This is a genomic window from Psychroserpens mesophilus, from assembly GCF_000826645.1.
Classification (GTDB): domain Bacteria; phylum Bacteroidota; class Bacteroidia; order Flavobacteriales; family Flavobacteriaceae; genus Psychroserpens; species Psychroserpens mesophilus.
Window position 1 is genome coordinate 1 of the sequence record NZ_JXJP01000020.1, and the last position, 57671, is coordinate 57671.

A 57671-nucleotide genomic window follows, 5' to 3' on the forward strand; every position below is an offset into this window, starting at 1 on the left:
TTGCACTATGGTTGGTAACTGGTTATATACAAACAAATATAACATATTTTGGGACCTAAGATCCGGATATGACAACTTTTTGGTTGCTATGTTCCGTAGCTGTAAATTGCTTAACAGCAATGTCTAACGGACTCTTAATTGCTAACAAATCTTTCTGTGCAACATGCGTATATATCATCGTAGTTTCTGGTTTCGCATGTCCTAATAATGCCTGAATGTATCGCAAATCGATTCCGTTTTCCAGCAAATGCGTAGCATAGCTATGTCTCAAGGTATGCGGAGTTACTCGTTTATAAATTCCTGCTCGTTGGCAAGATGTCTTAAGAAATTTTCGTATACTTTCTGCACTGTAACGATTGCCTTTTTGACCTTCAACAAAAAATCGGGTAGGTTCATATGTTGTCATGTAATTATGAAGTAAGGGCATAAAACTTTCCGCAATAATCACATATCTATCCTTTCTTCCTTTGGCATTTTTTATATGAAGTTGTTTTCGGTTTATATCTATATGTCTTATTTCCAAATTAATTAATTCGCTAATCCGAAGTCCGCACGAATAAATAAGCGCAATAATAGCACGATGTTTGAGATTTTTTGTTAAACGAATTAAATTTATAATTTCTTCTTTTGATAATACAACTGGCAGCTTTCTGTCCTTTTTTGGTCGCTCTAATTCTATGGCATCATATCCAACTTCAGGACAAAAACTTTTAAATAGTTTTAAAGTACTTACCAACTGACGCTGCGTACTAATAGAGTACTTTCGGTTTAAGAATACATCTTCAATATAAAGTTCCACTTGCCGTAACGTAAGTTCATGTAGTTCTTTTGATTTGCTATATGTTAAAAAATCGGTTACTAAAAATAAATAGCTATCTATGGTGCTTTTACTGTAGCGTTTTCCGCTGAGATATTTTGAATAATAAGTTGTTAGCGTCTTGTATTTTTTTGGAAGTATTGAATGATCTAGATAATGACGCTTGTTAAAATCTGAACTGTCAACATTATAATTCTTTAGTGTAGCCTGAACATTTTTTAAAGCACTTTCCGAATATGGAACATACCAGTGTTTCAAGATTTGACTCCATCGTCTACCTGGTATTGTTTTTACCAACGAAATAAGCTCTTCGTCAAATGGAAAATCAATTATGATTTGTTGTTTATTGCGATGTACTCTTTTACTCAGCTTTATTTTTGTTGAAGTCATAGTTGTATATTTTCAAATTAAACCAATGTATTAATATAGAAAATAATCTAAACAAAAGCAAATAAAGTGAGCTGCAATTTGTTAAAAAATGATATATAATTTAATCAAAAGAGAAGTTTGTGAAAAATAAAATTACAAATACCACCAAGCCCAATACATCAATCCGAATTGTAACGGAATGCGTATCACTAGAATCCATTTCGGGATACCTGCACTTTCTTTTTCTCCAAAAAGCATATAAAAATGGACAAGTAAAAAGACTAACAACATTGCTATTATGCCATACACAGCGAAAGTCTTCAAAGCAGGAATACAGAGCGCCAGACCTAAACCTATTTCGGCAATACCACTTAAATAAACTAATAATTTGTGATATGGTAAATAGCGAGGCATAATTCGCAAATAGACTTTAGGTTTTATAAAATGCATAATACCTGCCAAAACCAGTACAATAGGCAACACATAAAAATGCCATGAACTATTCATCTTTGTAGATATTTAATGAGATGCCAACACCATAATTATTGAGGTCAGACCTGAGTAAACTCGATTCAATACCATTACCTTTTTTAAATTGAACCCAACCATTGCCATTAATAAACACACGTTTTATATAGGTTCGATAAGTATTTATCTCATCTGTGAAAGGAAGTAAAGGTCTAAAGTTAGTCGGAATTTTTACCGTACCCGTTTTGGTTTTGATTTCCTTGTATTTCTTATTCGGTAAGAGTTTACCGTTGTCGTCAGTGTAACCTAATACCTGAAGTGATACAAAAAAACCACCATCTGGAACCATCAAATCATGCTCTGAAACATGTAGTTCAAATTCATCGCCATTTTTTTCAGTAGCTCTAAAAACAATATTAGAATAGGTTAGTGGATCTCCAGGCAAACCATTATTATTTTTGTAGAATTTCACTTTAAACAAGGTCGAAAATGCTCTCTTGTCGGCATTACTACGTTTGCGCTTATTCCAGTCTCGCGATTCTAAAGTTATAGGAAATAATACAGAAGCAATCTTTTTTAGCCGATCATCTTCATTTGGAAAATAAACCGCAATTTCACTCTCTATAGTCGGAAGCCAGCATTTGTAATAATCGTCATCTAAATAGGGTTCAATGGTTTCGGTTTTAAACTTTCGATCTACTGTGGCACGAATTACAACTTCATCTAAAGTATTGGTTTCTGTTTCTAGATATAATTGTTCAGGAAGATTCGAACTCGCAACTGTTTTTTCTTTAAACCCTAAAGCCGAAATGTAAAGCGAATCGACATCTGGATATAACTTCTCAGTAAAGTAGAAATAACCTTCTTCATCCGCAAAAATCCCTTGTCCGTCACCAAATGAAATTGTAGCATACGATACAGGATATTCGGTTTCAATACTCAGTACTTTGGTTTGCGAAAAACCGTTAGTCACAAAGCATGAAACTAATAATAATATTAAATATTTATTTAATTGATGCAATCCAGTTGTCTATTTTAGTTTCTAATAAGGCTAAAGGCATACATCCCGATTCTAATACCTGATTGTGAAACTGAGCAACATCAAATTTGTCGCCCAATTCTTTTTCAGCTTTAGCACGTAATTCAAGTAATTTTAGCTGACCTATTTTATAGGATAAAGCTTGTCCTGGCATAGCCATATAACGTTCTATTTCTGAAGTAATACTTGCTTCGCTTTCAGCTTCATTTTTAAGAGAATATTTAATGGCTTGTTCGCGAGACCAACCCTTTGTATGAATTCCTGTATCAACCACCAAACGAATAGCACGATGCATTTCCATACTTAACATTCCAAAATACTGGTAAGGATCTGTATATAAACCTAATTCTTTTCCTAAAGATTCACAATATAAAGCCCAACCTTCACCATATGCACTATACCAAAGTGTTTTTCTGAAACTTGGTAACTCTTTATTTTCTTGTTGTAATGAAATTTGAAAGTGGTGACCTGGAATGGCTTCATGTAAAAACAAGGCTTCATCTGAAAACACATTGTATTTTGTAGCATCAGGAATTGGTGTGTAAAAAATACCTGGTCGAGAACCATCTAAAGATCCAGGATTGTATTCTGCACTGGCTGAAGCTTCTCTAAAGGCTTCCGTACGTCGCACTTCAAAATCGGTTGTAGGTTGCAAATCGAATAATTTGTCGATTTGAGGCTTCATTTTATCATGAATTTCATTAAAATTATGGATTACTTTCTCAGGTGTTTTAAACGGCATTAAATCCTTATTCGTTCTAACAAAATCAAAGAAGGATATAATATCACCTTCATAACCAACTTCTTTTTTTACCGCTTCCATTTCAGATAAAATACGCGCAACTTCCTTTAAGCCTAATTCATGAATTTCGTCGGCAGTCATATTGGTTGTTGTAAATTTTTTAATTTGATGACTATAATAGTTATCACCATTTGGAAGGTCTGATACACCACTCGTTGCTCGCCCTTGTTCCAAGTAGGTTGTACTCATAAAATCATGTAATTTTTTGTATGCTGGAGCGATTTCTTTTGTTATTTTTTCAGTATAGGCTTCAGTAAGTTTTGCTTTATCACCTTCGGAAAACGTGTCTGGTAAATTTTTAATTGGATTGTAAAACAAATGGTCGTCCATATTCGTAGTTGTTAAAGCTTCTAACTGCGGAAGTACTTTAACAATTAATGACTTTGGTAATACATAACCAGTTTCAATACCTTTTTTCATGTTGTCTTCAGCAGAATTCATCCACTCCAGATAACCATCCAGACGTTTTAACCAATTGCTGTAATCTTCAACGGTTTCAAAAGGTTGAGAACTTGCACCACTAGCCAATTGCCCAATTGTTAACTGTAGCGTCCACATTTGATTGATAGGTGTCAAATCTTCATTGTATTTGAAGCCTGCAAGATTGATGTCGCATTCCCAGTTTAAAATTTGTTTGCTCAATTGCTGACTTTCAGAAAGCTCAGAATCGTCAAAACTGTTGACTTTATTTTTGTAATTGGTATAGTAGTCTTTTACCTGTTGCGTGAAATCATCAGATAAAAAGTTTGGTAATTGATCGTTGTATCTATTGTCTCCAGCAGCAGTTGCATTTAAAGGATTTAACTTTAAGCCTTCTTCGTGGTAACTTTCTAAAACGGTTTCAAAAGAAGCGTTTGTTTCAGTCAAGACCTCAGTTTTAGTAGTGTCTTTGTCTTTTTTACAGGCAGATAGTGTCATTGTAATTACAATAAGAGCGAATATTTTTTTCATTTTGAGTTTTACATTTTCAAATTTAAAGCCTAAAGGTACATAAAGTTAGGTTTAAAAAAAGCATAAAAAAACTGCTATTGATTGAATAGCAGTTGTAAAATTGGTTGGTAGGACTGTTATTATTCCTTGTCTAAATTTTTGGTCATAGTAAATCCAGTAAAAAGACCAATTCCAGCCATTAAGAAAATGGTACCTGGAAATGCGACATCTTCTTCCACACCAAGGTTATAGTGTAATATTGATGCAATAAAAATACCAATTCCAATTCCCATTAGTAAGAGCGCAAAATTTAAAATAAGTACTTTCCAGATTGGTGCAGTATGACCTTTACCTTTCATAAAAATTGTGGCATCAGCACCTTTTTCAATAAGTGCTAAACGTTCTTTATTTCTTGTAGATAAGTATAAATAGATTACTCCAAAGAGTGCAAGAAACATGCTAATTGGTATGAGAATTTCTCCGTCCATAATGTTGTTTTTTAATTGATTAAATTTATTTGTTCTGAGCTTATGACGATAGGTTTTAGATTTTGGTTACACAATTACTTAAAAAAATGTTTTTTCCACCATTGTGTAACCATACACATACTAATGTCGTCTTAGATTAAAAATGACCAACAACGATCAAATACTCATCAATCAAATTGTTGAAGGCGATACTCATGCATTTGCTTTGCTGGTAGATCGCTACAAAGATCTGGTGTTTACTTTAGCACTGCGAATGCTGAAAAACAGGGAAGAAGCGGAAGAGGTTGCTCAGGATACATTTATTAAAACGTATAAATCACTTGAAAAGTTTAAAGGCGATTCTAAGTTTTCAACATGGATTTACAGAGTGGCATATAATACGAGTCTTGATAGAATTAAAAAAAATAAAAAACATTTCAACGAAGTTGAAATCAATGAATTTACAGCGCATCAGGTTATTACCATTGATAATGCATTAGATCGATTGGAAACCAAAGAACAAGAAGAAGTGATACAAAGATGTATAGCCTTATTACCAAGCGAAGAAAGCTTTTTGTTAACTTTATATTATTTTGATGATTTATCTCTGGATGACATATCGAAGATTGTTGGTATTACAGCCAATTCAATAAAAGTAAAATTATTTAGAAGCCGAAAAAAGTTAGCTACCATTTTAAAGTCACAATTAGAACCTGAAACCATTGCTTATTATGAAAGAGAACGCAGATAAATATTTAGATGACTTATCACGAAAGGTGATAGGCAAATCATCCGTTGAATCTACATCATCAGATTTTACAATTCATGTAATGTCTCAGGTAAAAGCAATAAGTAGCTCGAAGGCTACCACTTATGTGCCGTTAATTTCTAAACGTATTTGGGCTCTTATTGGTCTGGGATTTGCAGCGATTGTGGTGTATTCCTTTTATATGGTTCCTACAGCCAATAGCAGCTGGTTGAAAACATGGAATATAGATCAGTTTCAACTTCCAAATTTTGAATTTTCAAGTCCGTTTTCAAATCTGGACATATCTCAAGTAACTCTCTATGCAACTTTATTATTGGCAGTAATGTTGTGTATTCAAATACCAATTTTAAAGTATTATTTTAATAAGCGAATGGTTTAATCTTTGAAATACCAAAACGGAATTCTGCATACAGCGTGTTTAACTGTGTCTCCTTCTTTTATACGTTTCCTAATAACCTTCAACAGATGTTTGCCGTCTTCTAAGTCTTTAAGGCTAAGGTAGGTTTCAAAGCCAATATCTTTGACTTTTATTTCAGATAAGATAAAATCTGCATCATAATCAGTGCTGTCAATTCTAACATTGTACACCTGATTTAAAGTATTTAAATAGTGTTTTTGTTGCTTTCTAATGGTTGACCAATTGATGTCATTCGTGACAATAATATTACTTCTAAGCCCTCTTCTATCTTTTTCCGGAACTAAATCAGGATTAAAATTAAATACATTGTCTTCAACATTGTCGGTGAGTTCCATAAAGACATTGAGGTATGGTGTTGTAATCACTTTTGAGGCAATAGCAAATTCGTCAACGTGCTCATTTTCATCTAATAAATCAAGATAACTCGTTCTGCTCGCAGCAATTTCCGAAGAATAATCAACAGCATCAAAATAGTTTGATGGCTGATATTGAAATGAAGTTAAAATTAAAATTGCAATGTAAATAGGTAAAAGCACGAAACTTAATCGCCTTCCGAATTTATTATCTAAAAAATTATAGACTAATGGTCTGTATAAGAAGGATAAGGTTATAAAACTAAACACCCAATACACAGGGAAGTAGATTTTAGAAATCCATTTCTTTTTTTTAAGCCAACCTTGCGTGATGAAATCTATAAAGGTGAGAATCATCCCAAAAACTAAAAACACAATTAGCGAAATACCTAGAATCAATCTTAAAGTTTCAGGTAAATTGTCATTATCAATTATTTTAGAAGCAATAAGCGCGATAGAGAGAATCGTAAATGTTAAAGCCAGTACGTAGAAGATGAGCAGAAAAGAAATAGCAAAAATCACACTGCAATAATTCTCTAAGGTAGCGACATACTTGTCGAAGGATCCTACTTTTTTCTTAAGGTATTTGGTGAACTTTTCACTATAGTTTAAAGAATCGTAATCAATATCTCCAGATACGTAGCGTAAGCCGAGTGTGCCAATCCAAAGTCCTCTAAGAACCACATGAAGTAGTAAATTAAAAATAAGAATCGCGCAAGAAACGACTCCAATACTCAGTACAATGGTCAAGGCCAATTGCTGTTTTAATTGTGCAAGATTAGCTGCATCACTAATAGGTCCAACAGCCGTAAACAGACCGAAAATAGCAAAACCAGAAATAATTAATTCCAATTGCCAGCTTTCTTCTTGTAGTCGTTTAAGTAATTTTTTAAACGCAGGATTATTATAATCTGAGCTCATAAAGGTTGGATTTGAGATTAAAGATAACCACTTTTATTGAAATAACTGATTAGATCAAAATTAGGTAAAAAACACCTCATGCAAATAGCGACCTGGAGTAAATGTAAAAGCACCTGCTATAACAATAGCGCCAAAGTAGAGTAAAACCATTTTTCGTTTGTGCGATTTCACATTGCCTTTCTTTATGGCTAAATACGCTGTAGGAACTGTCCAAAGCGTTAGAAAACTAAACAAATGAATCCATCCGAAATGATTCAAAATGCGACCACCAACTGCTGCAGGCATAAAAAGTGTAACAATGGCGGTAAAAAGCATCAGTATCATATAGATTCGACCTAGTCGTTTATGAATTAATGTTCCCTTTTTTATAATCAAAAGAAAACCACCAATAAAGACACAAGGAACAACTGTGTATAAATGCAAAAACATTAAAGTATCGTAAAACATAGTTTATTTATCTTTTAAGATTATTTTCACCTAACACCTAACACCTAACACCTAACACCTAACACCTAACACCTAACACCTAACACCTAACACCTAACAATATCAATACCAGCGCTTTTTTTTCTTTTTAGAACCTTCACCTTTACGTCCTTTTTTGTATTTACTGCCTTGCTTTTTATGCACAATAGGCTTGGCTTTAGGATCTAACGGATAAGGATGATTGTCTTCTACAGGAATCTGCACATTAATCAATTGCTGAATGCTTTTGACATAGCTTTTTTCATCAGCAGAACACAGGGAATAGGATTTTCCAAAATTACCAGCACGTCCTGTTCTTCCAATACGATGCACATATGTTTCAGGAACGTTAGGCAAATCAAAATTCACTACAGCATCTAATTCGTTAATGTCAATACCACGCGCAGCAACATCAGTCGCAATTAAAATATTGACTTCAGCATGTTTGAATTTATTAAGAGCTGTCTGACGTTCGCTTTGTGTTCTGTCGCCATGTAAACGTTCAACACTATAACCATTATTGGTAAGCGTCTGTTCTAATTTATCAACACCAAATTTTGTACGTCTGAAAATCAGAATGCGTTTGCCTTTGATTGTATTTCTCAACAAGTGTAAACACAGTTCTATTTTATTTCGCTTCGGAACATAATATAATATCTGACTCACATTTTTTGCTGCAGATGAGGTAGGAGTGACTTCAATGCGTTCAGGAGCATTTAAAATAGAGTTGGCTAACTGTTCAACTTTAAAAGGCATCGTAGCCGAAAACAGTAAATTCTGTTTAGTTTCCGGACATAAACGCTCGATTTTTTTGACGTCATCTATAAAGCCCAAATCCAACATTAAATCGGCTTCGTCGAGCACTAAAATTTCTACATAATCCAGATTTAAAACATCTTGCTTGTGTAAATCTAATAAGCGTCCAGGTGTTGCAACAACAATATCCACGCCTTTTTTTAGAATATCTATTTGAGGTTCAATACCTGTGCCTCCAAAAACTACAGTCGTTCTCAAATTGGTATATTTCGAATAAGTATTGAAACTTTTTCCAATTTGAACTGCGAGTTCTCGTGTCGGACTCACAACCAATACTTTTATCTTCTTTCCTTTTTTTGGCGCATCTTGTTTATCGAAAAGCAATTGCAAAATCGGAAGTGCAAAAGCAGCTGTTTTTCCTGTTCCGGTTTGTGCCGAAGCAATGACATCCTTTTTTTCTAAAACTAACGGAATGGTCTGCTCCTGGATTAAAGTGGGTTCGGTATAACCCGCTTCATCAATAGCTTTTACTATAGCTTTGTTAAGATTAAGTGTTTTGAAAGACATGTGTGTACGTTTCTTGTAAAGATAGTTGTTTTGTTAAGGTTTCACCTAGAAAAACACTAGTACATACTTTTCACCTTTCTAAGCTTATCTTTCCAAGTTTGTAGATTGTCTTTGTGATTCTTAATATTTTTTATCACATCTCTTACTAACGGATTGGTTTCATCAACATTTGAAAAAAACTGCATGTTATTTTCTAACTGATTTATTTCACCTTTAATTTCGCTAATCTTCTTTCTGATGTAATTCTGTTCGTTATCTAAAAGTCGGGTGTCATCTGGTTTAGATAAGGTTTCAAGTTTGTTTTCAAACTTTATCATGTCTAATTTCGCCTTATCCATATCTAACTTTCCAAAAAGAGCATCAATCGCTTTGTTGAATTTACCTTCAATAAAACGCTTGTTGGATGGAATATGTCCAATGGACTTCCATGCATTAATTTGGTCTTTAATCGTTTCGATATCCTTCTCAGGCTTTCCGGTAAGTTCAATAGCCTTTACAGTTTCTAATAACGCAGATTTTTCTTCAAAAGCAGCCATTTCTTCCTTACTGGCAGCATTTTTTTCTTCATGCATTCTATCGAAGTAATGGTTGCAGGCTTTTTTAAATTGCTTCCAGATTTTGTCGCTGTCTTTTCTGGGAACATGACCAATATTTTTCCAGTCTGCCTGAATTTTTTTCATTAAAGACGTTGTCGTTTCAAAATCTTCACTGTCTTTATTGTCTTCAGCAATTTTGATAAGTTCAAGCTTCTTATTAAGATTATCATATTGATCTTTTTTAAGCGACTTGTAAAAGGCATTTTTATTTCGGTTAAAGTTTCTAACAGCTGTTTTGAACTTCGTCCAAGTAGCATCGTTAACTTTAATTGGAACTTTACCAGCATTAAAGAAATCCTGACGTAAGGCTTCAATTTCTTTGATCTTTTTTTGCCATGCCTGATGACTTTTTGGCTGATCTTGAGAGATTTCATCTATTTTGGCAATAATTTCTTCCTTTTTTACCAGATTAGCTTCGTGAGCTTTATCTAAATCGGCATAGTAGGCCTGACGCTTATCATGGATTGTTTTGGTTGCATTACTAAAACGTTCCCAAATATCTTCTCTGTATTCTCTGTCAACAGGTCCTAATTCTTCTTTCCAAAGTTTATGAAGCACTTGTAATTCTCTGAAGGCTCTATTGATATTATCATCTTTAGCTAATTCTTCGGCACGTTCTATAATTTTGGTTTTCTGATCGAGATTATGTTTAAAATCCATATCGCGTAAGTCGCGATTTAAATGTAAAAAGTCATAAAACACTTCGACATGGTGATGATACGAATTCCAGGCGTTGTTGTAACGGTCTCTAGGAATCGGACCAGCATTTCGCCATTGTTCCTGTAAATCTTTAAAATGCTTATACGTGGTGTTGATGTTCTCTTCAACATTTATCAACCCTTTGATTTCCTCAATAATCGCAAGCCTGTTTTCTAAGTTTTGCTTTAAGTTAGACTCCAGGTTTTTATAATAAGCGTTGAGGTTATTTCGGTAGGTTTTATAAGCGTCGTTAAAACGCTTTTTTACAGGTGTCGTAAAATAGAAATCTATTTCGTTTCCACCTTCACTTAAAAACTCCTCCTTCTTTTCATCGAGAAGTTCTCCAAATTTAGAGTGAAACTCAGATTTGATTTCATCTACCTGAGATTTTATCGTTTGTATTTTTTTATCACTTAGAAGTGTCTCAAATTCATCAACCAATTGCTCCATAGACATGGCGTGATAGTCTTTGCTTTCAACTTCATGACGCTCTGCATTGGTTTCATCTTCAGCATCTTCAGCATTAGACTCTTCAATTTCTTCAACGTGAGCATCAGCTTTTTTAGTAGATTCAGAAACCGTTTCAGTAACGTCTTTTGTCTCTTCTAAAGGTTCTTCAGTTGTATCTTCGGAAACAACCTCCTTTTCAACTTTAGCTTGTTCATCTTTGATCTCTTCGGAAACCGTTTCCTTTTCGGGAGTATTTTCGGTTTTTTCGGAAGCTTTAGGTTCTTCGGAAGTTGAGGTTTCTGCAACTTGAGATGCCTCAGTATTTTGAGGTGTTTCAGTAGTATTTAGTTCAATCTTTCCATCTGCATCTTGCAGGTTATCGTTCTCAGACATTTTTCAATGTTTTTATGTTAGAGGGCTAAGATACTAATCGATGACTGATTTACAAAAAAGTAGCTCTATTTAGACGAGTTAAAGCGTTGAATTCCAAATTTTCCATGCCTTTTCAGCCTGAAACTCCAGCATTTTGAGTCCGTTACAAATTTGAGCACCTTGTGATTTTCCCAATCTTAAAAACTTGGTTTCCTCAGGATTGTAAATTAAATCGTACAATAAATGCTGGTCTGTAATACCATCGTAAGGAATCTCCGGACAACTATTAACTTCAGGATGTGTGCCAACAGGAGTACAGTTGATGATGATTTTGTAGTTTTGAATGTCTTTAACAGTTAATTCATCGTAAGTAAATTTAACGTTTACTTTAGGAGTTCTTGAGACATAATCAAACTTAATCTTCATCTTTTTTAAGGTGTAAGCGATCGCTTTGGAAGCGCCTCCAGTACCAAGAATCAATGCTTTTTTATGGTGTTTTTTAAGAAATGGTTGTAACGATTTTTTAAATCCGTAACAATCGGTATTATAGCCTTTGAGTTTTCCTTTAGAATTAATGGTAATGGTATTTACAGCTCCAATTTTTTTGGCTTTTTTGTCGAGTTTATCTAAATAAGGAAGGACTTGTTCTTTGTAAGGAATAGTTACATTAAGGCCTGAAATATCTGGATGGTCTTGAAGCAATTTAGGAAACATGGCAATGTCTGCGAGATCAAAATTTTCATAAGTAAACGGCAATTGTTCGGCTTCAAACTTAGCTTTAAAGTAGCCACGTGAGAATGAATACGCGATGTTTTTTCCTAACAATCCGAATCTAGACATGAGTTTTGTTTGTTCGTTGACCATACCATTCTAAACCGAGAACGACTAAAATACCTAAGATGGTATAAGCAAATGCAAAATAGGTTTCACCATTTAGTTCTGGCAAAAAACGTTCGTAATTGGCTATTATTTTTTCACCTCTTGAATCCAATAACAAGGAACCATCGTCATGGGTTTTAAATATCGTTTTTTTCCAAGGCCAAACTACACCTAAAGATCCAATAATAAAACCAATAATGGACGCTGTGGTAATACTTTTATAGTGTTTGAGCACATAACTCAAAAGATGAGAAAATGTAACTAAGCCAGTAACAGAGCCTAAGGTAAACACACCTAAGACTTTCAGTAATCTTAATCGAACTTCGTTCTTAACGAAGCTAAAATCACCAGTAATGATTTCAGAAAAGGTGTCATAAAGTGCATTCACAGAATCCACTAATAGCAATACATAATTTCCTAAGAGTATCAGAATAAATGAGCCTGAAAATCCGGGAAGTGTCATTCCAGAAACGCTAATGATTCCGCAGAAAAATACAAAAAACAAGTTGTCGTTTTCTTTTGCAGGATCTAAAAAGCTGATGCCGACGCCTAATAGAATTCCGATGCTTAAGGCGATGATACTTTTATAATTCCAGTCGTTAAAATCTTTATTGATGTAATAAATAGAACCGATAATCATTCCGAAGAATAAACTCCAGACATATAGCTCGTAATGTTGAAGGAAATAGTCCAGAATTTTAGAAACACTAAAATAGCTGATAATCATTCCCGAGAATAAAAGGGCTAAAAATCGTCCGTTAATATATCTGTAAAAGCTCTTAAACCGACCATTAAATAAAAGTTTGAAAGCTGTTTTGTTGACACGTTGTAAAGAATAAATGAATTCTTCGTAAAAACCAGCAACGAAAGCCACAACACCACCAGAAACTCCTGGTACTTTGTTAGCTGCTCCCATACCAAGTCCTTTAATGACCAGGAAAAATCGATCTTTAAAGGTTCTGGTTGCTTCCATTACACGTTTGCTTTTTTGCTGCCTAACGTTTCAAGAATGAGAATAGTCGCAAATCCGATAACTATAAAAACAATGGCTAAGACCAGTTCTGAATCTCCAGCGTAAGACGATGGTAAGATACTTTCATCGAGTACAGTAACTTCTAATCCTTCAGAATTAATTCGAGTTTTCAACGTGTTTTTCCACGGCCAAATTTTGTTTAAGGATCCAATCATGAAACCGGTAAGTATAGCTAAGGTTAGATTTTTATGGTGTTTAAACATCCAATTTAAAACTTTTGAAAAGACCTTCAAGCCAACAATAGCTCCAATTCCAAGCAGAAAAAAGTTGATGAGTGCGTCTTTTAGAATATCCCAATTACCAGTGGCTACACCTTCAACCAAATTATTAACGGTATTGATCGCTGTTTCATAAGCACCAAGAATAAGCAATATGAATGCTCCAGAAACGCCTGGTAATATCATTGCAATTATGGCTATGAAACCACAAAAAAGCAAATAATACGGACTGTCAGGCGATGCAAACGGTTCTGCTAATGTGATGTAATAGGATAGGAGAGACGTCATAATTATAGCTATGATAATCTTTGGTGACCACGACCTAATTTGTTTTCCGATGTACAGAATACTTGCTAATACGAGTCCGAAAAAGAAAGCCCAAAGTAGTATTGGTTCGTTATGCAAAAGCCATTTAATCAATTTAGCTAAGGATAAAATACTGATGGCAATTCCCGAAAATAAGGCTAAAAGAAAGCTTCCGTTTATGGAGGTCCATGCCGTTTTGAATCCTTCATTTTTCCAGACTTTAAACACATTGAAGTTTAGGTTTGCGATGCTTTCAATGAGTTCTTCATAAATCCCAGAAATAAAAGCAATGGTTCCACCTGAAACGCCAGGAACCACATCTGCGGCTCCCATCGCAATCCCTTTCAGTAGAATAACTAAGTAATCTTTAACTTGTCTAATCATTTTTAGAAATAAGAAAAGTAAAGGTATGAAATAGGAATGAGTATTCTAAAACTAAAGTCGAAATGATTTTAAAACTTTAGACCTCACAGCGAATTACTTTTTTATTTGAGAAATTAGTTTCTGAACGGAAGGTTTTTGCAATACAATTGGAAACAATTCATCAAGAATAAAATTAAATTCATGATCTAACAACAGTGCGTTTTTTAGGTGATAATGACCTTTGCTGCTTTCGTGCATGGTAAAATGTAGTCCTGCTAAACGAAACTCTATTTCAGCTGTTTCCGGATAAAATTCTGCCGCTTGTATTAAGTTTAAAACAGAAGCTTCATATTCGCCTAAGGCAATAAGAATGTCTGTTCTTGATAACCAAGTTTGAAGCTCGTAATTTCCTAAATCTAAAGTTTTTTTGTAGCCACGTTCGGCCTCTTCCAAGAAATTTAAGCGATGATTTATTTGCGCATATAATTTCCAATAGATGACATTTTCACCATCAATATTAATAGCCTTATTGATATAGAATAAAGCCTTCTGGAAATTGTGTTTTTTATTGTAGAACTTCGTGATGGCAATCCATCCTTTATCTAATAATGGATCTTCATGCACTGTTTTGTAAAAATACTGAACTGCTAAATCATCTTGACCTAGTTTTTCGTGACAATGCCCAATTCTGAGCAATGCGAACGACGTTGGTTCATCTAAAGCTAAGGTGATTTTGTAGTTTTCAATAGCTTCGTTGTAAAGTTTTTTCTTTTCTAGAACCTTTCCTTTTTCGAGGTAAGCACCTACAAATTTGTCATCAGAGATAATTGCAAAATCAAAAGCAGCTAATGCTTTATCGTAATCTTTAATTGTAAAATATTGTCGACCCAACTGATGCCATGCCACTTCGCAATACGGATTTTTATCTAAATAAATATTTAGAAAGTCTATAGCTTCCTGGTTTTGATCTAGAAAATCATAGCAATAAATGATGTTGTACAAAGCCGAATAATCTTCAAGATCGATATCAAGGCATTTAGTAAAATAATCTCTTGCATTTTCAAATTGATCCAGAAATAAGTATTCCATACCAATTAGCGCAAACAAATCGGTTAAACCTTCATCATCTTGATTGAGGGTTAAAGCAATTTTTAAAGTGTCTATGGCTTTTTCATGTAAATCCTGCTTTGAGAATACACTGGCTTTTTGAATATAGATTTCTTCATTAGACGGTTCTACAATATGGATTTCATTTAAAATCTCATCAGCTTCAGTAAACTTGTTTTCCATGATGTAGATTTCTGTCAAGAACAATTTTAAATTCACAGAAGTTGGATGCTGTTCTAAGCCAAGTTTGATCGCTTTTTTTGCTAAAGCGATTTTGCCACTTTCAAGATAGTGATGGATGATGTTTTCAAATTCGCTTGAATCAAAGAACAAAACATGATTGGTTTTGAGCATGGATTCAAAGCGGGTAAGCGAAAAATTGTTGTTGTCGTCAGGTTGACTAAACTCCATAAGCAAATTTGGATTAATCGTTATTTAAAATTACTCTTATCAGTTCAAAAACATCATTTTTAGTGCCAATCTTTTCAACAAAGTAATTAACAGTTGGAGTTTTGTTTTAGATAAAATGTGTTTTAATATTGGTAATCAAATAATTACATGTGATTACAAAAGTTTGTTCTTGGAGAGAATATCGTCTAAAATTTGAGTTATAATCAGGCAACCTTTTACTATTTCTTCATTTGAAATGGTTAATGGAGGTGTAATTCTGATTGCTTTTGGCTCAAAAAGTAGCCAAAATAAAACCAAGCCTAGGTCTTTTGATCTTAAAACAACTTCATTTGTGATTTCTGATGAAGGCGTCATTGCAGCTAACATTAATCCGCGACCACGAATTTCAGAAATGAGCGGATGATTTAAATGTTTACGGAATACTTGTTCCTTTTCAAGAGCTTGAACCATCAAATCAGATGTAGTGATTTCTTTAACTGTTGCCAAAGCTGCAGCAGCGATTACAGGATGACCACCAAAGGTTGTAATATGGCCTAATTTTGGATTATCCTGTAGTAAATCCATCATCGCTTTTGAAGCTGTAAATGCACCAATCGGCATTCCGCCTCCAAGACCTTTTCCAGTCACTAAAATATCTGGAATACAATTAAAATGCTCAAAACCGAAAAGTTTACCAGTTCTTCCGAATCCTGGTTGTATTTCATCTAAAATAAGTAGCGCTCCAACCTCATTACAACGTTCTCTGACATGCTTTAAATAGTTGTTTTTCGGCTCAATAAAACCAGCTCCACCTTGAATAGTTTCTAAAATTACAGCAGCCGTTTTAGTTGTAATATACGACAAATCATCTGCACTATTAAAGCGAATGAATCTTACATCGGGAATTAAAGGTCTAAAGGCATTTTTGCGTTCTTCAAAACCCATTACGCTCATTGATCCCATCGTGTTACCATGATAGGCATGATGTGCTGCAATAATTTCACTTCTTCCAGTTACACGTCTTGCAAGTTTTAAAGCACCTTCAATAGCTTCTGTACCAGAATTTGTGAGGTATGTGGTTTCCAATGGTTTTGGTAAGTGTTTAGCAAGTAGTTTAGCTAAATCTACAGCTGGCTCTTGAATATATTCGCCATAAACCATAACATGCAAATATTTGTCCAGTTGATCTTTTATAGCATTAATAACCTTAGGATGCTTATGCCCTAGACTACACGCTGAGACACCAGCAACAAAATCTAAATACGCTTTATTATCGGTATCGTAGATGTAGGAACCTTCGGCATGCGAAATTGACATTGCCAAAGGATGAGGAGTCGTTTGTGCTTGATATTTAAAAAAATCATCACGCATTAGTTTCCTTTATTAATAAGCGGTTTAGGTAAATTTTGATTTTTTACAGCATCTCTTTTTTTCTTGACCTCTTTAACAGATTCTGGCAAGTTTCTAGAGGCTTTATTCACGTCATCTTTATCCTTTTCTCTGGCTGTGTCTATACGATCAAATAAGGCTTCATCAAAAAATTCTTCCTCAGGAATATATTCATCCAGGCCTTTAATAACTGGAAGTTCTAGAGGAGGATCATCGCTAAATAAATCCTCAACACTGTTTGGACGTTCTTCTTCACGCCAATCAAAACCTCTAAATTTTCGTGCGTTTTCGGGAAAACGAGATTCAGGATAAATTTCACCATCTACTTGATTGATTAGTGTGACTATTTTATAACCTTCATCGAATTTCATGTTGATTTTACCAGATTTCGATTTATTGATACCTATAAGCGAATCTTCATCATTTCTTGAATAAAAAATGATTTCTGCATTTTTGATAATGTCGATGTTATACAATTCATTATTTTCAAATAAACCAATGAGTCGCTGACCTTTGATTTGATTGAAGCCACCTCCAATCGTATCTTTACTTATTAAAAACGCATTATTAAACACCTTTAAAGAATCGAGTTCCTCTTTTTCAACATTAGAAATGAGATGAATTGAATCTCCAGTCATTTGATTCCCTAGATTCCACATAATAGGCCTTCTTTTGATACTATAAGCATCACCTGATGAAAACCGATCTAAATTGATAAGTTGTGTTAACCCCGTTTTATGATCTGCATGAATGGAATCTGCTTTTCCACTCATATCACTCTTGTACATTTTGGCATTGTAAAAAGCTCGTGTGATACGATGTTCAGGTTGTCCTGTAATCATTAATGTATCGGCATGAATATAGACAGAATCTTTCTCCTGAACTGTAATCGCTAAAGCACGTTTGGTAATAAAAACAGAATCTTGAGCTCTGAATACTTCCGCATAATGCCCTTTGATGATACTTTTGTTGATGGTATCGGTTACTACTATATTATTGGTGGCAGATGCGAAACTTCGATTTCTGTCAAAATATAAGCTGTCACCAACAACTTCTCTATTATTATAATTGATTTTTGAGTTTTTAATGAAATAACCTGTGTCATTATTCGTATTGTAAAAACCACGTTCACAATATATTTTACTAGAATCACCAACTATGGTTGATGGTCCATACATATAAGAATGACCAGTTTCAGAATAAAAATCGAGTTGATTGGTATTGAGCGTATATTCAGGATTTACCAAAACGACATCTTTGAGAAACCTGTATTTACTCGAATCCATATAATAGCGACCAACCTGACTTGTAATGGTTCCTGAAGAATCTCTGACTACCTTTCCCTTAGTCCTGTAATACGCTTCTTGTTTAGTTCTGTCAAAGTATAGCGTATCTGTTGTTAAAACAGATTGAGGTTCGGTAAGTACCACATCGCCTGCAGCAAAAGCCATTTTAGTAATGCCACTATATTCGACATACTTCGACGTCATGTTTATAGTGTCACCTTGCTTCAAAACCACATCACTAAAGGCTTCAATAAAATCTTCATCCTGATAGTAAATGGCTTTATCGCACCACATATCAATACCCTCGTGAACCACATGTATTTGCGCCTGATCACTTCTTACAAACGTGGTTATGTTATCACCTTTAAGTGAATCTTTTACCGTAAAGCCAGAATATTCAATTCTGATTTTTTTTGGTTGCTGCGAATAGGAGAGCAGTGTTGAAAAACAACAGGAAAATAAAAGGATGTATCTGAAAACTAGATTCAAGGTATTATGTTTTGCTCCAAAAATAACTATTATCCCTATGGAATAGTATGCCTTAACAGATTTTTAATAGTGAAATAAAATCCATTGATTATTAAGATTCTTCATTTTGCACTTCGACTGCGCTCAGTGTGACACTAAGATTATCTATTGATTGTTTGTGTTCTATCTGGTCCTACGGAAACAATTGTAATAGGAATTTCTAATTCTTTTTCAAGAAATTCGATGTACTCATTAAGTTCTATTGGAAATTGAGACACCTCTCTCATTTTGGTTAGATCTTCTTTCCAGCCTTTGAATTCAGTATAAATTGGTGTTACATTTTCAGGCTCTATGTTAAAAGGCAAATGCGTAATAGTTTCTCCTTTGTATTTATAGGCGGTACACACTTTTAATGTTTTAAAACCAGAAAGCACGTCACCTTTCATCATGCTTAATTGTGTCACACCATTGACCTCACATGCATATTTAAGAGCCACCAAATCTAACCAGCCACAACGACGAGGTCGTCCAGTAACTGCGCCAAATTCATGACCAATTCGCGCCATTTCGGCACCAGTTTTATCAAATAATTCAGTTGGAAATGGTCCTGAGCCAACACGAGTTGTGTATGCTTTAAAGATTCCGAAAACTTCTCCAATTCTATTTGGAGCCACGCCTAAACCAGTGCAAGCTCCTGAGGCTGTGGTGTTTGATGAGGTTACAAACGGATATGTTCCGAAGTCGATATCTAATAAAGAACCTTGAGCGCCTTCAGCTAAAATAGATTTTCCGGTTTTTAACGCCTGATTTAAATAGTGTTCACTATCTATAAATTGCAATGCTTTTAAACGTTCAACCGCAGCAAAGAATTCATCTTCCATTTCTTTTAGATCGTATTGAATATCTACGTTATAGAATCCAATCATGGCTTCATGCTTATTTGCTAAAGCTCTGTATTTTTCTTTCCAGTTCTCTAATTCAAGATCTCCAATTCTAATGCCGTTACGACCAGTTTTGTCCATGTATGTCGGACCAATACCTTTAAGTGTTGAACCAATTTTAGCCTTACCTTTAGCTGTTTCGGAAGCAGCATCAAGCAAACGATGTGTTGGTAAAATAACGTGAGCTTTTCTTGAAATGATTAACTTAGATTTATAATCTAAATTAAACTGATCTAAACCATCTAATTCCTGTACAAAAACAACAGGATCAATAACAACACCATTACCAATGACATTAATTGAATCTTTATGAAAAATACCTGAAGGAATTGTTCGTAATACATGTTTAATACCATCAAATTCTAAAGTGTGACCTGCATTAGGACCACCTTGAAAACGCGCAATAATATTGTATTTGGAAGTGAGTACATCAACAATTTTTCCTTTGCCTTCGTCTCCCCATTGTAATCCTAGTAGTAAATCTACTGCCATTGTATAATCTAATTAGTTGGTTTGTTCTTTGTTCCGTAAAAGTAGAGTGAATGATTAGAAATTGAAATATCAAAAACTTCCTCAATGGTCTTTTTTATAGACTGTATTCGAGGATCGCAAAATTCGATAACTTCACCTGTATCAGTTAGAATCACATGGTCGTGTTGCTTATCGAAATATGACTTTTCATAATGTGCTTGATTTTGGCCAAACTGATGTTTACGAACCAATGCACATTCCAGAAGAATTTCAATGGTATTATAAAGTGTAGCACGACTTACACGATAGTTCTTGTTTTTCATTTTGATATATAAAGATTCAATATCAAAATGCTCTTCGCTATCATAAATTTCTTGAAGTATAGCGTAGCGCTCAGGTGTTTTTCTGTGGCCTTTTTCTTCTAGAAATTTTGTAAAAACGTTCTTTACAATGTCTTGATTACTCTGTTCTGTACTTGTACTCATAATTTGTGTTGCGAATTTACGCAATTATACTCTTGTCACCTTATCTATTCCATTAATTTTTTTAAGGTTATCCATAAGTTTTTTCAACATTGTATTGTTAGTAACTACCACATTTATCTTTCCAGAAAAGATACCACCATCAGTATCAAAACTGATGCTTTTCATATTGACATGCATGTTTGAAGAAATTTCTTTAGTAATATTATTTACCAAGCCTAAATTGTCAATTCCTGATAAAGTGATTTGAGCTGAAAATTCCTGCTGAGATGAATCTATCCATTTGGCCTGCATAATGCGATAGGCGTAATTAGATTGCAAGCTTAAGGCATTCGGGCAGTTTTTTTTATGAACTTTTATACCTTCGTTAATGGTGAGAAATCCAAACACGGGATCACCAGGAATAGGGTTGCAACATGTTGACAGCTTATAGTCGAGCTTTTCTTCTTCTTTACCAAAAACAAGCATATCATATTTGGCAGTAATTTCATCTTTATCAAGGTCTGGAGCAACAGATGGCTTACGAATTTTACTTTTAATGTAAGTCATAAACATATTGCTACGGGAAGCTGCGTATTCCTTGAGCATTTTGTTGTCTATTGTACCAATACCAACTCTGTAAAATAGATCGAGACTAGTTTTTAGTTTGAAGTGATTTACCATTTCGTTAATCGACTTCTCATCCAGACTAATTTTAAGTTGTTTAAGTTTCCGTCTTAAGATCTCTTTTCCATCTTCAGCTACTTCCTTCTTTTCATCTTTTAAAGACGATTTGATTTTGCTGCGAGCTCTAGCTGTAGTGGCATAATCAAGCCAGTTGCTGTTGGGTTTTATGTTTTCCGAAGTTAAAATCTCTACCTGATCACCACTATTGAGTTCATGGCTTAAAGGCACTAATTTACCATTGACCTTCGCGCCACGAGTTTTCATGCCAACTTGAGTATGTACGCTAAATGCAAAATCTAAAGGTGTAGCTCCTTTTGGTAAGGACTTTAAATCACCATTAGGAGTAAACACATAAATCTCTTTGGCATAGAGGTTAAGTTTAAATTGCTCAACAAAATCGACGGCATTTGTTTCATTGCTTTCAAGCGCTTCTTGTAATTTGTCAATCCATGTGTCTAAGGCATCTTCGGCATTACCTTGTTTATATTTGTAGTGTGCAGCGTAACCTTTTTCGGCAATTTCATTCATTCGCTCACTACGAATTTGCACTTCTACCCAACGTCCTTTCGGACCCATTACTGTGATGTGTAAAGCTTCATAACCGGTAGATTTTGGCGATGAAATCCAGTCACGCAAGCGAATTGGATTGGGTGTAAAATGGTCTGTGACGATGGAATAGATTTTCCAAGCGATAAATTTTTCGTTACCTAGATCGGATTTGTATATAATTCTAACGGCAAACTTGTCGTACACCTCTTCGAAGGAGACCCCTTGTTTAACCATTTTTCGTCTTATGGAATAAATAGATTTTGGACGACCTTTGATTTCATAGTTTAGGCCTTCGCTATCTAAGGAATCGACAATGACTTTAGAAAACTCCTTGATGTATTTATCCTGTTCTTCTTTACTCTCCTGAATTTTTTCAAGAATATCATGATACACTTCAGGTTCGGTATATTTTAATCCTAAGTCTTCGAGTTCAGTTTTAATATTATAAAGCCCAATTCTATGCGCTAGAGGTGCGTAGATGTAAAGGGTTTCAGAAGCTATTTTTTCCTGTTTATCTGGTCGCATCGAATCCATAGTTTGCATGTTATGGAGTCGGTCTGCGATTTTAATAATAATTACTCGCACGTCATCATTTAGTGTGAGTAACATCTTTCGGAAGTTCTCTGCTTGCGTCGAAACGTCTTTATCCTTATTTAGAGATGAAATTTTTGTAAGTCCGTCAACAATACGAGCAATCGTTTCACCAAACATGCGTTCGATGTCAGCGAGTTTATAATCTGGATTATCTTCTACTACATCATGAAGTAGTGCCGCAGCAATACAGGTCGCATCTAATCCTATCTCACTGGCTACAATTCTGGCAACAGCAATAGGATGAAAAATATAGGCTTCACCAGATTTCCGACGTTGATCTTTATGCGCATCAACAGCTACCTCAAACGCCTGACGAATTAATTTTTTGTCAGTGGTTGAAAGTGTCTGGTAGCTCACTTTAAGAAGGTCTTTGTAAGCTTTTGCAATCTCTGCATTTTCCTTTTCGATGTCTACTTCTGCCATAAAACTAAAGTAGCAATAAGAAATGTAATGTGCAATGTGTTAGAGTAATTTATTATTTCCTCAAATTTTTAATACGCTCCAAAAGTGTAGGATGTGAATAATGCATCCAAACATACGATGGATGAGGTGTTAAATTACTCAAACTGTTTTTAGATAATTTTTTAAGCGATGTAATTAAAGGTTCAGCTTTATACGTTGTCTTTGCGTAGTCGTCAGCCTGATATTCAAATTGTCTTGACATATAGTTCATGGCTAATCCTATAAGTTCTGAAATTGGAGAATACAACATTCCGAAGGCAATTAAACCGACATGAAAACTTGGAATTTTAACACCTAGCGCATTTGATAACAACGGATTAGAAATAAACACAGATAAAACAAACAGCATAATTCCTGTTAGCAGAATAGAGGTAGCCAAATTGAAAATGATGTGATTTCGTTTGTAATGACCAACTTCATGAGCCAGAACAGCAACGATTTCTTCTTCCTCTAAATCATTAATCAGTGTGTCATATAATGTAATTCGTTTTTCACTTCCGAAGCCTGAAAAATAGGCATTGGCTTTAGTGCTTCGTTTAGAACCATCGATTACAAAAATATGCTTTAAGCTGAAGCCAACCGATTGCGCATACTCTGAAATCTGCTCGCGTAAGGTGCCATCTTCTAAAGGTGTTTGTTTATTAAATAATGGAACGATAAGTCTGGCATAAAATAAGTTCATAAAAATGGTAAATACCGTTATAATTGCCCAAGCATAGAGCCAGAACTGTTCCTGTGTTTGCTGGTAAAACCAAATGATTAAAGCTAAAATGCCACCACCTACAAGAGCCATCATGAGCAATCCTTTTAGTTTATCAATAATGAAGGTTTTAATTGTGGTCTTATTGAAACCAAATTGCTCTTCAATAACAAAAGTTTTATATATTGAAAAAGGTGTCGAAATGATATCACTTCCAAGCATAATTATCCCGAAGAAGATTAGCGCTATAACAATCGGATTTTCACTGTAGCTTCTGGCGATATTATCGACAAATTCAAAACCATCAAAGAATAAAAAAGCGAGTGTCAATATAAATGAAAAGGTAGAACTCAAAATCCCGAACGTATAATTCGTTTTTTTATAAGCTTGTGATTTGTTGTAATCAGCTGCATCATACACATCGCTAAGTTCAACTGGAATGGCATCATTATAATGTTTGGCATTAAGTGCATTAAGTACTTTATCGATAATAAAATTAATAACGATGATACTTATAATGGTATAAAATAGGATCTCTGAGTTCATTTGATGTTTTTCGATTGCAAATATAAGTCTTCATGTCATACTGAGCACAGTCGAAGTGTTTATTATGGTATAATCTTTATTGCTGTTTAAACGGGTTATTATTTTATTTAAAATGTCGCTGTCTTTTTGCTTCGAAAATAAGAATTCCTGCAGCAACAGAAACGTTCATGCTATCAATTTTACCTTGCATTGGAATTATGATATTTTGAGTTGAGGCTTGAAGCCATTCGCTGGTTAATCCGTCAGCTTCTGTTCCTACAACAATTGCAGTAGGTTTGGTGTAATCTTGGGTGTGGTATGATTTTGAAGCTTGCAATGCAGCGCAATACATCTGGATATTATTTTTAGTAAGAAACTCTATAATTTCTGATGTAGAAGCCATCGCGATTTGATTAGTAAAGACACAACCAACACTAGAACGAATAATGTTTGGATTGTATAAATCGGTTTTAGCATTTGCAATAATCACTGCATCAACATGAGCGGCATCTGCAGTTCGAAGTAAGGCACCAATATTACCTGGTTTTTCTGGAGCCTCTGCTACTAAAATTAAAGGATTTTTTTGTTCAAATTGTAGCATGTCTAACGTATGAGATTTACTTTTTACAACTGCTATAATGCCTTCAGTTGTATCTCTGTAAGCTAACTTTTGAAAGACCTCTTTTGAAATTTGTATGGTGTCAAATTGCTGTGTTGTAAATTTGTTTAGTTCTTTTTCTGAAAGAAGCTCGGGATAGAATAATAGTTTTTCAATGTGATAACCACCATTTAAGGCTAACGACAACTCGCGCTGACCTTCGATTATAAATAGACCTGTTTTTTTACGTTCACGCGATTTTTCTCTTAAAACAAGAATTTGTTTTACCAATGTATTTTGAGTACTGGTAATTTCTTTATATTGCATTTGATAATATATTCAGTATATTTGAATACCCACAAATTTACACTTTTCTAGTGCAATTGCAATGTGATTCGCTTATTTGAATTTCCGATATTTTAGAACTAAAGGTAGGGAATCAAGGAACTTACTTGTTATAGTATTGACATCAATTGATTTAGCTTAAGGAGTTAATTTCAGAGTCAAAATAACTAATCAAACTCTTTATTTATGAAAGTAAAATTACTACTTCCGCTTATTGCCCTGTTTTTTTCAATCTCTATTTTTTCTCAAGACATGCCAAATACACCAATTGATATCGAGGTGTGTGATGCAGATGGCGATGGTACTGCAGAATTTGACTTGCATTCGAATGATGCAGTAATTCTGGCAGGACTCAATAATCCTGAGGAATATATTGTAAGCTATCATTTAAATGGCTCTGATGCTGCCAGTGGGATTAATCCGTTAAGCTCGCCATATACTAATGTTACAAATCCGCAAGATATAAGAACCAGGACTGTTCATTCTAGTGGAGGAACGGTATATATATCCCAATTCTTTTTAAGAATTAGTGAATTGCCAGTTCCTAGTTTACAGGATGTTTATGAAATCTGTGATGGGTCTAATTTAATTGTGGAAACAGGATTAACAGATCAAGGGTTGCTTTTTTCTTGGTATTTAGACGGTATTTATTTACAAAATGAAACGTTTCCTTATTTATCTGTGACTCAAACCGGGTTTTATCAATTAGAAATTTCTACAATTGATGGTTGTTCTTCTTTTTATGATTTTCAAGTGACCTCAGGCACATTTGAAAACCTGGTAACCCCTTCGGCTCAAGTGGTTTGTGATGATGATGGAGATGGTTTTAGTTCCTTTAATTTGTGGGATGCAATTAATGAAATTGGTTTAGCATTAGGAATACCAACTCAAATGACCATACATGAAACACTGGCAGATGCCGAAACTGGTGTAAACGCAGTAAATCCTGTATATAACAATATAGTGCCTTTCACTCAAACTTTGTATGTAAATGTATCCACTGTAAATACAGATTGCTTTGGTATTACAACTATAGATCTTATTGTAGATACCGATTGTGTGTCTGCATCATCTGTAGAGGTTGTCGTATGTGGAGATGATCCCAATATTCCAGTAGATTACGATTTAACGTTGCAAGAAAGCAATATGGTAAACGGTCAAAATACATCAGACTTTTCATTTGCGTATTATCTCACTCAGGCAAATGCCGATAATCAGACAAATCCTTTAGTGGATCCTATGTCATATTCCGTTAGTGGTAATTCTTCAACAGTATTCGTACGTATTGAAGATAACCAATCTGGTAATTTCACTATTGTTCAAATATTCGTGAACTTTAGTTTAAATCCGCAAGTCGATTTTAATGGTCCTTATTCAATATGCAGTGGTAACGAAGTTTTACTTGTGCCGTTTATTAATAACGATATTGGTGCTTACAATTATGTTTGGAATACAGGAGAAACCAATCCAGAACTAATAGTTTTTACAGGTGGCACTTATACCGTAACGGTTACTGATTTAATTTCAGGATGTAGCACTACGGCCAGTGTTGATGTGCTAGAAGGGAGTGATGCTCCAGCACTTGCAGATGTGGTTGATTTATTTAGTTGTGTGCCAAACTCATTTTTTGATTTAACAACTACGTTACCTGAGATTTTAAACGGACAAGATCCTAGTTTATTCAATATCAGCTTTTTTGATAATGCTAATTCGGCATTTTCAAATACCAATGCCATATTTGATCCTACTAATTTTATTGCATTAGAGGCCATTGAAACCATTTTTGTGAGAGTTCAAAATAGTGATGACGCTTGTTTTTCAATTATTGACTTTAATATCATTACTGAAAACAGTTGTGTTATTCCATTCGATTGTGCAGAAGGACCAGTAAATGTAAACTTTTGTTATGTAAGTAGTCAAGTGACTGAATATTATTACGAAAGCACAGATAACTCACAGTTACAAGTCTTTTTTAACGCAGGACAGATTGAAGTTAATTATGATGAATTGGTTGTTTTAGATTCAGATGGTGTGACTAACTTAAATCCTACTGAAACAACTTACGGTAATAATGGTGATCTCACTGGTTTAAGTTTTACATCTTCTGGAAATAGCATACGCATCGCTATTAATGCTGATGATAGCATATCCTGTTTTAATCAAAACTATACACCCATTGATTTTGATGTAAGTTGTGTCGATCCTAATGCACTTCCTGGTTGTAATACAAGTTTAGTGCAACCTTTGGATGAAGCCGTAAATGTTGAAGAATTTACAGATTTAATATGGACAGCTTCTTCAGGAATCGTAAATGGCTATAAACTTTCGCTAGGCTTAACTTCTGGAGGAACTGAAGTATTAAATGCTGTTGACGTCGGAAATGTTTTAAGTTATGATTTAGACACTTTAGATTATGAAGTGACTTATTATGTAAACATTACACCATATAACGATAATGGAGATGCAGAAAATTGTGAGGAATTTAGCTTTACAACTAGAGCAAATCCTAATCAAGTTGTTGTGTGTCAAGATGGAGCAGTGAATACCATGTATTGTTATGAAAATAATGATACATCAGAATTTAGTTTTGAAAGTTCAGACGGGTCACCATTGACCTTAATTTTTAATGCTGGAGCAACAGAATCAAATTTTGATGAAATTTATATTGTTGATTCTGATGGTTCAATTCTGAACCCTAATTTACTCTATGGAAATGGAGGTGATTTTTCTGGATTGATTTATACATCTACAGGAAGTACAATTACAGTCCGATTTGATACAGATGGAACAATTAACTGTGCTGGAGGCAATTCATGTTGTACAGAACAATTTGATTTTGATGTCTTCTGCGCGTCTTCAGTTGGATTTATTCAAGTGAATGCTTTTTTTGATGCCAATGCGAATAGTATTTACGATACTAACGAATTTAGTTTTTCTAACGGCTACTTTACCTATGAGGTTAATGGAGATGGTATGATTAATACAGTGAATTCTTCTACAGGACATTTTCAGATTATAAGTGGTAACGAAACCGATGTATATGACATTACGTTTAATTTATATGATGAGTCTGAAGCTTGTTACGATATAACAACCGCTAGTTTTGATAATATTTCAGTTGCTACGGGAAATACGGTTACCTTAGATTTTCCAGTAGTTGAAGAACAAAGTTGTGAAGATCTAGCTGTGTATTTAGTTAACTACTGGACACCACCTAGACCAGGTTTTTCACATGATAATTTCTTGGTATTAGAAAACTTAGGGTTTACAACAATTTCTTCAGGGACAGTGGAATATACAACAGATCCTCAACTAATCTACAATGGTGTAACCAATGTTAACCCTAATTATACTATTACAACAACAGCAACAGGTTTTACAGTTGATTTTGTAAATCTACAGCCAGGTGATGTAGAATATATTGATATCTCATTAACCTGTCCTGTCACTGTAGAATTAGGAGATATCGTGACAAATACTGCAACCTATATAACAGATTCCAACGATTTGGTAGCGAGTAATAATTTTTCTACAATTTCTGAAGTAGTCGTAGGTTCATGGGATCCAAACGATAAGATGGAAGCTCGTGGTCCTCGAGTGGTATATGACGATTTTGTAGTATCAGATCAATGGCTCTATTACACCATTCGATTCCAAAATTTAGGAACATTTCCAGCGACGTTTGTACGAATAGAAGATGAGTTAGATATTCAATTAGATGAAACATCATTCCAGATGTTACGATCTAGTCATGATTATGTGGTTACAAGAACTGAAAACAGTTTAGAATGGTATTTTGAAGATATCAACTTACCTGCTGAACAAGATGACGCTGAAGGAAGCAACGGATTTGTTTACTTTAGAATTCAACCAAAACCAGGTTATGCTTTAGGAGATGTCATTCCAAATACAGCTGCCATTTATTTCGATTTTAATGCACCTGTTATTACAAATCGTTTTGAAACACAGTTTGTAGATGATGCCCTTTCAGTAGCTGATTTTGATTTCAACGGATTCAATATGTATCCAAATCCTGCAACAGATGTCTTAACTATTAAGTTAAATAATATCTCATCTGCTAATCTTAGCATTTATAATATTCAAGGAAAATTAATTAAAGAACGTACTATTTCTAATGAGCAAAACCTTGAGTTAAGTGTTTCAGATTTACAAAGCGGAATGTACTTTGTGAAACTGAATACAGCGACTAAAGAAATGGTTAAAAAGTTAATCATTGAATAAGAAAGATTGAAAGTAGCTATGAAAGCCTCATACAATGCTGTGAGGCTTTTTTTGTAATCAATTTTCAATATCTTCGTCTTAGTAGACAACCAATCTAAAAATTACATGAAATTCAAAAGCATAATCGTAATTATAGCAGTAATCCTATTATCTTGTAAAAATGATAAATCTTCTGAAGGTGTTGAATCTTCAATTGATTATTCTGAAACAGAATTAGATGTCACAACCAGCACGTATCCAGAATCCATTTCTAAAGTGTTTGATGCTCACGGAGGATTAGATACTTGGAAAGCGATGCAAACCTTGAAATTCAAAATGGCTAAAGACGCTGGTGATGAGGTGACACTTACAGATTTGCATAATAGGAAGTCTCTAATTACAATGCCAAAACATACTATGGGTTTTGATGGCGAAAAGGTTTGGTTACAAAAAAAGGATACAACAAGCTATAAAGGGAATCCGAAGTTTTACTACAATTTGATGTTTTACTTCTATGCTATGCCATTTATTCTGGCTGATGATGGCATAATCTATGAAGATGTAAAGCCTTTGGAATTTGAAGGAAAAAGCTATCCTGGAATTAAAATTGCATATGAAAGTGGCGTAGGAGAATCTCCTGAAGACGAGTATATTTTATATTATGATTCTGAAACTCATAAGATGGCGTGGTTAGCGTATACAGTAACTTTCTTCTCAAAAGAAAAAGGGAAAGAATTTCATTTTATAAAATATAGTGATTGGCAGAACGTTGCAGGCTTACAACTGCCCAAAACACTAACCTGGTACAATTATGAGAATAATTTACCAACAACAAAGCGCAATGATTTGGAATTTTCTGAAGTGACACTCACTAAAATGAAGATGAATTCTGAAGTATTCAGCAAACCTGAAGATGCTGAGGTTATAGAATAAAAATGGTTTCTTTAACTCTATATTTTACGTCATGCTGAACGTGTTTCAGCATCTCACTATTATAAATTTTATAGGTGCTAATTTGGCTTAAGTTCAGATAAACAAACACATCATCCTTAACTAAAAGCGTCGTAATTATTTAATTACGACGCTTTGTGTTTAATGCTATTCAAAGTCTTTTCGGGTGCCATCTTTCAAGCCTCTGGAATACGTGCCGTTTTCAATAAATAATACTTCGCCATATTCTCCCTTTTTGATACTAGAATCTACACCGAAAATTTTTCCGTTATAAACACGAATAATTTCATCAAAGGAGCAATGCCCAACGACAATATGTTCAGAATTGGTTTTTGATAACACATCATCAATAGCATCATGTTCTAAGTCGTCTGTAAAATAACCTCTATACCAAATCGGACCAGTTTTACCATAGTAATTAGTATAGAAATCTGTAGATTTTAATTCCGTTTTACTAATATCAATGGAAGCTCTCATCGTAGCATTAATAACTTCAATATCGAAACTTATTTTAGATAAAAACTCCTGAGAAATGCCACCATGTACAAAAACATGGTTGTTAATTCTTAAAATTGTAGGCTTTGAACGTAGCCAACGCCCTAAAACGGTATTATTATCGTACAATTCGTCATAGTCTAAGCCAAGTAATTTGCCAGCTTCCAGATAACGTTCATGAACATATCTCAGGTCTTTTTTCAAGACCATATATTCATGATTTCCGAGTAAAAAATGTAAATGACCTCCTTTGTCTTTCGCCTGTTGTTCAAGTTTGTATATAAGCCAGAGCATTTCATTTACTTTAGGACCTCTATCAAAAATATCGCCTACAATCACAAAATGACCATCACCAAAACTCCAATTCAAATCCTGGTCTATAATGCTATTGTTTATTAAGATTTCAATAGCCAAATCGTACTGACCATGAATATCACTCAATACAGCCATTTTTTCCACACCAGAGAAAGAAGAAGCTTCAGGAACGAACGTTTTCGGAAAAGCTGTACGCTTCAATTTTTTTGTAATCACCTTTCCATCGACAATGCTTTTTTGAACGAGTTTATTGTTCTCTATAAACACATAAGGTCCATCGTTTAATGCCTGACTAAAACCTGTAAAGCCAATTAAAGCAACGAGAAGTTTTAATACAATGTTTTTAGCTTTCAACACTTGAATGAATTAATTTTGCTGTTCAAATTTTTCAGAATAACGTTTCCATAGTTCTGTTTGGTGCGTTTCTAAGCTAATAAGTCGGCCGTCGATAAATGCATGTGAAATGATGTTAGTTCGCATATCTAAGGCATCACCTTCACTAATAAATAGTGTTGCACTTTTACCTTCTTCTAAAGAACCATAATTTGCATCAATACCTAAAATTTTAGCCGTATTTAAAGTGATAAGCTGCAAGGCTTGTTCTTTTGATAATCCGTGAGCAACTGTAGTTCCTGCGTAAAAAGGTAAATTACGTGCATTCATACGTTCCATTTGTCCGCTACCTTCAAGTGCAACAACAACACCTTTATCTACTAATAGTTTTGCCATTTTAAAGGGTAAATCATAATCATCATCCGTTTGTCCAGGTCTGGAATGTACACGTTGCAATAACACAGAAATATTATGTTGTTTTAGTAAATCTGCAACTTTATAGGCATCATAACCTCCAACGATGGTCATATTTTTCACTCCGTTTTCTTGAGTAAAATTGACAGCATCAATAATGCCTTTCTCATCATCGACATGAATGTAAAGTTTTTTTGAACCATCAAAAAGTCCTTCTGTAGCTTCATAAGGTAGATTAAGTGTTTGATTTGTCCCTTTGGCATACGCTTTGGTTGCATTAAAGAAATCTGTTATTTCCTTAACTTGTTTTTCGTAATTTTTATTTGGTTTCATACCAGAATCTTCACCCAACCACCAGCGACCTCTACTAAAGCTGCTAGGCCAGTTTAAATGAATACCATCATCTTCTTTTACAACGGCATCTTCCCAGTTCCAGGCATCTAATTGTACGATGGAAGACGTTCCAGAAAGTCGTCCACCACGAGGCGTAATCTGAGCCAAAAGCACACCATTTGGTCGCATAGATTCTACGACTTTAGATTCAGTATTATAAGCAATTAAACTTCTAATATGTGGATTCCATGAGCCCAATTCTGAATCGTCATCAGTAGCACGAACAGCGTCAATTTCCACCAGTCCCAAAGTTGTATTCGGAATAATAAAACCTGGATACACATGCTTTCCTGTCGCATCTATAACATCCATATCTGTTAATTTCATTTTTACAATTCTAGAATCAACGACATTAAGTAATTTTCCATCCTTTATAATAATGATACTATTTTCAATAATCTCTCCATTTCCCAAATGGGCTGTGGCTCCTTTGATAGCAAAAGTGCCAATCTGTTTTTTTGCAGGTGTTTGTTGTGCATTTGAAAAGCCAAATGTTAGTAACAACAATACGATATATATAGTTTTGTTTTTCATCTTCTTTAGTTTAATGTGATTCATGATCGATGTAATCGCAATGCATTTGATCTTTCTCTTTCTTTTTAATAGGTTGCGTTTTTAACCCTTTATTTTTTGCCAAAAGCATCTCATTAATGAGTTCTGCTTTTTCTTTTTTAATCTGAGAACGCATCATTTCATCACGTTTGATATCGAAGTAAGTCACACCTTCAATAATGGTTTTTTCTGCTTTAGCATAAATTGAAAGTGGATGATCAGACCACAATACCAAATCGGCATCTTTTCCAACTTTAATACTTCCTACTTTATCGTCGATATGAAGTAATTTTGCCGGATTTAAAGTGACAAACTTCCAAGCGTCTTCCTCTGAAATTCCACCATATTTAACAGATTTTGCAGCTTCCTGATTCAAACGACGTGACATTTCACCATCATCACTATTGATAGCAACGACAACTCCTGCATTGTGCATGATAGCAGCATTGTAAGGAATAGCATCATTTACTTCATATTTATAAGCCCACCAGTCACTAAATGTTGAACCTCCAACGCCATGTTCAACCATTTTATCAGCAACTTTATAGCCTTCAAGAATGTGCGTAAATGTGTTGATGTTAAAGTTGAATTGTTCTGCAACTTTCATTAGCATATTAATTTCACTTTGTACATACGAATGGCAAGAAATAAAACGCTCTTTATTCAGGATTTCTGAAAGCACTTCCATTTCAATATCTTTTCGGTAAGGTTTTCCGCTTTTCTTTAAAGCATCATAAGCTTTTGCTCTACTGAAATAATCGATGTACAATTGTTCAACACCCATTCTAGTTTGTGGAAAACGTTCAAAACTAGACCAGTTGGATTGCTTCACATTTTCTCCTAAAGCGAATTTGATAAACTTCGGACTGTCCTTGAATATTAAATCCTGAGCATCTTCTCCCCATTTTAATTTAATAATTGCTGAACGTCCACCAATTGGGTTTGCTGAACCATGTAAAATTTGAATGGTTGTAACACCACCTGCAAGATTTCGGTAGATATCAATGTCTTCATCATCAATTACATCTTCAATACTAACTTCAGCTGAAGAGTTCTGACCACCTTCATTAATTGAAGCTGCAGCAATATGAGAATGCTCATCAATAACGCCAGATGTTAAGTGCTTACCTGTGGCATCAATAACTGTAGCACTAGAATCTGAAAGGTTTTTTCCTATTTTGACAATCTTTCCGTTTTTGACTAAAACATCTGTTTGCTCTAAAATGCCTTCCGATTCATTCGTCCAGACCGTTGCATTTTTGAATAATAAGGTTTCCTGTTTTGGTAACTCTTTGAAGCCGTAAGCCATATTAGGATAGGTTACAGGAATGACTTTTTTAACCTTTATGTCATCATCTTCATCATCGTCTTTTTCTTGATCATCATCCGTTTTGTCTGTTGATTTGGAACCTAACTTCTTAGCGTAAAAGGTCATTTCATTTCCATTAGGAAACAACGCTTTTCCATTTAAATTATTTCCTTGAGAAACATTAGCGACTAACCTCACAAACTCTTGTGTTGTAGAGTCTTTGGTTGTCATAGCTATAGATAACCAATCATCATCATAACTCACTTTAGAACCACGTTTCTTATCGTCACTTGTAATTTCTGAACTTAATTTGCTCAACTCACCTTTTAAGGTCATTTTGTAAGATTCTCCAGCTAAATTAAATTCGTAGTCTCCTCTAATATCTTTAGAATTCATATCGTTTACAACTGTTTGCGTTCCTTGAACCCAATTTTCGTAAACTTTAGTTTTCTTGTCAAATATATCTCCAGAGGTAATTAAAAAATTAGCATAAGCTCCTTTGTTGAGATTTCCAATTTCTGAAGACTTTCCTAATAATTTTGCAGGAGTAGTGGTAAGCGCTTCTAAGGCTTTTTCTTTAGATAAGCCATACTCAATAGCTTTCATAAGTTTTGCTTTGAACTCTTTAGGCGATTTTAAATCGTGTGTTGTAAATGCAAAAGTAATATTGTTATCAGCTAGTACTTTTGGGTTTGAAGGTTCTTGATTCCAAGCTCGCATGTCGCTTAAGGCTAGTGATTGTGATAAATATACATTCTCCACATCGTAAGCATCTTGAAAATCTACAGGAAGAATAAAAGCCGCATTCGTAGCTTTTACTTCATTGATTCGTTCGTATTCGTCGCCACCTCCAAGAATAATGTATTGAATTCCAAACTGGTCGCCAACTTTATCTGCTCTCAATGCATTTGCTCTGCTTCCTGCATCGAAGATTTGAACTAAATTTTTGTTTTGATTTAAGGCTTCAATGGATAAATCTTTAGTACTACTATTGCCTTTGGCATACCATTCAGCATCTAAATATAATTGTCTCAGTAATGCCATACTTCCCATAATAGAACCAGGATACGACTGACGAGAAGTTACACTTTTACTAAATGAAAAATATTGTCCAGAGTTTTGCTCCAGAATGGTCATATCGTTGCCACCTTCAGTATTTAGAGCGACAAGTGTTCCTGTTCCTCTAACAATTCCGTCCTGGATATGTGTGTTTACAACACCAAAACCAGCTTCAAGTAATTCTTTGGCTTTTTTACTGTCAAAGCTAAATTTTGAAATGGCATGGTTTTCAGGCATTACATGATCGTTCCAGTAATATCCTGTTCTGGTCGGATTGTATTGCGGACTTCTACCACCTCCACTTTCTCGTTTTGGTTTTTCAACGCCAAAATCGGAAAAAATATCAATGAAAGAAGGGTATATACTTTTACCCTCAATATTCACGATAGTTGTATTTTTTGGAATGGTCACTTGTGAGCCTGATGCCACAACTTTACCATCTTTAATTAGAAGTGTTCCGTTGTCAATAATCTGACTTGGAGTGATGTAAATTTTAGCATTTGTGAATGCTGTGTAATTGGAGTTTGTGGTTTTGACACCATCATTTTTTGGAAAATACTCTTGTGCCAGTAGCGAGAAGCTGCATAAAAACAGCAAGAGTCTTAGAGGAATTCTTAACATATATAATTGTTGCTTATTAATTTGTTCTAAAGATAAAAATTAAAGACAAAGGTCAGTTGTAAATTTTAGTACTTTAACGTTATTCTAACGGATGTGATTTATGATAATTCACGAGTAAAGCAACTACGTAACTGTAACTTTCCATACCATCAGATTGATTGTTTGCTTTTAGGAAATTGTTATAAGTCTCCTTAAATAATGGTTCGGTAATATTTTCATAACCATCCCAAAAATCTCTGACTTCCTGATAATTTTTTAAAACACCTTTATTTAATTTTAAAAAAAAAGTTTCATACATGTCTGGATCCCTTCTGTAAATTTCATTTAAACAATGTCTCAATGCAAAGGCATGACCTGAATATTGAAAATAGATGTTCGGATGGTTCATTGCAGCCATGCTGCCAATAAAATTTGCTTCATTTTCAGCAGCATAACCTAATTGATGGGCAACTTCATGACTGCCTGTTGTTGGGAATTTATAAGAAGGTATCAAACCGTCAACCTGAGCTTCATTGGTAAACGGATTTAAATAGCCTGAAAATCCCATATACGTTAACGGCAAACTGTAAATCGATTTTTTAATGCTTCGTGGATGATATTCCAGATAGGGAAATGTTTTAGACAGTTGATCGTAACCATCAGGTATCATTTTTAATAACTCCGACTTAGAGAACGGCATCTCAACTTTTACAGAATCGTTTTCAGTAATGCTTAAATGAATGTCATTCACTTTTAATATTATTTGGTCTGTAAGTGTGATTAACTCTTCGGTTGTATAATCTTTATCAATGTTTAAAGATTCATGAAGTGGTAAGCGATAATAGTTAAAAGCCCATAACATATGAAAGGCAAAATACCCAATTGATATGGCAGAAAGTACATCGAGACACCAATGTTTTGTGTCTTTTGTAATCCGTTTTCGATTAATTATTAGCCATCTAATAACATACAAGCCTAAAAGTGTATAGAGCAAATCACCAACTGAAACAGGCAACCATCCAAAGACATATCGCATACCTCTTGAAATGTAGATGTAAAGACCATGACTGTAAACAGATTCAACAAAAGCAGGATAATTGGCCAATACCTTCAGCAATAAAATCTGAGGAATGATAGAGAAGGCTATGAGACTTTTTTTGTAGTTCTGCATGACTCAAAAATACTAAAAAGATGTACCTTTGCGAAACTTAAAATAAATATCATGAGCGCAGAAATAAGAGCCCTAGAACCAAATGCACTTTGGAATAAATTCGCAGATTTAAACGCCGTACCACGACCTTCAAAAAAAGAAGCACGTGTGATTCAATTTATGAAGGATTTTGGAACTGGTTTAGGTTTAGAAACTATAGAAGATGAAGTAGGAAACGTTATCATTAAAAAACCTGCAACGTCGGGAATGGAAGACAGAAAAACCATTGTCATGCAATCGCATTTAGATATGGTACACCAAAAAAATAATGATACAGATTTCGATTTTGATACGCAAGGTATTGCAATGTATGTGGATGGTGACTGGGTAAGAGCTAAAGGGACAACTTTAGGAGCAGATAATGGATTGGGAGTCGCGACCATTATGGCCATTTTAGAAAGTACAGATATTGAACATCCAGCAATTGAAGCTTTATTTACAATCGATGAAGAAACCGGAATGACTGGAGCAATGGGTTTAAAAGGAGGGATTTTATCAGGAGATATTTTATTAAATCTGGATACCGAAGAAGATGATGAAATTGGAGTTGGTTGTGCAGGAGGTGTTGATGTGACTGCAATACGAACCTATGATCAAGAAGAAACACCTGAATTTAAAATTGGATATAAGATTTCTGTCAAAGGTCTTCAAGGAGGTCATTCAGGGATGCAAATTCACGAAGGTTTAGGGAATGCTAATAAAATGATGAATCGTTTATTATTTGACGGTTTTGAAAACTTCGGATTGCGTATTTCTGAAATTGATGGTGGAAGTTTACGAAATGCAATTCCGAGAGAAAGTAATGCTATTGTCGCTATTGATGCCATTCATGAAGAAGCTTTTGTTTCAGAAATGAACGATTTGGCAAACGAAATAAAGGTGGAATACAAAACCATGGAACCTGATTTAGTGATTGTAATTTCTAAAGTTGAAACGCCAAAACAGATTATGGATTTAGGTGTTCAGGAAGGGTTAACCAGAGCGTTATATGCAGCTTTAAATGGTGTGTACAGAATGAGTCCTGATATTCCAGGTTTAGTTGAAACCTCTAATAACATTGCTCGAGTTTTAGTTAAAGATGGACATATTAAAATTGGATGTTTAACACGTAGTTCAGTTGAGAGTGCTAAATGGGATTTGGCCAATGGCTTAAGAGCAACCTTTGAGTTAACAGGTTGTGAAGTTGAGTTTAGTGGTGATTATCCAGGATGGAAACCTAATATGGATTCTGATATCTTAAAAGTGATGGTGCCTATATATAAAGAATTGAATAATGGCGAAGAACCTCACGTTGCGGCTTGTCACGCAGGTTTAGAATGTGGAATACTAGGAACGAATTATCCTGATATGGACATGATTAGTTTTGGACCAAACATTAAAGGTGCACATTCACCAGATGAACGTGCTCAAATTTCATCAGCACAGAAATACTGGAAGTTTGTTTTAGAAATATTAAAACGTATTCCGAAGAAATAGAACGCCGTTTTGTTTATAAAAAAAGCCTTTCAAATTTGAAAGGCTTTTTTTATGTTGTAAATTAATCTAATTATTGAGCTATTTCTGTCATTTCAAGAACGAATGTTAAATCAGCATTTGGTGGAATTCCACCTCTTCCACGTTCGCCATATGCCAAATGTGAAGGAATGTAGAAAAATGCTTTTTCGCCAACTTTCATTGATGCAATAGCTTCTTTAAATCCAGATATCATTTGTTCATCTGGGCTAATTTTCATTTTAGTTGGACCATAAGCTCCTGCAGCTTTTCGTTGTGGATTCAGCATGCCATATTTATCAGCAACAGCTTCCAGATTGCTATCAAATAATCGTCCGTCAAGAAAATAACCTTCATAAGCAATCATTGCAAATTGACCTGTTTTCGGTTTTGCTCCCGTACCTTCTTTAATAACATATTTCTTTAAGCCTGAAGCTAAAGTTTTGCTTTTAGATTGGTAATCATCTAATAAAGGTTTTGTGTCTTCAGCAGCAGCTGTAATTTTTGCTTCACGTTCCTTACGTTCTTGTTCTGCCTTCTTTTGTGCCTCTTCTTGAATACTGGCAATTTCTTGTTCAACTTTAGGTAATCCTTCTTCAAAAACTTTTGCAGCATTAAATGCTTTAGCTGCAGATCCTTTTCGTATGATATTCAGTTTTGTAATCACAACATCTTCAACTGGTTTGTTGCCTGGTCCAGTTTTTACATTAGAGATAGAATCTTGTACTTCAATCCCTTTTACTAATTCTCCAAAAACAGAATGACAACTTACTCTAGGTTGATCGCAAGGTTTTAAGGTACCATCAGGATTGTAGGCATCCAAGCTAGGATAAGGTACTTCAGTTATAAAAAACTGTCCACCATTGGTATTAAAACCACCACCATTTGCCATAGACAATATGCCAGGTTTATCATGTTTTAGTTCAGGACTAAAATCTGCTGTAAATCTGTATCCAGGAGTTCCAGAACCAGTACCAGTATGATCACCACCTTGAATCATGAAGTTATCCATAACTCTATGAAAAGTCAATCCATCATAATACGGTTTTCCTTTGAATTCTTCGTCAGCCATAGGATGTGTTCCTTCAGCTAAAGCTACAAAATTCGCTACAGTCACAGGTACCTTGTCGTAAAACAATTTAGCAATCATGGTATCTTTGGTTGTTATGAATTCAGCATAGAGTCCATCTTCCAAATCAGGATATTCTTCATTGCATGAGGTTGCCGTTAAAAGTAAAAACAGCACAAAAAGTTGTAAGGTTTTGCTAATCAATTTCATAAGAGTTTTATTGGTTTTGTATAATTGTGTTTACAGTTACTTTACAAATTAATGGAATATTTGTGCCTATTCGATTGGCATCTCCATAGTAGCCATAAGCTTTTTGAGACGGAAATAAAAAAGTAACAACTTCACCAGGTTTCATAAGTTTTAAGCCTTCTCGAAGTCCTGTAAATAATTCCTCTTTGTCCATGGCATAATTTTGAATACTAATTTCATCTTCTGTATAAATAGTATTCTCATTTAAATCTTTAACATTGTATTTAAAACTAACAATATCACCAAACTGAGGCGTAATGGTGTCTTGTTCAATTTTAGTATTGTAATAATACCAAAATCCGCTTTCCGAAGCAATATAGTCTTGTTCAGGATTGTTAGCTATTATCTTTTGAATTAATGCTTGCTCTTTCTTATTGAGCTTAATATTTCTTTCAGCTGAAGCTTTGATAAATGAACCAGATTGAACCGATTCTGGTCGTCTTGCATCTGGCGACTTGCAACCAAAAATAAAACTTATTAATAGTAAGTAAAGTATAGGTTTCATGTGTAAATATCTATAATTTGATAAGGTCACATGTAACATCTTGCATATGGTTTTTCAGAGAATTTAGAAAATAATCAAGATGTTTCATCATGGATTTAGGTCTTTTTTATATTGAGGCAAGATACTAATAAATTTATCAATTGTTTTACTCAGACTTAATTCACTTTTTCCACCTGCAGCATTTGTATGTCCACCACCTTGAAAATGGGTTCGGGATACTTCATTCACAGAAAAATCACCCTTACTCCTCAAGGATATTTTAATAATTTCGTCTTGATGGCTTTCAATAAAAATAGCAGCAAAAATAATGCCTTTAAGTGATAGGCCATAATTTACAAAACCTTCAGTGTCTCCTTTTTTGAAGTCGAAAGCGTTCAATTCTTCCTGAGACAAGGTAATGTAAGCAGTTCTATATTCAGGAATCACTTTTAAGTTGCTTAATGCTCTACCGAGTAATTGCAATCTGGCGTAACTATTAGTATCATAAATCTGATTATGAATGTCAGCATTATTTGCCCCTTTTTTAATCAACTGACCAATTATATTGTGAGTTTTGCTTGTTGTTGACGGAAAACGAAACGAGCCTGTATCAGTCATGATACCAGTATATAGACAAGTGGCAATGTCGCTATTAATTTTATCAAGATCGTCAAGCATTTCAATAAAATTAAAAACCATTTCACATGTTGAGGACATCGAAACATCAGAATACATGTAAGTTGCATAATCATCAGGTTGTTGATGATGATCAATCATGATCTTTACAGCTTCAGAATGCGACACGATAGCTTCCATATCTCCAATACGACTTAGAGCATTAAAATCTAATGTAAAAATAAGGTCAGCATTAGTAATCACTGCATCACAATTTTCTTTTTGATTGTCATATTTCAAAATTGAAGCTTCAGCAGGCATCCATTTCAAAAAATCAGGATAATCATTAGGAGCTATAATAATGACATTGTGATTGAATTGTTTTAAATAATGATACAATCCAAGGGAAGAGCCAATAGCGTCTCCATCTGGATTTTTATGCGGAATGATTACAATGGCTTTTGGTGAACTTAAAAGCGTTTTAATTGAATTGATATCGTCTTTATTCATAGATGACGAAGATACAATTTTTTAATATTGGATTATACCGAATTATTAAAGAAATATATTACTTTTGCAGCAAAATTAATAAATACAAATGGCAACAAATAGAACATTTACAATGCTTAAGCCAGATTCTGTTGAAAAGGGGAATATTGGTGCAATTTTAGAAAAAATTACTGCTTCTGGTTTCAGAATCGTAGCTATGAAATTAACTCAAATGACAACTGCAGACGCACAAGCGTTTTATGCTGTTCATAGCGAAAGACCATTCTTTGGAGAACTGGTAGAGTATATGACACGTGGACCAATTGTAGCTGCAATCTTAGAAAAAGACAATGCTGTAGAAGATTTTAGAACCTTAATAGGTTCTACTAATCCTGCAGAAGCTGCTGAAGGAACTATTCGTAAATTATATGCTGCTTCAATTGGAGAGAATGCAGTTCACGGAAGTGATAGTGATGAAAATGCAGCTATTGAAGGTGCTTTTCATTTTTCAGGAAGAGAGATGTTTTAATAAGATTGACCTCATAAAAATTAAAAAGCGTAACTCGATGAGTTGCGCTTTTTTTATGGTTCAAACTATTAATCTAAAAGTTGTTCTTACATGAGGATAACCAAGAAGTAATGTAATACATGATTCATAAATATAAAGTATTGTAGTAGGCTATTGCTTCATAACTCAATTGATTTATACCAATTTTTATGTTTCATTTTAGAATCATGATTACCAAGCTACAATTCATCCATAAAAAATTACAATTCGGTAATTCCCTTTTTATAAATAGACACTTGTGATAGATATTTGTCTCATCAATACTAAATTATTAGAATCATGAACACACTAGCCAAAATTTTAGTTTTCTTTTTATTAAGCCATTCCTTAGTAAATGCACAAGAACAAAACGGACAAGAAATTACAGTAGTCATTGAAAATCTTAAAAGTAATAAAGGACATATTTATATTTCATTATATAATACCGAAGCTTCATTTTTAGGAAAAGGATTTAAATCAACAATAAGTCGAATTGAAAATAATAGTTGCACCATCAAGTTTGAAAATGTTCCAAATGGTATATATGCTATTTCCTTTTTTCACGATGAAAACGAAAACAAAAAAATGGACTCCAATTTTTTAGGAATTCCAAAGGAAGATTATGGATGCTCTAATAATGCCAGAGGTTTTATGGGACCGCCTAAGTGGGAAGACGCTAAATTTGAAATAAATAATACATCAATAACACAAACTATAACACTTTAAAATCATGAAAAATCTTATAATTATCGCAATTGTATTAGTATCAGGAGTTGTAACTGCTCAAACTAATTTTGAAAAAGGCATGCAAAAAGCATTTTCGCTTTGGCAGGAAGGCAATATGGATGAAGCCGAAAATATGTTCGAACGTATTTCTAATGCTGAAATTGATGAATGGTTACCTCACTATTACATCGCACAAATTAATAGCTTAAAAAGCTGGAATGAGAAAGACGAAGCTAAATTGAAATCTCAACTAGACAAGGCTCAAGAACATCTAAATTCTGCAATGGCTATCAGCAAGGATAATCCAGAGCTTATGGTAATGCAAGCACACGTACTAACCAATTGGGTTGCTTTTGACGGTATGACCTATGGGATGAAATATTCTGGAAAAATTACAGAGTTATACAGTAATGCTTATGCCATGGCTCCTAACAATCCAAGAGTCGTTTTTAGTAAAGCAGAATGGGGAATGGGAAGTGCTAAGTACTTCGGACAAGATACCAAGCCGTTTTGCTCAGAGATTGAGAAATCCTTAGAACTTTTTGCTAACTTTAAAGCTGAAAGTGATTTCCATCCTAATTGGGGAAAAGAACGTGCTGAACAAATTATGAATTCTTGTAAAGAGTAATTTATCATGACAAAATCATCTAAAAATATCATCATCACAATTATCATTGGATCTGTTGTATTTGTAATAGGTAATATGCTCCAAGGAGGATTTCATTTTGAATCGGTTAATGAGTTTTTAGTTGATTTTGGATTTTACCAATTGTATTCTTTTGTTCTTGGGTATTCTAACATGGCTTTTTTCGACTACATGGAACGTCGCAACTGGAGAAAAGGTGATACCATCAAACGAATCGTTATTGGAATTTTGGGATCAACCATAATTACCTTATTAGGATTATTCTTTTTAAGAACTTTTACTTCAGTAATTATATATGATGTTCCTTTTGATACATTTATTCAAAATGAAACATGGAGAGGTTATTCCTTCGGATTATGGATTACGCTAACCATTGTCTCAATATTTCATGTCATATTTTTCTATAACAGATATCAGAAGAATAAAATTAAAGAGCAAAAGGTCATTGCAGGTGCAGCAAGTGCAAAGTTCGATGCATTGAAAAATCAGTTAGATCCGCATTTTTTGTTTAATAGCTTGAATGTATTAACCAGTTTAATTGAAGAAAATCCAAAGAATGCTCAAAAGTTCACCACATCATTATCAAAAGTATATCGATATGTTTTGGAGCAAAAAAATAAGGATTTAATTACTGTAGATGAAGAATTAGATTTTGCCAGAACTTATATGTCGCTTCTAAAAATGCGTTTTGAAGATAGTATTGTTTTTGAAATTCCAGATAGAGCGTCTGATCCTGAAAGTAAAGTAGTGCCATTATCGTTGCAGTTGCTTTTAGAAAATGCTGTAAAGCATAATATGGTTACAAGTAGTAAACCATTGCACATTAAAATTTATGAATCTGAAGGCATGCTCATTGTAGAGAATAACCTTCAACCAAAACAAATTGTGAAAAAAAGTAGTGGTGTTGGACTTGAAAATATCAAGCAGCGTTACAACTTATTATCAAATAAAAAAGTATCAATCAATCAACAAGCAAGCCGTTTTGCAGTAGCAATACCAATGCTTACAAAACAAGTATCAATTATGAGAGCAATAGAACCAAAATCAAATTTTGACGACAGATATGTGAGAGCACGTAAACGTGTTGAAGAACTTAAGGAGTTTTATTACAGTTTAATCTCTTACTGTTTAGTGATCCCATTTTTAATATTTATCTGGTTTCGTTATACACCACATACCATTCAATGGTTCTGGTTCCCAATGTTAGGTTGGGGAATGGGATTAGCATTTCACGCCTATAAAGTTTTTGTAAACGATGGTGTACTTGGAAATGGATGGGAAAAACGTAAAATTGAAAAATTTATGCGTGAGGAAGAAGAACAACAACGTTGGAATTAAAATTTAACAATCATGGAACGCAATACAGAATATAATCAAATGGCAAGCGCCGAAAATAAGTTTCTAAGAGAAGAAGCTTACTTGCGAGCTCAGAAAAAAGTAAAATCACTACTCGGATTTTACTGGCACCTCGCATCTTATATAATTGTCAATGTAATCATCATCATTTTAATTGTATCAAATGGAGGAAGACTCTTTAGTTTTGGAACCTTTGCTACAGCTTTATTTTGGGGAATCGGACTCTTTTTTCATTTTTTAGGTGTGTTTGGTCCAGACTTCTTATTTGGTAAAAACTGGGAAAAGAAAAAGATTGAAAAGTATATGGAAAAGGAGCGTCAGCGCTGGGAGTAATCATAAAAAAGTTTAGACCAATGAAATCAAATACCGACGACGAAAAACATCTAATCAAAGCACAACATAAATTAAGACAACTCAAGATCTTCTATATTCATTTAGCATTGTATATTGTAGTTGTAGCTTTAATTTCACTTAATTTTTATGTGATGGAGGAAGGTCCATATACAGATAATATCACAGCATTAAATATTGTAGTTTTAGTATTATGGACACTTTTCATTTTAATACATGCCTGGAGTGTTTTTAAAGGACGATTCCTTTTTAATAAGACATGGGAAGATAAAAAAATAGAGAAAATTTTAAAGGAGAAAGACAAAGAGGAAACCACTCTTTGGGAGTAAAGTATATGTACAATAAATTACATTTGAAGCAATGAATGTTATCATAATAGAAGACGAAAAGCCATCAGCAAGACGATTACAACGTATGTTGACCGAATTACAAATGGAAGCTGAAACCATGTTGCATTCTGTTGAAGAATCTATAGACTGGTTTCAAAATAATGAGCATCCTGATCTGATTTTTTTAGACATTCAACTTAGTGATGGTCTGTCGTTCGAAATCTTTGAAACAATTGATATTAACTCAGCAGTGATTTTTACTACAGCCTATGATGAGTATGCACTTCAGGCATTTAAACTCAACAGTATAGATTATTTGTTAAAACCGATAGACGAGGATGATCTGGCTAGAGCAGTTTCAAAATTTAAAGAACGTGCACCTAAGCAGCAATCTGTGACTTTAGATTTTAATGACATAAAGAAATTGCTGGTTAATCCAATTGAACGTGAATATAAAAAGCGATTTTCGGTAAAGGTTGGTCAGCATTTAAAACTTATTAATATAGATGATATTGAATGCTTTTACAGCGAAAATAAAGGCACGTATGCTTATACATCTGAAGGCAGAAATTATTTGCTCGATACAACTTTAGAGCAGCTAGAAGAGGAGTTAGAACCTCATAAGTTTTTTAGAATCAGTCGTAAGTTTTTTGTCAATGTGAATGCTATTAATGATATGGTAAGTTATACCAACTCAAGATTGCAAATCAAATTAAATACATATAAGGAACAAGACGTCATAGTGGCTAGAGAACGCGTGAAAGAATTTAAAGACTGGCTGACTTAAAAAATATCGAAGATGTCTCCTAGTGAATCTTCTAAGCCTTCAATTAAGTTGTCAGTTCCTGAAAACAAGCTACTCAATCCAACATCCAAAAACAAGTCAAGTAAGAGTAAATCTGATAAATCGGTAAGCCTAAAGGTATCCGATTTTTTCTTTGCATCCTTTTTCCACTCCGTGTATTGTTCCTGTTTTTTAGGTTCAATAAGTACTGGTTTGTTAGATGCTGAAGCTTTCAACATCTCATCGTAAGCCTTTCTTTTTTCAACGTTAGATAAAATATCAAAAGCTTCTACCAGTAAATCAAAATGTGCTTTTGCGCCTTCAGATTTGTTTTTATCGGGATGATATAAAGCGATTTCATGTCTGAAAGATTTCTTAATTGTATCTAAATCTGCTGAAGGTTCTACCTTTAATATGTGGTAGTAATTAACTAATTCCATAATGACATTATTTTGAAAGTAATCTTGCTACTTGTGCTTTGAATGATTGGTGATTATCAACAAACAATAAGAGTTTGGTGTAACTTTTTGGCTTTCCGTAGATAAATTGTAATTGTTGAGGTGTCTTTAAATGAATTATGACATTGCTGTGTTCTAATTCGCCTAAAAGAGATAAAGTTTTCGTGCTTTTCGCTTTATCAAAATCTGAAGCGTTTGCTAACGCAATTTTTTCAATAGCTTCAATTGGGATGGTAGTTTCGCTCAACATTCCGAAGCGTAAAATCAATTCAGTTTTATTAATTATAAGTGGTCGTTTTGGGATTGATCTGATAATTCCAAAGATCTGGATAGCAGAATATATACTTAAACCTGTTAGAATCCATGCTAAGATAGAACTCCATTTTGCAGCCAAAATATGAATGCTTACCATTTCAATAGCAACTAAAAAAATGACAGCACCAAGTGTCGATAAAATCCCAGAGCCTCTGTAATTACTGAATTCGTTAGGTTTTAAAACAGATCGTTTAAAATTGAAAAACCCATAATAAATGAGTGCAATTTCATTAGCTGCTAATTTAGCAGGAACTGTTGGTAATACTGAAGCACAAGTCTCTTGAAGAATACTATAAAAGTCCTGATGCTGGTTTGCTGCAACTTTGTATTGCGAAATTGCTTTCCTAACTTTCAGAATAATTATAGTGATGACACTCAATTCAACTATTGGTATCAACCATGTTTTGGTCAATGTTAAGGTGTCTTGATGTGTTTCAGGAATCACATAAGATGCTATTACAATACATGCGATTAAAAAAGGAGCAATTGTAAGATTTGATACCTTAGTTTTCCGTATTAATAAGAAATAGACCAACGGAATTGTTAGAATAAAATCAATAGTGATGTAAGGAGATAATGTGTGTTGATGCGTTATAAACAGCGTTGAGTTTAATATAAAAACTAGTATTAAAAGTAATGTAACTGGTATTAAGAAAGCAATTGTATTGGTCTTAAAAAATGAAGTTTTACTTATCATTAATATCGCATTTTCTATTGGACGCAAATTCTAGATAATTGTTACCAGATGAGTAGTTTAATTTAAAAATTTACTTCTCAATACGATTATCATCAAAAGATGATGGTAGTAAATTAGGAATTAGTTTTGCGAAAATGGGCAATAAAATAGCGCCTCCAGGAAGAAGAAAAATTGCTAAACTAGGAATCGTTTTTAACACATCAATAAGTTGGGCCTGAAGTTTTTTCTGTTCGTCTTTACTTAAATCAGAATGTGTAGCTTTTGTAATAAGAAGCATTAATTCTTTACTCTGCTGTACTTCTTTAACGATACGTTTGCTATTTCGCCTGATAAGTTTTGTAACCAGTTGCGAAGAGTTTTCGTAAAAGTTTGAAATAGGATTTTTTTGCTGAAATAAGAGAACTTCTTTTTTATGGGCTGTGTGAAAATTGAATACACATAAAATAGAATCTTGAATCTCATTGGCTTCCATATCAAGTCGTTTAGCCAGTTGCATTAAAAATTGATATTCTGATTTTTCAAGAATTTCATCATCCCAAATAGACAAGCACATGAGATCAACCAGATATTTTTTTTCATTCATGTTAATTGAATAATCAATATCATAAATCAAATCTTCCATGTCAACATCATAATCTGGTATTGAAGTTGAAGCTTCAATTATGTCGATAATTTGCTTGTCGTAATCTGTAATTTTACTTTTAGAATTAAGCGATTGATATAAGGTCCCAATAATGATGCTCTCAAGGTTTGCAGCATAGGATTTTGGTTCTATAGTTTCAGATAAATAACTATCAAACGTTAATACATCAACAAATAATAAGGAATTGGTAATTGACTTATTAAAATTTCTAGTGATGACATTATCATCGATTTGAACTCTATCATGAATTAAGCGTTCTAACATTGAAGATTCACTTTTACCAATAAATAATTTGTCCCAAAGAGATAAATCTGAAACCTCAAGCGATTTATAAAATTCTAATAAAGTTTTAATAAAGATGTTTGTGTTAACTTCTCCTTTTCTAAAAAAATAGATGTGATATAATCCCGTAATTAGATTCATCTTGGCGAGCTCATCCTCAGAATAGGTTAGTGTTCTATCAATCTTATCAGTTATATTGATGTTAACACCGTAAATAAATCCGTAGTCCTTTAAGCTCGTGTACAAGCTATGGTAATTCTCAAACGGAATACCCTTCTTAGAAATTTGCGAGCAAAATTTTTCTATCCAGCCAGCTGTAGATGGATTCATACTTATGTTTTAAAAGACCTTGCAAAGTTAATTTTTTATCGGTTCTTTTAACGATTTAATTTAATTATCAAAAAAATATAATCTAAAAATGAATCAAATTAAAGCAAGGTTGAAGTATTTTAATTATCCAGTGATATGATAACCACCATCAACGTGTCTAATTTCTCCTGTTATAGAAAGATCTGGTCTAAATAAATGCGTGATTTCATGAGCAAGGTCCATTGGTTTGGCATTTCCTAAAGGACTCATTTTATTTGAAATTTGAACATCTTCTTCATTCAAGGTGGCATTACCAGCTTTACTTCCCATATAAGGAGAAAATCTAATTGTATTTACTCTTATGTTGTGTGATCTTCCAAGTTCGTCAGCCAGTTCAATTGTAATTCTCTCTAAAGCAGCTTTAGCAATGCTAATATTTCGGTATGGATGAAAGGTTACTTTGGCAGCAGCTATATAACTAAGAGCACAAATTGATGCACCAGTTTGTAATACGTTATATTTTAGTAAATAATGAGATAACCTTATAAATGAATAAGCTGAAACGTCCATAGTATCACAAAATTCCGCTTTTGTGACCTCTAATAAGGGTTTTACTTCTTTATTACGAATGGTTTTATCCATAGCAATAGCGTGAAGAAATCCATTTAATTTAATGTTTTTGTCTGAAAGATTTTTTGCAAAAGATTCTATGTTTTCATCCAGTGTAACATCTAGAATTTCTACGGAAGCGTCACCTAATTCTTCTGAAACGGCTTGCTTGAAATCCTGATAGTTTTTAGTTAAAAATGTTTTTGCTTTTTCTGATAGATTTTCATGATGAGCACTCACACCCAAACCAGTACAAACCACTTTGCCACCTTGTTTAATAATCTCTTTTGCAACATACATGGCAAGTGAATGTTTATCGGCAATACCAGTAATTAAAAATGTTGTTTTTGAAAGCATAGTTTTAATGTGTTAATCAAAAAGATAATTAGTTTCTACCATTTGTATAATGCAGTTCCCCAAGTCCAACCAGCACCAACAGCTGCAAATAGTAATAAATCACCATTTTCAAATTCGTTCGTTTTTAAAGTTTCATCAAGAATGATAGGAATTGTTCCTCCTGAAGTATTTGCATATTTATCCATATTGGTTTTTACCTTTTCAAATGGCATCTCCACGCGTCTTGCAACTTCCTGAAGAATTTTTATGCTAGGCTGATGAGGCAATAAGTATTTGACTTCTTCTATAGTACGTTCGTTTTTTGAAAGTATTTCATTAATACATTTAGGAAGTACATCTATTGCAGTTTTGTAAACTTCAGGGCCATTCATTTGAAAAAAGTGTCCTCCAGAATTGGCTGTTTCAGTAGAAGCTGGTTGTTCAGAACCACCTGCTGGAATTGTAAAATGCTCCTTACCACTGCCATCAGTGTGTAAGATGAAATCAATAAAACCTTTGTCTTCTGTTGTAGCAGAAATCACTATGGCGCCAGCTCCATCTCCAAAAAACACAGCATCTCTTCGTGACCAATCTGTAATATTAGAAAATGTATCTGCGCCTATTACTAGAACATTTTTATACATTCCAGATTTTATATACTGAACAGCAGTTGATGTAGCAAACAAAGCACCAGAACATACCGCAGAAATATCAAAGGCGACTGCATTTTTAGCATCGAGTTTATCTTGAACAAAGCAAGCACAGGAAGGTGCTAGCCTATCTGCTGTTGCTGTTGCTAAAATAATAAGATCAATATCATTAGGAGATAAATTGGCGTCTTCAATAGCCAGCAATCCGGCTTTATATGCTAAATCACTTGTGGTTTCTCCGGTTGAAATTCGACGTTCTTTAATTCCGAGATTTTCAAAAATCCATGTGTCAGATGATCCTACAGTTTCAAAAAAATCGTTTTTCACAATATTTTCAGGAGCATAAGAACCTGTTCCTTTTATATAAGCATTAATCATAGGCTAATTTTGGCCTTCAAAAATCTATAATATATTCATAGAATGCGCCTAAATACTGAATTAGTTGAATATTATTATGACATACTTAAAATTGAGGCGCTAATAAAATCAATATGATAAAATCGGCTATATTTTCAGCCTTCATTTGCAGTATTCGTAATTGAATTTTTCAGCATTTGCCATGTTTTGATTACAATTTGATTTAAATCGAGATATAATTGTTAAAAAACTGAATATGTTTCAATTGTATAAAATAATAGTGTAAGCCCTTTATCAGCCTGAAGTAATCAGTATTTCTTCTCGAGGTTTCAATCTTAATTATTCGAAAGGTTTTGTCATTTTCTAAACTTTTATAAAACCACAACTGTAATAATTGCGTAAGTGTTAGCAGAAACAAATTAATAATTAACAAAAACCTCATTATTATGAAAAAATCAAAAATTTTAATTGGAGCTGCGGTTATCGCAATTGCTGGCTTTTTTACAATTGCAGCCGATCATATTGACGCTCCTGCAGTTGCTGGTGGTACAAGTGATATCACAGACATCTATGGATTTCAAGGACAAGACAGTGATAATATTGTATTTGTCGCGAATGTACAAGGACTAATAAGTCCAGCAAATACGGCTTCGGCAGCATTTGATGAAAATGTTCTCTTCGAATTTAATATTGACAACAATGGTGATGCGATTGAAGATTTAGTAATTCAAGCTACAGCAAGAAATGGCAAAATGTATTTCTTTGGTCCAACGGCACCAACACAAACAGGATTGAATAGTACGATTGCAACTACAGCAGCTACAAATTCTGTAGATATTACATCTTACGGAAGCAGTGCCATCGTAGAATCAAACAATGATATGCGCTTTTTTGCAGGACCTAGAGATGATCCTTTCTTTATGGACTTTGTACGTTACACACAAATTGTAACACCTGGTGATGATGATGGTGATGGCATGGAAGAAGGTGCTTTTTTACCAGAAGGAACAGGTGATGGTTTTGCATCAGATACGTTTGCAGGTACCAATGTACTTTCAATAGTCATTGAATTACCAAAATCAATGGTTGGTAGTGGTGACTCTGTAAACTTTTGGGTTGAATCAAAAAGAAAGCAATAATAATATGAATCTCTTAAAAACAAAAATTATGAAACTTAATAATATAAAATTAATAGCAATTGCAATGCTTGTATCATTTACTGCATACAATTGTAGTAACGACGACGATAATAACTTTGTGCCAATGCAACAAACACCGCTTGATTTTAGTGGAACGTATGTGCAAGAAGATCAAATGGGAAGACCAGCAATAAATACCGTTTTTGTATCTCCTGAAGATAAAAACACATTTAATGTAACTGTACCATCAGGTCAAAATGCGGTGTTTCAGAGTAAATTTCAAGACAAATTAGAAGCTTTAAATCCTGCACATACAGATCCTATGTACACAAATGCTTTAGGTTTTAATGCTGAACAATTTACAGGAGCTTTAGCTACAGATGTATTAACCGTGTCTCTAACAGGAACGACTACATTTTTTGACGGAACTAATGTATTAACAGGTCGTGCTCTAGGTGATGATGTAATTTCTACAGAATTACTTCTAATCTTTGGTGGCCCAACAGGAGCTGATAATCCTGGCTTAACTAATGACAATGTAAGTGCAAATGATAAACCATTCTCTGCTTCATTTCCGTATCTAGCTTCGCCTTGGTAGAATAAAAAACACACCATATATAAAAATCTCTGATTTCTGTTTATGGTGTGTATTAACAAAAAAACACTCACTCAAAACAGCTCGTTATGAACTCTAAATACAATATACTCACTCTGGTTATAGTTCTGTTGCTATTGGCAAATTGCAAGGAAGGGACAACCACACAAATCACAAATTCAAATGACTATAATGCATACTTAAATATTTCGAAGAATGAAACACTTGAGCGTGCCAAGAAAAATGAAATGTTTTGGTCCCAGAAATTGGAGCAAACTCCAAATCAATATCCTTACAAAGGAAAATTAGCAACTACATATTCAAATTATTTTTCAGCAACAGGACAGGTTGAATACCTTAAAAAAGCTGAAGATTATTTAAGAGAATTAAATGATAATACAAAATATAATAATGCTTCATACCTTAAAAGCTTGGCTTATAATTATATTTCTCAGCACAAATTTAAAGATGCGCTTTTACATTTAACAAAAGCAGAACTCATAGCTGAAGATCTTCAGGAAACAAGAAAAATGTTATTTGATGTTCATCTTGAACTTGGAAATTATGAAATGGCACATACTTATCTCAATACTTTTGAGAATTTTAGTGATTTCGATTACCTTATTCGTTTATCTAAGTGGAGTGATCACAAAGGTGATTTGGTTGCAGCCATTAAATACATGGAAAAAGCGTTGACTATCGCTGAAACATCTAATCTTGCACCTTTAAAACAATGGTCGTACACCAATATTGCAGATTTTTACGGACATGCAGGAAACATACAAAAATCTTATGATCATTATTTAAAAGCATTAGCTCTAGATCCAAATGATGCTTACGCAAAAAAAGGTATTGCATGGATTGTTTACTCATACGAAGATAATCCTCAAGAAGCTTTACGAATATTAGATGCAGTTACTGACTCCTATTTTGCTCCAGATTACTTCTTGTTAAAAGCAGAAATTGCTGAATATTTAGGCAATGAAATACTTAAGAAAGAGCAATTGGCTTTATATGATAATGCCATGCAAAACGAATCTTATGGCGACATGTATAATAAATACAATGTCTTACTTCATGTTGAAGCTAATACAACCATTGAAAAAGCCATTTCTATAGCCAAAACTGAAGTTCGTAACAGGCCAACACCACAATCATACGACCTACTGGCTTGGGCTCATTTTAACAACGGAAATTTAGAGGAAGCTCTACACATAGTAGACCATCATATCATAAATAAAACTTTTGAGCCAGAGACCTTATATCATGTTGCAGAAATTTATAAAGCAGCCGGAAATTATGAAGATGTAACCCCTTTAAAAGAGGAATTGTTAGCAAGTACTTTCGAATTAGGTCCATTAATGAAAGCTAAAATTTTAAATCTGTAACCGATGAAAACGAAACTTTTTACATATTTGATAATTGGTCTTAGTTTCTGTCAGCTGTTTTCACAAGATTTAAAAGGGAAAATTGTTAACGATTTAAATCAACCTCTTGAAGCTGCTTATATTTTTAATTTAGATTCTGAAAGTCATGCGCATTCTGCAGAAGACGGGTTTTTCATTCTTAAAAATACTAAAGCAGGAGACTCTATAAAGGTTGGAATACTGGGTTATCAAACAAGACAACTAATAGTTGATGATTCTAATCTAACAACGCAATTGATTATTGTTCTAAGTGAAAAAGCATACCAATTGGATGAACTTATTATCACCGAAGAGCTTAATGCTATGCGAACCATATCTAAACTTGATTTACAAACAAGTCCTGTGAATTCATCGCAAGAAATATTACGGAAAGTTCCAGGTTTAATCATTGGTCAGCATGCTGGAGGAGGAAAAGCAGAACAACTTTTTCTTCGTGGTTTTGATGTCGATCATGGAACAGATGTTTCCATTTCGGTAGATGGCATGCCTGTCAATATGGTGTCTCATGCTCACGGACAAGGGTATAGCGATTTACACTTTTTAATACCTGAAACTATTCAGAAAATTGATTTCGGAAAAGGACCTTACTATGGCCAACAAGGTGATTTTAATACTGCAGGTTATGTTGATTTTTCTACCAGAGATTATTTGAAAGATAGTCAAATCAGTATGTCAGTTGGAGATTTTAATTCTCTTAGAACCTTAGGATTATTTAATTTACTAGGTAATACGAAACGTCAAAATGCTTATCTGGCAGCTGAATATATCGCAACTGACGGACCTTTTGAATCGCCTCAAAATTTTAACCGCTTGAACCTATTTGGAAAGTATGTTGTGTATACTCCTGAAAATGATAAACTAAGTCTAACAGCGTCACATTTTACAAGCCGTTGGGATGCTTCAGGTCAAATACCACAACGTGAAGTTGATAATGGAAATATAACACGTTTTGGAGCTATCGATGATACGGAAGGAGGTCAAACTGAACGCACTAATTTTAATGTAGAATTCAGTAAATATATCTCTGATGACACTCGGTTGAAAACCAATGCCTTTTACACTAATTATAACTTTGAGTTGTATTCTAACTTTACTTTCTTTTTAGAGGATCCGGTTAATGGAGATCAAATTAAGCAACAGGAAGAACGACATATTTTTGGGGTAAATACAGTCATTTCAAAAACAACTTATTTGGGCAAAACAGAAGTCAGTTTAGATGCTGGTTTAGGATTGAGACACGATATTATTAATGACGTTGAATTATCTAGAACATTAAACCGTCAAACTACATTAGATAACATTCAGTTAGGCGATATAAATCAAACTAATATTAACGCATTTGTAAATGCGACTTTCCATTTAGGAAAGTTTAGAATTGCACCTGCATTACGATTGGACTATTTCAAGTTTTTATACAATGACAAACTTCAGCCAACTTATACAGTACAATCGGAAACAAAAACAATTGTGAGTCCGAAATTGAATATTTTCTACGATGCTCAAGACAATTTACAATTCTTTCTGAAGTCTGGTATAGGATTTCATTCCAATGACGCGAGAGTGGTCGTTAATAATGTAGGAAAGGATATTTTGCCTAAAGCTTACGGATTAGATATTGGAAATATTTGGAAGCCAACTAAGAGTTTAATAGTAAATACAGCCATGTGGTATCTGTTTTTAGAACAAGAATTTGTTTATGTTGGAGATGCCGGAATAGTTGAGCCAAGCGGTAAAACAGAACGTTTCGGTATAGATTTAGGGTTAAGATATCAAATGAATGACTGGCTGTATCTTGATACAGACGCAACCTATACCAAAGCAAGAAGTATTGAAGAAGCAAAAGGTGAAGATTATATTCCTTTGGCACCAGATTTCACCATAGCTGGAGGTTTATCTGTTACGGATCTGGAAGGGTTTTCTGGAGGAATAAGGTACAGATATATTGATGACAGACCAGCAAATGAAACCAATAGTATTATTGCTGATGGCTACTTTGTTACAGATTTTAATGTCAATTACAGCTTTAATAGCATGACTTTAGGTCTAGTGATTGAAAATTTGTTTGATGTGGATTGGAATGAAACTCAGTTCGCCACTGAATCAAGATTACAAAATGAAGCTCAATCTGTTGAAGAAATACATTTTACACCAGGAACTCCCTTTTTTATAAAAGGAAGTATCACTTATAATTTTTAGATACTAACATTACTAAATTTTTAATTTATAAGGGTTTACCATATGGAGATATGGTATTTTTAGAGTTTTTTTGTTAGTGGAAACACCTGCTTTTTTAAGTGGGTGTTTTTTATTAGACTTTACTTTCCTTAGAAATTATTAATCAATTAGATAGACTCAATATTAATGATATGCTGTATTATGTGCTAATTTACCACTACAAGTACTGCAAGTTCCAGCGGCACCAGCACCACCAGCACATCCGTTTGTACAAGTGTAATGCCACACTCCAGCTGAATTTTGAGCAGGTTCAGGAGTTGTAGGTGTTGGAGCAGGAGTGGTAGATGGATTTGCAAAAGGTGCATTTGATGTAGTATTAGCATTTCCATGATACGCAGTATTATGTGCTAGAATGTTCCCACAATTTGTACATTTCTCAGCTGTTCCAGCGCCTCCAGGACAACCAATTCTGCATGTATAATGCCAAACTCCAGATGCATTTTGAGCAGGCTCGGTATTTGCAGCTTTTGGAGTAGTAGTAGGATTGGTAGCAGGATCTACTGTTTTAGTAGTCGCAGAATTATCGGTTTTTGAAGTTTTGCTAGCATCATTACAACTACTTAAAAAAAGTAATGAACTAAATAGTAATATGGTAAGAACCTTAAATGATTTCATAATAGTTTAGGCTTGATTAATAAATTATTTTTTAGGATGTGAAATTACATTAAATTTTTAAGCATTGGGTATTATATGTCACCTGTGAATTAATTTTTGCAATTACTTATTGAATACGATAGAGTTTAATTGAATTTCCCGAATTAAATTCAGTTGGCCTTGTATTGTTAAAATCACTAGCTATAGTCATTGTATTATCACCATCGAATTCGGCTATCATTAACATTCTCATTTCAATATGTGTTTCAAGTGAGGTTATGATGAAATCAATTTCAACAGGTTTAACCTCTCTATTAATGGAGTAAGTCATTGAGGCTTTATTGCCATTTACATCAAACTCTTTTCCACCAAATGCTTGTCCATCGATTTGTATGGTTGCGTAGCCTTCATTATCAAAAATGATAGTTCCCACTTTGTTTTTCTCGTCTTTTCCTTCCCATTTCCCAATAAGTTGTTTGTCTGCCAAACTAGTATTAAAAGAAAACAAAGGTATTAGGATAAAAAGTAGAAAGATTTTTCTCATGACTTATGATGTTTTGAAAGTTTTTGTAAGCGTTCGGACTAAGTTAATAAAAGAAAATGAATCTAAGAGAAAGCTAATTTTTTTAATAGGAATATAATGAGTTATTGGCCATCAATGCCGACACATAATTGACTTTTTAGACTAAATCAGTTTATTTTGATATTTAATACAATTTTGGAAAAAAGATGGTTATGGTGCCACTACACCTAAAGTATGAAGCTGTTCCATAGTAGGAGATTCGCTTCCACCTGCTGGTTCAAGCGTAATACCAAAGGCTTCACTTTCATTGGCATTAGCAATCGTGAAAATTTTGTTTTCATCACTGTTAAAGTCTTCAATAGTACCTAGACTGGTTGGTGTTAATGGGTTTAGGGTTAAAGACCATACTTGCCATACTTTACCTTCTGGAGCATCTGGTAAACCTTGCGCATCTAAGTAAATACTATTGTCAGCTTTATTCCAA

The 57671-nt window shown here is 34.0% G+C and carries 51 protein-coding genes (1 of these 51 running past the window's edge); 16 read left to right on the plus strand and 35 right to left on the minus strand.

The features are described from left to right. Positions 1-55 precede the first annotated feature (55 nt). The 5 genes from xerA to TD18_RS12715 form a co-directional block, all read right to left on the minus strand. On the minus strand, positions 56-1207 hold the full coding sequence (gene xerA / locus TD18_RS12695; RefSeq protein ID WP_040253245.1) for a site-specific tyrosine recombinase/integron integrase: 1152 nt from the start codon (positions 1205-1207) through the stop codon (positions 56-58). Between the two features lie 132 nt (positions 1208-1339). Beyond that, entirely contained in the window at positions 1340-1693 is a 354-nt protein-coding gene (locus TD18_RS12700) for a DoxX family protein (protein ID WP_040253248.1), read from the minus strand. Beyond that, the gene (locus TD18_RS12705) at positions 1686-2627 is read right to left on the minus strand and encodes a peptidase associated/transthyretin-like domain-containing protein (RefSeq protein WP_052461200.1); all 942 of its coding nucleotides are present in this window, start codon (positions 2625-2627) and stop codon (positions 1686-1688) included. Before TD18_RS12705 ends, TD18_RS12700 begins: the two co-directional genes overlap by 8 nt. A 31-nt stretch (positions 2628-2658) precedes the next feature. Continuing rightward, positions 2659-4446: a DUF885 domain-containing protein gene (locus TD18_RS12710; RefSeq protein ID WP_040253250.1), complete on the minus strand. Its 1788-nt coding sequence runs from the start codon at positions 4444-4446 to the stop codon at positions 2659-2661. 119 nt (positions 4447-4565) lie between these two features. Continuing rightward, positions 4566-4913 (minus strand): DUF6249 domain-containing protein, encoded by a 348-nt coding sequence (locus tag TD18_RS12715; RefSeq protein ID WP_040253255.1) that lies wholly within the window; start codon positions 4911-4913, stop codon positions 4566-4568. A 142-nt stretch (positions 4914-5055) separates the two neighbouring features. Here TD18_RS12715 and TD18_RS12720 point away from each other — a divergent pair, with 142 nt between their 5' ends. Beyond that, a complete protein-coding gene (locus TD18_RS12720) occupies positions 5056-5643 on the plus strand; it encodes an RNA polymerase sigma factor (protein ID WP_040253257.1) in 588 nt (195 codons plus the stop codon). After that, entirely contained in the window at positions 5624-6040 is a 417-nt protein-coding gene (locus tag TD18_RS12725) for a hypothetical protein (RefSeq protein ID WP_040253260.1), read from the plus strand. The genes TD18_RS12720 and TD18_RS12725 overlap by 20 nt, the downstream gene beginning before the upstream one ends. Here the strand turns inward: TD18_RS12725 and TD18_RS12730 are convergent. From TD18_RS12730 to TD18_RS12800, 15 genes are all read right to left on the minus strand, one after another. Further along, entirely contained in the window at positions 6037-7353 is a 1317-nt protein-coding gene (locus TD18_RS12730) for a G protein-coupled receptor family protein (protein ID WP_040253263.1), read from the minus strand. The genes TD18_RS12725 and TD18_RS12730 overlap by 4 nt on opposite strands. 60 nt (positions 7354-7413) lie before the next feature. Next, entirely contained in the window at positions 7414-7800 is a 387-nt protein-coding gene (locus TD18_RS12735) for a DUF2306 domain-containing protein (RefSeq protein ID WP_040253265.1), read from the minus strand. Between the two features lie 102 nt (positions 7801-7902). Continuing rightward, a complete protein-coding gene (locus TD18_RS12740; RefSeq protein ID WP_040253266.1) occupies positions 7903-9141 on the minus strand; it encodes a DEAD/DEAH box helicase in 1239 nt (412 codons plus the stop codon). A 56-nt stretch (positions 9142-9197) separates the two neighbouring features. Next, the gene (locus TD18_RS12745; RefSeq protein ID WP_040253268.1) at positions 9198-11279 is read right to left on the minus strand and encodes a DUF349 domain-containing protein; all 2082 of its coding nucleotides are present in this window, start codon (positions 11277-11279) and stop codon (positions 9198-9200) included. Positions 11280-11357: 78 nt separating this feature from the next. Then, complete coding sequence (locus TD18_RS12750) at positions 11358-12098, minus strand: shikimate dehydrogenase family protein (RefSeq protein WP_241480676.1); 741 nt, start codon at positions 12096-12098, stop codon at positions 11358-11360. Next, on the minus strand, positions 12091-13110 hold the full coding sequence (locus tag TD18_RS12755) for a DUF368 domain-containing protein (RefSeq protein ID WP_040253272.1): 1020 nt from the start codon (positions 13108-13110) through the stop codon (positions 12091-12093). The genes TD18_RS12750 and TD18_RS12755 overlap by 8 nt, the downstream gene beginning before the upstream one ends. Beyond that, complete coding sequence (locus tag TD18_RS12760; RefSeq protein ID WP_040253274.1) at positions 13110-14078, minus strand: DUF368 domain-containing protein; 969 nt, start codon at positions 14076-14078, stop codon at positions 13110-13112. Before TD18_RS12760 ends, TD18_RS12755 begins: the two co-directional genes overlap by 1 nt. Before the next feature lie 93 nt (positions 14079-14171). Continuing rightward, entirely contained in the window at positions 14172-15575 is a 1404-nt protein-coding gene (locus TD18_RS12765) for a tetratricopeptide repeat protein (protein WP_040253277.1), read from the minus strand. Between the two features lie 153 nt (positions 15576-15728). Continuing rightward, entirely contained in the window at positions 15729-16925 is a 1197-nt protein-coding gene (locus TD18_RS12770; RefSeq protein WP_040253280.1) for an aspartate aminotransferase family protein, read from the minus strand. Further along, positions 16925-18718: an OstA-like protein gene (locus tag TD18_RS12775; RefSeq protein ID WP_040253282.1), complete on the minus strand. Its 1794-nt coding sequence runs from the start codon at positions 18716-18718 to the stop codon at positions 16925-16927. The genes TD18_RS12770 and TD18_RS12775 overlap by 1 nt, the downstream gene beginning before the upstream one ends. A 140-nt stretch (positions 18719-18858) precedes the next feature. Then, positions 18859-20130: an adenylosuccinate synthase gene (locus TD18_RS12780; protein WP_040253285.1), complete on the minus strand. Its 1272-nt coding sequence runs from the start codon at positions 20128-20130 to the stop codon at positions 18859-18861. A gap of 8 nt (positions 20131-20138) precedes the next feature. Further along, entirely contained in the window at positions 20139-20594 is a 456-nt protein-coding gene (locus TD18_RS12785; protein ID WP_040253287.1) for a Fur family transcriptional regulator, read from the minus strand. 24 nt (positions 20595-20618) lie between these two features. Further along, entirely contained in the window at positions 20619-22823 is a 2205-nt protein-coding gene (locus TD18_RS12790; protein ID WP_040253288.1) for a RelA/SpoT family protein, read from the minus strand. Between the two features lie 52 nt (positions 22824-22875). Next, complete coding sequence (locus tag TD18_RS12795; protein ID WP_040253290.1) at positions 22876-24108, minus strand: M48 family metallopeptidase; 1233 nt, start codon at positions 24106-24108, stop codon at positions 22876-22878. Between the two features lie 103 nt (positions 24109-24211). Beyond that, complete coding sequence (locus TD18_RS12800; protein ID WP_040253293.1) at positions 24212-25012, minus strand: TrmH family RNA methyltransferase; 801 nt, start codon at positions 25010-25012, stop codon at positions 24212-24214. A gap of 204 nt (positions 25013-25216) precedes the next feature. Between TD18_RS12800 and TD18_RS12805 the strand changes: the two genes are divergently transcribed. Beyond that, complete coding sequence (locus TD18_RS12805; RefSeq protein ID WP_040253296.1) at positions 25217-29272, plus strand: T9SS type A sorting domain-containing protein; 4056 nt, start codon at positions 25217-25219, stop codon at positions 29270-29272. Positions 29273-29377: 105 nt separating this feature from the next. After that, the gene (locus tag TD18_RS12810) at positions 29378-30184 is read left to right on the plus strand and encodes a DUF6503 family protein (protein WP_040253298.1); all 807 of its coding nucleotides are present in this window, start codon (positions 29378-29380) and stop codon (positions 30182-30184) included. Between the two features lie 165 nt (positions 30185-30349). Here TD18_RS12810 and TD18_RS12815 read toward each other — a convergent pair whose 3' ends face one another. From TD18_RS12815 to TD18_RS12830, 4 genes are all read right to left on the minus strand, one after another. After that, positions 30350-31366 carry a metallophosphoesterase gene (locus tag TD18_RS12815; protein WP_052461175.1) on the minus strand — a complete coding sequence of 339 codons (1017 nt, stop codon included), beginning with the start codon at positions 31364-31366 and terminating at the stop codon, positions 30350-30352. A 12-nt stretch (positions 31367-31378) separates the two neighbouring features. Next, positions 31379-32686: an amidohydrolase family protein gene (locus tag TD18_RS12820; protein ID WP_040253986.1), complete on the minus strand. Its 1308-nt coding sequence runs from the start codon at positions 32684-32686 to the stop codon at positions 31379-31381. Between the two features lie 10 nt (positions 32687-32696). Beyond that, positions 32697-35693: an amidohydrolase family protein gene (locus TD18_RS12825; RefSeq protein WP_040253300.1), complete on the minus strand. Its 2997-nt coding sequence runs from the start codon at positions 35691-35693 to the stop codon at positions 32697-32699. A gap of 79 nt (positions 35694-35772) precedes the next feature. Next, positions 35773-36843, minus strand: coding sequence for a DUF3810 domain-containing protein (locus tag TD18_RS12830; protein ID WP_040253302.1), 1071 nt, complete (start codon positions 36841-36843; stop codon positions 35773-35775). 51 nt (positions 36844-36894) lie between these two features. Between TD18_RS12830 and TD18_RS12835 the strand changes: the two genes are divergently transcribed. Continuing rightward, positions 36895-38358, plus strand: a complete 1464-nt coding sequence (locus TD18_RS12835) for an aminoacyl-histidine dipeptidase (protein WP_040253304.1) — start codon at positions 36895-36897, stop codon at positions 38356-38358. A gap of 70 nt (positions 38359-38428) precedes the next feature. On the opposite strand, the gene TD18_RS12840 is transcribed toward TD18_RS12835, so the two are convergent. The 3 genes from TD18_RS12840 to TD18_RS12850 all read right to left on the minus strand — a co-directional run bounded on the left by TD18_RS12840 (position 38429) and on the right by TD18_RS12850 (position 41300). Beyond that, complete coding sequence (locus TD18_RS12840; RefSeq protein ID WP_040253307.1) at positions 38429-39652, minus strand: peptidylprolyl isomerase; 1224 nt, start codon at positions 39650-39652, stop codon at positions 38429-38431. A 7-nt stretch (positions 39653-39659) separates the two neighbouring features. Next, a complete protein-coding gene (gene gldI, locus TD18_RS12845; protein WP_040253310.1) occupies positions 39660-40196 on the minus strand; it encodes a gliding motility-associated peptidyl-prolyl isomerase GldI in 537 nt (178 codons plus the stop codon). A gap of 87 nt (positions 40197-40283) precedes the next feature. After that, entirely contained in the window at positions 40284-41300 is a 1017-nt protein-coding gene (locus TD18_RS12850; protein WP_040253313.1) for a DHH family phosphoesterase, read from the minus strand. An 88-nt stretch (positions 41301-41388) separates the two neighbouring features. Between TD18_RS12850 and TD18_RS12855 the strand changes: the two genes are divergently transcribed. From TD18_RS12855 to TD18_RS12885, 7 genes are all read left to right on the plus strand, one after another. Continuing rightward, on the plus strand, positions 41389-41808 hold the full coding sequence (locus TD18_RS12855; RefSeq protein ID WP_040253315.1) for a nucleoside-diphosphate kinase: 420 nt from the start codon (positions 41389-41391) through the stop codon (positions 41806-41808). A gap of 318 nt (positions 41809-42126) precedes the next feature. After that, positions 42127-42552, plus strand: coding sequence for a DUF2141 domain-containing protein (locus TD18_RS12860; protein WP_052461176.1), 426 nt, complete (start codon positions 42127-42129; stop codon positions 42550-42552). 4 nt (positions 42553-42556) lie between these two features. Then, on the plus strand, positions 42557-43180 hold the full coding sequence (locus tag TD18_RS12865; protein ID WP_040253317.1) for a tetratricopeptide repeat protein: 624 nt from the start codon (positions 42557-42559) through the stop codon (positions 43178-43180). A 6-nt stretch (positions 43181-43186) separates the two neighbouring features. Next, positions 43187-44536, plus strand: coding sequence for a histidine kinase (locus tag TD18_RS12870; protein WP_040253320.1), 1350 nt, complete (start codon positions 43187-43189; stop codon positions 44534-44536). A 12-nt stretch (positions 44537-44548) separates the two neighbouring features. Further along, complete coding sequence (locus tag TD18_RS12875; RefSeq protein WP_052461177.1) at positions 44549-44887, plus strand: 2TM domain-containing protein; 339 nt, start codon at positions 44549-44551, stop codon at positions 44885-44887. 20 nt (positions 44888-44907) lie between these two features. Beyond that, positions 44908-45234: a 2TM domain-containing protein gene (locus tag TD18_RS12880; protein ID WP_040253323.1), complete on the plus strand. Its 327-nt coding sequence runs from the start codon at positions 44908-44910 to the stop codon at positions 45232-45234. A 31-nt stretch (positions 45235-45265) separates the two neighbouring features. Next, positions 45266-46021, plus strand: coding sequence for a LytR/AlgR family response regulator transcription factor (locus TD18_RS12885; RefSeq protein ID WP_040253327.1), 756 nt, complete (start codon positions 45266-45268; stop codon positions 46019-46021). On the opposite strand, the gene TD18_RS16795 is transcribed toward TD18_RS12885, so the two are convergent. From TD18_RS16795 to TD18_RS12910, 5 genes are all read right to left on the minus strand, one after another. Beyond that, positions 46018-46458 (minus strand): J domain-containing protein, encoded by a 441-nt coding sequence (locus tag TD18_RS16795; protein ID WP_052461178.1) that lies wholly within the window; start codon positions 46456-46458, stop codon positions 46018-46020. The two genes, TD18_RS12885 and TD18_RS16795, sit on opposite strands and share 4 nt — an antisense overlap. 7 nt (positions 46459-46465) lie before the next feature. Next, positions 46466-47488 carry a hypothetical protein gene (locus tag TD18_RS12895; RefSeq protein ID WP_040253329.1) on the minus strand — a complete coding sequence of 341 codons (1023 nt, stop codon included), beginning with the start codon at positions 47486-47488 and terminating at the stop codon, positions 46466-46468. A gap of 70 nt (positions 47489-47558) precedes the next feature. After that, a complete protein-coding gene (locus tag TD18_RS12900) occupies positions 47559-48743 on the minus strand; it encodes an LETM1-related biofilm-associated protein (protein WP_040253331.1) in 1185 nt (394 codons plus the stop codon). A 123-nt stretch (positions 48744-48866) separates the two neighbouring features. Continuing rightward, a complete protein-coding gene (locus TD18_RS12905) occupies positions 48867-49688 on the minus strand; it encodes an SDR family oxidoreductase (RefSeq protein ID WP_040253333.1) in 822 nt (273 codons plus the stop codon). 35 nt (positions 49689-49723) lie between these two features. After that, positions 49724-50695 (minus strand): beta-ketoacyl-ACP synthase III, encoded by a 972-nt coding sequence (locus TD18_RS12910; RefSeq protein WP_040253335.1) that lies wholly within the window; start codon positions 50693-50695, stop codon positions 49724-49726. Between the two features lie 425 nt (positions 50696-51120). Here TD18_RS12910 and TD18_RS12915 point away from each other — a divergent pair, with 425 nt between their 5' ends. The 4 genes from TD18_RS12915 to TD18_RS12930 all read left to right on the plus strand — a co-directional run bounded on the left by TD18_RS12915 (position 51121) and on the right by TD18_RS12930 (position 56031). Then, positions 51121-51813 carry a DUF4331 family protein gene (locus TD18_RS12915; protein WP_040253338.1) on the plus strand — a complete coding sequence of 231 codons (693 nt, stop codon included), beginning with the start codon at positions 51121-51123 and terminating at the stop codon, positions 51811-51813. A gap of 28 nt (positions 51814-51841) precedes the next feature. Further along, positions 51842-52411 (plus strand): DUF4331 family protein, encoded by a 570-nt coding sequence (locus tag TD18_RS12920; RefSeq protein WP_040253994.1) that lies wholly within the window; start codon positions 51842-51844, stop codon positions 52409-52411. 86 nt (positions 52412-52497) lie between these two features. Next, positions 52498-53796, plus strand: coding sequence for a tetratricopeptide repeat protein (locus TD18_RS12925; protein ID WP_040253340.1), 1299 nt, complete (start codon positions 52498-52500; stop codon positions 53794-53796). A gap of 3 nt (positions 53797-53799) precedes the next feature. Then, positions 53800-56031, plus strand: a complete 2232-nt coding sequence (locus TD18_RS12930) for a TonB-dependent receptor (RefSeq protein WP_040253342.1) — start codon at positions 53800-53802, stop codon at positions 56029-56031. Positions 56032-56193: 162 nt separating this feature from the next. Here the strand turns inward: TD18_RS12930 and TD18_RS12935 are convergent, their stop codons facing one another. From TD18_RS12935 to TD18_RS12945, 3 genes are all read right to left on the minus strand, one after another. Continuing rightward, a complete protein-coding gene (locus TD18_RS12935) occupies positions 56194-56685 on the minus strand; it encodes a hypothetical protein (protein WP_040253344.1) in 492 nt (163 codons plus the stop codon). 106 nt (positions 56686-56791) lie between these two features. Then, on the minus strand, positions 56792-57208 hold the full coding sequence (locus TD18_RS12940; RefSeq protein ID WP_040253347.1) for a hypothetical protein: 417 nt from the start codon (positions 57206-57208) through the stop codon (positions 56792-56794). A 189-nt stretch (positions 57209-57397) separates the two neighbouring features. Next, on the minus strand, positions 57398-57671 hold the final stretch of the coding sequence (locus TD18_RS12945) for an anti-sigma factor (RefSeq protein WP_040253349.1). 527 nt of this gene lie beyond the right edge of the window; only the last 274 of its 801 coding nucleotides appear in the window; its start codon lies beyond the right edge, outside the window; the stop codon is at positions 57398-57400.

Excerpts from the sequence above, each read along its gene's own strand:
- xerA (WP_040253245.1), bottom strand. The coding sequence starts at position 1,207 with ATGACTTCAACAAAAATAAAGCTGAGTAAAAGAGTACATCGCAATAAA.
- TD18_RS12700 (WP_040253248.1), bottom strand. The coding sequence starts at position 1,693 with ATGAATAGTTCATGGCATTTTTATGTGTTGCCTATTGTACTGGTTTTG.
- TD18_RS12710 (WP_040253250.1), bottom strand. The coding sequence starts at position 4,446 with ATGAAAAAAATATTCGCTCTTATTGTAATTACAATGACACTATCTGCC.
- TD18_RS12715 (WP_040253255.1), bottom strand. The coding sequence starts at position 4,913 with ATGGACGGAGAAATTCTCATACCAATTAGCATGTTTCTTGCACTCTTT.
- TD18_RS12720 (WP_040253257.1), top strand. The coding sequence starts at position 5,056 with ATGACCAACAACGATCAAATACTCATCAATCAAATTGTTGAAGGCGAT.
- TD18_RS12725 (WP_040253260.1), top strand. The coding sequence starts at position 5,624 with ATGAAAGAGAACGCAGATAAATATTTAGATGACTTATCACGAAAGGTG.
- TD18_RS12730 (WP_040253263.1), bottom strand. The coding sequence starts at position 7,353 with ATGAGCTCAGATTATAATAATCCTGCGTTTAAAAAATTACTTAAACGA.
- TD18_RS12735 (WP_040253265.1), bottom strand. The coding sequence starts at position 7,800 with ATGTTTTACGATACTTTAATGTTTTTGCATTTATACACAGTTGTTCCT.
- TD18_RS12740 (WP_040253266.1), bottom strand. The coding sequence starts at position 9,141 with ATGTCTTTCAAAACACTTAATCTTAACAAAGCTATAGTAAAAGCTATT.
- TD18_RS12745 (WP_040253268.1), bottom strand. The coding sequence starts at position 11,279 with ATGTCTGAGAACGATAACCTGCAAGATGCAGATGGAAAGATTGAACTA.
- TD18_RS12750 (WP_241480676.1), bottom strand. The coding sequence starts at position 12,098 with ATGTCTAGATTCGGATTGTTAGGAAAAAACATCGCGTATTCATTCTCA.
- TD18_RS12755 (WP_040253272.1), bottom strand. The coding sequence starts at position 13,110 with ATGGAAGCAACCAGAACCTTTAAAGATCGATTTTTCCTGGTCATTAAA.
- TD18_RS12760 (WP_040253274.1), bottom strand. The coding sequence starts at position 14,078 with ATGATTAGACAAGTTAAAGATTACTTAGTTATTCTACTGAAAGGGATT.
- TD18_RS12765 (WP_040253277.1), bottom strand. The coding sequence starts at position 15,575 with ATGGAGTTTAGTCAACCTGACGACAACAACAATTTTTCGCTTACCCGC.
- TD18_RS12770 (WP_040253280.1), bottom strand. The coding sequence starts at position 16,925 with ATGCGTGATGATTTTTTTAAATATCAAGCACAAACGACTCCTCATCCT.
- TD18_RS12780 (WP_040253285.1), bottom strand. The coding sequence starts at position 20,130 with ATGGCAGTAGATTTACTACTAGGATTACAATGGGGAGACGAAGGCAAA.
- TD18_RS12785 (WP_040253287.1), bottom strand. The coding sequence starts at position 20,594 with ATGAGTACAAGTACAGAACAGAGTAATCAAGACATTGTAAAGAACGTT.
- TD18_RS12790 (WP_040253288.1), bottom strand. The coding sequence starts at position 22,823 with ATGGCAGAAGTAGACATCGAAAAGGAAAATGCAGAGATTGCAAAAGCT.
- TD18_RS12795 (WP_040253290.1), bottom strand. The coding sequence starts at position 24,108 with ATGAACTCAGAGATCCTATTTTATACCATTATAAGTATCATCGTTATT.
- TD18_RS12800 (WP_040253293.1), bottom strand. The coding sequence starts at position 25,012 with ATGCAATATAAAGAAATTACCAGTACTCAAAATACATTGGTAAAACAA.
- TD18_RS12805 (WP_040253296.1), top strand. The coding sequence starts at position 25,217 with ATGAAAGTAAAATTACTACTTCCGCTTATTGCCCTGTTTTTTTCAATC.
- TD18_RS12810 (WP_040253298.1), top strand. The coding sequence starts at position 29,378 with ATGAAATTCAAAAGCATAATCGTAATTATAGCAGTAATCCTATTATCT.
- TD18_RS12820 (WP_040253986.1), bottom strand. The coding sequence starts at position 32,686 with ATGAAAAACAAAACTATATATATCGTATTGTTGTTACTAACATTTGGC.
- TD18_RS12825 (WP_040253300.1), bottom strand. The coding sequence starts at position 35,693 with ATGTTAAGAATTCCTCTAAGACTCTTGCTGTTTTTATGCAGCTTCTCG.
- TD18_RS12830 (WP_040253302.1), bottom strand. The coding sequence starts at position 36,843 with ATGCAGAACTACAAAAAAAGTCTCATAGCCTTCTCTATCATTCCTCAG.
- TD18_RS12835 (WP_040253304.1), top strand. The coding sequence starts at position 36,895 with ATGAGCGCAGAAATAAGAGCCCTAGAACCAAATGCACTTTGGAATAAA.
- TD18_RS12840 (WP_040253307.1), bottom strand. The coding sequence starts at position 39,652 with ATGAAATTGATTAGCAAAACCTTACAACTTTTTGTGCTGTTTTTACTT.
- gldI (WP_040253310.1), bottom strand. The coding sequence starts at position 40,196 with ATGAAACCTATACTTTACTTACTATTAATAAGTTTTATTTTTGGTTGC.
- TD18_RS12850 (WP_040253313.1), bottom strand. The coding sequence starts at position 41,300 with ATGAATAAAGACGATATCAATTCAATTAAAACGCTTTTAAGTTCACCA.
- TD18_RS12855 (WP_040253315.1), top strand. The coding sequence starts at position 41,389 with ATGGCAACAAATAGAACATTTACAATGCTTAAGCCAGATTCTGTTGAA.
- TD18_RS12860 (WP_052461176.1), top strand. The coding sequence starts at position 42,127 with ATGAACACACTAGCCAAAATTTTAGTTTTCTTTTTATTAAGCCATTCC.
- TD18_RS12865 (WP_040253317.1), top strand. The coding sequence starts at position 42,557 with ATGAAAAATCTTATAATTATCGCAATTGTATTAGTATCAGGAGTTGTA.
- TD18_RS12870 (WP_040253320.1), top strand. The coding sequence starts at position 43,187 with ATGACAAAATCATCTAAAAATATCATCATCACAATTATCATTGGATCT.
- TD18_RS12875 (WP_052461177.1), top strand. The coding sequence starts at position 44,549 with ATGGAACGCAATACAGAATATAATCAAATGGCAAGCGCCGAAAATAAG.
- TD18_RS12880 (WP_040253323.1), top strand. The coding sequence starts at position 44,908 with ATGAAATCAAATACCGACGACGAAAAACATCTAATCAAAGCACAACAT.
- TD18_RS12885 (WP_040253327.1), top strand. The coding sequence starts at position 45,266 with ATGAATGTTATCATAATAGAAGACGAAAAGCCATCAGCAAGACGATTA.
- TD18_RS16795 (WP_052461178.1), bottom strand. The coding sequence starts at position 46,458 with ATGGAATTAGTTAATTACTACCACATATTAAAGGTAGAACCTTCAGCA.
- TD18_RS12895 (WP_040253329.1), bottom strand. The coding sequence starts at position 47,488 with ATGATAAGTAAAACTTCATTTTTTAAGACCAATACAATTGCTTTCTTA.
- TD18_RS12900 (WP_040253331.1), bottom strand. The coding sequence starts at position 48,743 with ATGAATCCATCTACAGCTGGCTGGATAGAAAAATTTTGCTCGCAAATT.
- TD18_RS12905 (WP_040253333.1), bottom strand. The coding sequence starts at position 49,688 with ATGCTTTCAAAAACAACATTTTTAATTACTGGTATTGCCGATAAACAT.
- TD18_RS12910 (WP_040253335.1), bottom strand. The coding sequence starts at position 50,695 with ATGATTAATGCTTATATAAAAGGAACAGGTTCTTATGCTCCTGAAAAT.
- TD18_RS12915 (WP_040253338.1), top strand. The coding sequence starts at position 51,121 with ATGAAAAAATCAAAAATTTTAATTGGAGCTGCGGTTATCGCAATTGCT.
- TD18_RS12920 (WP_040253994.1), top strand. The coding sequence starts at position 51,842 with ATGAAACTTAATAATATAAAATTAATAGCAATTGCAATGCTTGTATCA.
- TD18_RS12925 (WP_040253340.1), top strand. The coding sequence starts at position 52,498 with ATGAACTCTAAATACAATATACTCACTCTGGTTATAGTTCTGTTGCTA.
- TD18_RS12930 (WP_040253342.1), top strand. The coding sequence starts at position 53,800 with ATGAAAACGAAACTTTTTACATATTTGATAATTGGTCTTAGTTTCTGT.
- TD18_RS12935 (WP_040253344.1), bottom strand. The coding sequence starts at position 56,685 with ATGAAATCATTTAAGGTTCTTACCATATTACTATTTAGTTCATTACTT.
- TD18_RS12940 (WP_040253347.1), bottom strand. The coding sequence starts at position 57,208 with ATGAGAAAAATCTTTCTACTTTTTATCCTAATACCTTTGTTTTCTTTT.